The 57,671-nt window shown below is 43.1% G+C and carries 45 protein-coding genes and 1 pseudogene (1 of these 46 running past the window's edge); 16 read left to right on the top strand and 30 right to left on the bottom strand.

What is annotated here, in order from left to right; genetic code table 11:
* From IR173_RS16000 to trxA, 3 genes are all read right to left on the bottom strand, one after another.
* On the bottom strand, positions 1–729 hold the 5' portion of the coding sequence (locus IR173_RS16000; RefSeq protein WP_237040519.1) for an AraC family transcriptional regulator. It extends 120 nt beyond the left edge of the window; only the first 729 of its 849 coding nucleotides appear in the window; its start codon is at positions 727–729; its stop codon lies off the left edge, out of view.
* A 37-nt stretch (positions 730–766) separates the two neighbouring features.
* Entirely contained in the window at positions 767–979 is a 213-nt protein-coding gene (locus IR173_RS15995; RefSeq protein WP_237040518.1) for a hypothetical protein, read from the bottom strand.
* 209 nt (positions 980–1,188) lie between these two features.
* Entirely contained in the window at positions 1,189–1,659 is a 471-nt protein-coding gene (gene trxA, locus IR173_RS15990; protein ID WP_237040517.1) for a thioredoxin, read from the bottom strand.
* 258 nt (positions 1,660–1,917) lie between these two features.
* Between trxA and IR173_RS15985 the strand changes: the two genes are divergently transcribed.
* Positions 1,918–5,049 carry an ATP-binding protein gene (locus IR173_RS15985; protein ID WP_237040516.1) on the top strand — a complete coding sequence of 1,044 codons (3,132 nt, stop codon included), beginning with the start codon at positions 1,918–1,920 and terminating at the stop codon, positions 5,047–5,049.
* A 295-nt stretch (positions 5,050–5,344) separates the two neighbouring features.
* On the opposite strand, the gene IR173_RS15980 is transcribed toward IR173_RS15985, so the two are convergent.
* The 5 genes and pseudogenes from IR173_RS15980 to IR173_RS18255 all read right to left on the bottom strand — a co-directional run bounded on the left by IR173_RS15980 (position 5,345) and on the right by IR173_RS18255 (position 10,768).
* The gene (locus tag IR173_RS15980) at positions 5,345–7,684 is read right to left on the bottom strand and encodes a TonB-dependent receptor (RefSeq protein ID WP_237040515.1); all 2,340 of its coding nucleotides are present in this window, start codon (positions 7,682–7,684) and stop codon (positions 5,345–5,347) included.
* Positions 7,685–7,831: 147 nt separating this feature from the next.
* A complete protein-coding gene (locus IR173_RS15975) occupies positions 7,832–8,098 on the bottom strand; it encodes a hypothetical protein (RefSeq protein WP_237040514.1) in 267 nt (88 codons plus the stop codon).
* 127 nt (positions 8,099–8,225) lie between these two features.
* A complete protein-coding gene (locus tag IR173_RS15970) occupies positions 8,226–9,965 on the bottom strand; it encodes a bifunctional metallophosphatase/5'-nucleotidase (protein WP_237040513.1) in 1,740 nt (579 codons plus the stop codon).
* Between the two features lie 10 nt (positions 9,966–9,975).
* A pseudogene (locus IR173_RS15965) lies at positions 9,976–10,497 on the bottom strand (sensor histidine kinase); the annotation flags it as partial.
* On the bottom strand, positions 10,478–10,768 hold the full coding sequence (locus tag IR173_RS18255; protein WP_394800681.1) for a sensor histidine kinase: 291 nt from the start codon (positions 10,766–10,768) through the stop codon (positions 10,478–10,480). The pseudogene IR173_RS15965 and the gene IR173_RS18255, both read right to left, overlap by 20 nt.
* Before the next feature lie 1,399 nt (positions 10,769–12,167).
* On the opposite strand from IR173_RS18255, the gene IR173_RS15955 reads away from it, so the two are divergent.
* From IR173_RS15955 to IR173_RS15930, 6 genes are all read left to right on the top strand, one after another.
* Positions 12,168–13,133 (top strand): DnaJ C-terminal domain-containing protein, encoded by a 966-nt coding sequence (locus IR173_RS15955; protein WP_237040510.1) that lies wholly within the window; start codon positions 12,168–12,170, stop codon positions 13,131–13,133.
* A 14-nt stretch (positions 13,134–13,147) separates the two neighbouring features.
* Positions 13,148–13,435 carry a chaperone modulator CbpM gene (locus IR173_RS15950; RefSeq protein ID WP_237040509.1) on the top strand — a complete coding sequence of 96 codons (288 nt, stop codon included), beginning with the start codon at positions 13,148–13,150 and terminating at the stop codon, positions 13,433–13,435.
* A gap of 145 nt (positions 13,436–13,580) precedes the next feature.
* The gene (locus IR173_RS15945) at positions 13,581–15,704 is read left to right on the top strand and encodes a Tex family protein (RefSeq protein WP_237040508.1); all 2,124 of its coding nucleotides are present in this window, start codon (positions 13,581–13,583) and stop codon (positions 15,702–15,704) included.
* 15 nt (positions 15,705–15,719) lie between these two features.
* The gene (gene nudC / locus IR173_RS15940; protein WP_237040507.1) at positions 15,720–16,520 is read left to right on the top strand and encodes an NAD(+) diphosphatase; all 801 of its coding nucleotides are present in this window, start codon (positions 15,720–15,722) and stop codon (positions 16,518–16,520) included.
* 29 nt (positions 16,521–16,549) lie between these two features.
* Positions 16,550–18,211, top strand: coding sequence for a putative transporter (locus tag IR173_RS15935; protein WP_237040506.1), 1,662 nt, complete (start codon positions 16,550–16,552; stop codon positions 18,209–18,211).
* A gap of 9 nt (positions 18,212–18,220) precedes the next feature.
* Positions 18,221–20,218 carry a fructose-1,6-bisphosphatase gene (locus IR173_RS15930; protein WP_237040505.1) on the top strand — a complete coding sequence of 666 codons (1,998 nt, stop codon included), beginning with the start codon at positions 18,221–18,223 and terminating at the stop codon, positions 20,216–20,218.
* A gap of 97 nt (positions 20,219–20,315) precedes the next feature.
* On the opposite strand, the gene panD is transcribed toward IR173_RS15930, so the two are convergent.
* Together panD and panC are read right to left on the bottom strand one after the other, a co-directional pair.
* Complete coding sequence (gene panD / locus IR173_RS15925; protein ID WP_237040504.1) at positions 20,316–20,669, bottom strand: aspartate 1-decarboxylase; 354 nt, start codon at positions 20,667–20,669, stop codon at positions 20,316–20,318.
* Positions 20,666–21,517 (bottom strand): pantoate--beta-alanine ligase, encoded by an 852-nt coding sequence (gene panC, locus IR173_RS15920; RefSeq protein WP_237040503.1) that lies wholly within the window; start codon positions 21,515–21,517, stop codon positions 20,666–20,668. The genes panD and panC overlap by 4 nt, the downstream gene beginning before the upstream one ends.
* 273 nt (positions 21,518–21,790) lie before the next feature.
* On the opposite strand from panC, the gene IR173_RS15915 reads away from it, so the two are divergent.
* Positions 21,791–22,615: a glycogen/starch synthase gene (locus IR173_RS15915; protein ID WP_237040502.1), complete on the top strand. Its 825-nt coding sequence runs from the start codon at positions 21,791–21,793 to the stop codon at positions 22,613–22,615.
* A 19-nt stretch (positions 22,616–22,634) separates the two neighbouring features.
* The gene (locus IR173_RS15910) at positions 22,635–24,020 is read left to right on the top strand and encodes a DUF4270 domain-containing protein (RefSeq protein ID WP_237040501.1); all 1,386 of its coding nucleotides are present in this window, start codon (positions 22,635–22,637) and stop codon (positions 24,018–24,020) included.
* 451 nt (positions 24,021–24,471) lie between these two features.
* On the opposite strand, the gene IR173_RS15905 is transcribed toward IR173_RS15910, so the two are convergent.
* From IR173_RS15905 to IR173_RS15895, 3 genes are all read right to left on the bottom strand, one after another.
* Complete coding sequence (locus tag IR173_RS15905; protein ID WP_237040500.1) at positions 24,472–26,217, bottom strand: phospho-sugar mutase; 1,746 nt, start codon at positions 26,215–26,217, stop codon at positions 24,472–24,474.
* A gap of 194 nt (positions 26,218–26,411) precedes the next feature.
* Positions 26,412–28,058, bottom strand: coding sequence for a C69 family dipeptidase (locus IR173_RS15900; protein ID WP_237040499.1), 1,647 nt, complete (start codon positions 28,056–28,058; stop codon positions 26,412–26,414).
* A 40-nt stretch (positions 28,059–28,098) separates the two neighbouring features.
* A complete protein-coding gene (locus IR173_RS15895) occupies positions 28,099–29,766 on the bottom strand; it encodes a M23 family metallopeptidase (protein WP_237040498.1) in 1,668 nt (555 codons plus the stop codon).
* A 196-nt stretch (positions 29,767–29,962) separates the two neighbouring features.
* Between IR173_RS15895 and ald the strand changes: the two genes are divergently transcribed.
* Positions 29,963–31,054, top strand: coding sequence for an alanine dehydrogenase (gene ald, locus IR173_RS15890; protein WP_237040497.1), 1,092 nt, complete (start codon positions 29,963–29,965; stop codon positions 31,052–31,054).
* A gap of 80 nt (positions 31,055–31,134) precedes the next feature.
* Here ald and tatC read toward each other — a convergent pair whose 3' ends face one another.
* On the bottom strand, positions 31,135–31,944 hold the full coding sequence (gene tatC / locus IR173_RS15885) for a twin-arginine translocase subunit TatC (RefSeq protein ID WP_237040528.1): 810 nt from the start codon (positions 31,942–31,944) through the stop codon (positions 31,135–31,137).
* A 35-nt stretch (positions 31,945–31,979) separates the two neighbouring features.
* Positions 31,980–32,189: a Sec-independent protein translocase subunit TatA/TatB gene (locus IR173_RS15880; RefSeq protein ID WP_237040496.1), complete on the bottom strand. Its 210-nt coding sequence runs from the start codon at positions 32,187–32,189 to the stop codon at positions 31,980–31,982.
* A 130-nt stretch (positions 32,190–32,319) separates the two neighbouring features.
* Here IR173_RS15880 and IR173_RS15875 point away from each other — a divergent pair, with 130 nt between their 5' ends.
* On the top strand, positions 32,320–32,805 hold the full coding sequence (locus IR173_RS15875) for a hypothetical protein (RefSeq protein ID WP_237040495.1): 486 nt from the start codon (positions 32,320–32,322) through the stop codon (positions 32,803–32,805).
* A gap of 385 nt (positions 32,806–33,190) precedes the next feature.
* Here IR173_RS15875 and IR173_RS15870 read toward each other — a convergent pair whose 3' ends face one another.
* The 3 genes from IR173_RS15870 to IR173_RS15860 form a co-directional block, all read right to left on the bottom strand.
* The gene (locus IR173_RS15870; protein WP_237040494.1) at positions 33,191–34,177 is read right to left on the bottom strand and encodes a YeiH family protein; all 987 of its coding nucleotides are present in this window, start codon (positions 34,175–34,177) and stop codon (positions 33,191–33,193) included.
* 90 nt (positions 34,178–34,267) lie between these two features.
* Positions 34,268–35,164, bottom strand: a complete 897-nt coding sequence (locus tag IR173_RS15865; protein WP_237040527.1) for a LysR substrate-binding domain-containing protein — start codon at positions 35,162–35,164, stop codon at positions 34,268–34,270.
* Positions 35,165–35,180: 16 nt separating this feature from the next.
* Positions 35,181–35,762 (bottom strand): DUF6621 family protein, encoded by a 582-nt coding sequence (locus tag IR173_RS15860; protein ID WP_237040493.1) that lies wholly within the window; start codon positions 35,760–35,762, stop codon positions 35,181–35,183.
* 298 nt (positions 35,763–36,060) lie between these two features.
* Here IR173_RS15860 and clpB point away from each other — a divergent pair, with 298 nt between their 5' ends.
* Positions 36,061–38,649 carry an ATP-dependent chaperone ClpB gene (clpB, locus tag IR173_RS15855; RefSeq protein WP_237040492.1) on the top strand — a complete coding sequence of 863 codons (2,589 nt, stop codon included), beginning with the start codon at positions 36,061–36,063 and terminating at the stop codon, positions 38,647–38,649.
* Between the two features lie 204 nt (positions 38,650–38,853).
* On the opposite strand, the gene IR173_RS15850 is transcribed toward clpB, so the two are convergent.
* The 5 genes from IR173_RS15850 to nusB all read right to left on the bottom strand — a co-directional run bounded on the left by IR173_RS15850 (position 38,854) and on the right by nusB (position 42,289).
* On the bottom strand, positions 38,854–39,309 hold the full coding sequence (locus IR173_RS15850; protein WP_237040491.1) for a DUF5606 family protein: 456 nt from the start codon (positions 39,307–39,309) through the stop codon (positions 38,854–38,856).
* Between the two features lie 68 nt (positions 39,310–39,377).
* On the bottom strand, positions 39,378–39,974 hold the full coding sequence (gene coaE / locus IR173_RS15845; RefSeq protein ID WP_237040490.1) for a dephospho-CoA kinase: 597 nt from the start codon (positions 39,972–39,974) through the stop codon (positions 39,378–39,380).
* Entirely contained in the window at positions 39,967–40,980 is a 1,014-nt protein-coding gene (locus IR173_RS15840; RefSeq protein WP_237040489.1) for a CdaR family protein, read from the bottom strand. Before IR173_RS15840 ends, coaE begins: the two co-directional genes overlap by 8 nt.
* Before the next feature lie 14 nt (positions 40,981–40,994).
* Positions 40,995–41,306, bottom strand: a complete 312-nt coding sequence (gene yajC / locus IR173_RS15835; protein ID WP_237040488.1) for a preprotein translocase subunit YajC — start codon at positions 41,304–41,306, stop codon at positions 40,995–40,997.
* A gap of 56 nt (positions 41,307–41,362) precedes the next feature.
* The gene (gene nusB / locus IR173_RS15830; RefSeq protein ID WP_237040487.1) at positions 41,363–42,289 is read right to left on the bottom strand and encodes a transcription antitermination factor NusB; all 927 of its coding nucleotides are present in this window, start codon (positions 42,287–42,289) and stop codon (positions 41,363–41,365) included.
* Between the two features lie 193 nt (positions 42,290–42,482).
* On the opposite strand from nusB, the gene IR173_RS15825 reads away from it, so the two are divergent.
* The 4 genes from IR173_RS15825 to IR173_RS15810 all read left to right on the top strand — a co-directional run bounded on the left by IR173_RS15825 (position 42,483) and on the right by IR173_RS15810 (position 44,654).
* Complete coding sequence (locus tag IR173_RS15825; RefSeq protein ID WP_237040486.1) at positions 42,483–42,863, top strand: PUR family DNA/RNA-binding protein; 381 nt, start codon at positions 42,483–42,485, stop codon at positions 42,861–42,863.
* Between the two features lie 178 nt (positions 42,864–43,041).
* Complete coding sequence (locus tag IR173_RS15820) at positions 43,042–43,638, top strand: 50S ribosomal protein L25/general stress protein Ctc (RefSeq protein WP_237040485.1); 597 nt, start codon at positions 43,042–43,044, stop codon at positions 43,636–43,638.
* Between the two features lie 24 nt (positions 43,639–43,662).
* Complete coding sequence (gene pth, locus IR173_RS15815; RefSeq protein ID WP_237040484.1) at positions 43,663–44,226, top strand: aminoacyl-tRNA hydrolase; 564 nt, start codon at positions 43,663–43,665, stop codon at positions 44,224–44,226.
* Positions 44,226–44,654 (top strand): RNA-binding S4 domain-containing protein, encoded by a 429-nt coding sequence (locus IR173_RS15810; protein WP_237040483.1) that lies wholly within the window; start codon positions 44,226–44,228, stop codon positions 44,652–44,654. The genes pth and IR173_RS15810 overlap by 1 nt, the downstream gene beginning before the upstream one ends.
* 87 nt (positions 44,655–44,741) lie before the next feature.
* Here the strand turns inward: IR173_RS15810 and IR173_RS15805 are convergent, their stop codons facing one another.
* The 7 genes from IR173_RS15805 to IR173_RS15770 form a co-directional block, all read right to left on the bottom strand.
* Positions 44,742–47,009 (bottom strand): cation:proton antiporter, encoded by a 2,268-nt coding sequence (locus tag IR173_RS15805; RefSeq protein WP_237040482.1) that lies wholly within the window; start codon positions 47,007–47,009, stop codon positions 44,742–44,744.
* A gap of 176 nt (positions 47,010–47,185) precedes the next feature.
* Complete coding sequence (gcvT, locus tag IR173_RS15800) at positions 47,186–48,271, bottom strand: glycine cleavage system aminomethyltransferase GcvT (protein ID WP_237040481.1); 1,086 nt, start codon at positions 48,269–48,271, stop codon at positions 47,186–47,188.
* A gap of 39 nt (positions 48,272–48,310) precedes the next feature.
* Entirely contained in the window at positions 48,311–49,531 is a 1,221-nt protein-coding gene (gene pepT / locus IR173_RS15795) for a peptidase T (protein WP_237040480.1), read from the bottom strand.
* Between the two features lie 106 nt (positions 49,532–49,637).
* Positions 49,638–51,044: an amidophosphoribosyltransferase gene (locus IR173_RS15790; RefSeq protein ID WP_237040479.1), complete on the bottom strand. Its 1,407-nt coding sequence runs from the start codon at positions 51,042–51,044 to the stop codon at positions 49,638–49,640.
* Between the two features lie 159 nt (positions 51,045–51,203).
* Complete coding sequence (locus IR173_RS15785) at positions 51,204–51,536, bottom strand: hypothetical protein (protein WP_237040478.1); 333 nt, start codon at positions 51,534–51,536, stop codon at positions 51,204–51,206.
* Between the two features lie 2,433 nt (positions 51,537–53,969).
* Positions 53,970–55,160, bottom strand: a complete 1,191-nt coding sequence (locus IR173_RS15775) for a DUF4221 family protein (RefSeq protein ID WP_237040476.1) — start codon at positions 55,158–55,160, stop codon at positions 53,970–53,972.
* 41 nt (positions 55,161–55,201) lie between these two features.
* Positions 55,202–57,499, bottom strand: a complete 2,298-nt coding sequence (locus IR173_RS15770; protein WP_394800680.1) for a hypothetical protein — start codon at positions 57,497–57,499, stop codon at positions 55,202–55,204.
* Positions 57,500–57,671: the final 172 nt, after the last annotated feature.

Below are 57,671 nucleotides of genomic sequence, written 5' to 3'. Positions count from 1 at the left end.
TTCTTTTGCGCTCTTACTGGTGTAAAGCAACAAGCGCTTGGCTTCGGCTTCTATCCTCTCATGAATAATGCGCAACGGAGAAGGCAAACCATAGGCAGCAAACAGATTGGATAAGGTTTTTGGAGAGCGATAAAGCATTTCGGCATAGTCCTGCACCTGCTTCTTTTCCTTATAATGATTGTCCACCAACACATAATACTGGCGGATAATGTCAAAGCTCTTTTCCTTATCCTGCCCCACATCCAACTTCTCACGGGCTATGCGGGTGCAAGTAATAATGAAACGCTTCAGAATGATGCGGAGCATCTCTTCTTGCAGATTGTCTTTAATACCGAATTCACCAGTGAATATATCAATGATGCTTTTCAATTGTTCCGACTGAGCCGAAGAGAGCTGCAAGCGCATGATGTGGGACGAACCATGAAACAGGAAACCATTACATGATACCTCATTGTCATGCCCGTAAATGCAATAAAAATTGCTATTGAACAAGAAGGTGAGATATTCACCCTCCACCTTTTTCACCTCTACATGATGCAAAGGAGTAAGCGAAATTATTTCATCTTTTTCAAGGTGCATCACCACGTGGTCTACTTCTATATCTAGTGTGCCACTTTGTACCCATACAAATTTATACAAGCTTTTATCACGCTGGAGAGCAGTATCCTCATGATAACGGTAAGTCATCGCTATATTGCCATTGAGCGGTGTGTTAAAACGGTATTCCATAATTCATAGTTTATTGTCGGTATAAATATACGCATACTTACTTTAATAAAGAAGAAGACAGGACAAAAGATTCATATCCTATCTTCTCCACTTGCTTACGAGAACATTTATTTAACGTGAGTTCGGCATAAGAATTTATAGAAAGAAGTCCGGTTGCCAGATAATACTCTATCATCCTTACCTTTGAAAAGCAATTAGACTCCATACATAAAGCCAATCGGCTCTTGATATATTCGTTAGTTTCTGCCATCGATTAATAAATCAGTGCCAGAAACCAACAAATCAGTGTCACTGTTTACCAAGTCGACGGCAATGATTAATGAATATAACGGTGCGCTGCAAAGAATGTATCAGCTCGCCGGAGGAAATACCTATCGTTCCGTTTGGTTTATTAAACTGAAATCTTGTGTGTTACTGTGGAGACTCCCTCCCCCAAAAAACACTTATCCCGGACTCACGTTATTTAGAGTTTAATAAAGTGTCGTCAATCATCTTTTTCAGTTCAGGTTTCGGCAACGCCCCCTGTGTTACAGTCGGTTTTCCACTCTGAGGAATCCATAACAAAGTCGGTATGCTCCGTATGCCGAATGCGCCGGCCAATTCTTCTTCCTTATCTACATCTACTTTATAAATATAAATCTTTCCATCATATTCTTTCGCCAACTCTTCCAATACAGGAGCCAATGCCTTGCAAGGGCCGCACCATGTAGCATAGAAATCGACAATCGCCGGTTTGTCGCCTTCATACTTCCAATCATTAGGATTGGCTTCATAGTTATATACTTTCTTCAGAAACTCTGCTTTGGTTAAATGAACAATTTCCATATTTTCTCCTTTCATGTTTTGATTTTTACTTTCCTTATTGCCTGCACAGGCTGTTACTGTGAATAACAAACTAAGGGCGGTAATGGTTGATTTTATTAATTTCATATTTATCTGTTTTTATCATTTTTCTGATATTGCAAAATTAGTCACTTTCCATGGCCCCAAAAATGGCAATTTCGCCATATAAGTTAGCAAAACTTCCCTTTTACGGAAAATACTGATAAACAGGAACTAAAATAGAGCTTAGCCAACAGAGCCAATATTTGTTAATTATGATAGTTTTCTAACTAACTCTCTGATATTGTCTTACTTTTGTAGGAAAAGTCTAACAGAGCGTATAATATAAAGAGTCTATTTTCTGCAATGAATGAAGAACACATAGCCGCATCAAGGCAATTCTTACAAATACTGGCCGTATGTATTTGTTTATTTTTTACCTGTACTTATTCCGGTAAAGCCAGCAATAAAGACAGTAACCAATATGGTTATGTACTTATATTGAACAGTTACAACGAGTCTTCCCCATGGAGCAACAGTCTCACAGCCCCTATTATGCATAAAATGGCTGAAATCAAAGAAATAGATGCCTATATTGAGCACCTGAACCTCCTGATGGTCAATGACTCAATCATGGCCAGCAAGTTTCCTCAGTTATTGCTGAAAAAATATGGAAAAGTCCCTCCTAGATTATTGATTATGCTGGGAAGTATGAGCATGGTCTTCAGAGAAGAGGTGAAAGAAATATGGGGAGATGTACCTATTTTGGTATGCGGATCAGACCCTTATGTCTATGCGGAAGAGTATTACAGGAAACAGGATACGGCAACTCCCAAAGAAAAAATCTATGTAGACAGCTTAAGGGATGACTACAATATTACTTTTATGCATACTCCCGCCTATCTGGAAGAAAGCGTAAAGTTGATGCTGCACATGATTCCCAATATGAAAAAGCTCATCTTCTTGGGAGATGGCATTTATCCCAATCCTGAATACAATAAGCAATTACAGGATATAGTGAATCAAAAATATCCTTTTCTTCAGTACCAGTTCATATCCTCTTATAATTATACTTTGCCCGAACTATATGATGCTTTAAGAAATGCCGATAAAGAAACTGGTATTCTGACCTCTACCTGGTTTACAGAGACTTTAACATCGAAAAAGATGTTGATTAATGCCTATCGAAGCCTTTCCAGCATCGCTGCTCCCCTCTTCTCTATCCGATATGCGGGAATGGACGATGGCGGAATGGTAGGAGGATATATGTATAATGAGAAATTGTTTATCAATGAGCTTTTTAAGAAAATACAGCAAATACTGAACGGAAAGCCGGCCAGGGCCATTCCTTTCTTCTCGCCCACAAACGCGCACCCGACATTCAATTACATGACATTAACCCAGAAAGGCCTTCATCCTAAACTGTGTCCACCCGATACCATATTCTATGACAAACCGGAAAACTTCTTCAAGAAATACAGATGGGCGATTATTGGTGTATTCATAACCTTCTTACTCATAGCTATGATTCAGCAAAAGCGCATACGAATATTGAAAGAGCTCAAAAGAGTACAAAAACAAGAATTCGAAAATCAAGTGAGATACACAAACCTCATCGACAATATGCCTATCCTCTACATGAAAGAGAAAGTGATTAGAAATGAAAATGGAAATATTGTCGAAACAATTTTTTGTGATGTCAACCGTTTCTTTGAGACTTCTTTCCAGAAAAAGGAAAACATAATCGGGAAAAAAGGCTCCGAACTGTTTCCTGAATCCATGGGGGAATTTACTCGTTTCATGGAAACAGCCTTGAGGGAAAAACGTTCCATCACATTCCCTTATTACTTTAAAGATGTGGATACGTTTTATGATATCGTGCTCAGTCCGTCTATGGAAGAGGATACGGTGGACATTTTCTGTCTCGACAGTACAGAGCTGCATAACGCACAACAGATGTTGAGTTCTACCAACCATAAGTTATCCATGGCCTTGGAAATAGCCAATATCATCCCTTGGAAATGGAATCTGAAGGAACACTCCATTCTATGTGATATCAACCGGCCGGTTCTTATGACAGCCATATCGGGAGACATCAAAGAAGAGCAGTTAAGTGTGTCGGAAGAACAGTATTTCTCTAAGATACTTAAAGAAGACCGCCCAAGAGTCATACAAGCCTTCCATGATTTAATAGAAGGAAAAATCAGTAAGGTGAAAGAAGAATACCGCGTACTGAACAAAGGAAAGGCCGGAAGAAAAATCGACTGGGTGGAAGCACAGGCTGCCGTCGAGACCAGAGACGAACAAAACAGACCGCTCACATTGGTCGGTTCCTCATTGGTCATTACAGATAGAAAGATGATGCAGAAAGAACTGTTGTCGGCCAAAGACCGTGCGGAAGAATCCAACCGCCTCAAATCTGCTTTCCTCGCCAATATGAGCCATGAAATTCGTACTCCTCTGAATGCCATCATCGGATTCTCAAATATTTTGGCCTCAACAGAAGAGGAAGTGGAAAAACAGGAGTACATCAATATTATCGAAAGTAATAATACACTGCTGTTGCAACTTATCAGTGATATATTAGACTTGTCAAAAATTGAGGCCGGCACTCTGGAGTTCAGTTATTCGAATGTAGACCTGAACGAAATCATAAAGGAAATAGAAAACATCACCCAATGCCGTATGGAAGGAAGTGAGGTGCAACTCATTACAGAAACTCCTCTCTCCTCCTGCTTCATTCGTACAGAAAAGAACCGGCTTATGCAGGTTATCAATAACTTCCTCACAAATGCCATAAAGTTTACCAAAAAGGGAAGCATCACGTTCGGATACGAGATACGCGGTAAGATGCTATACTTCCATGTCACAGACACTGGATGCGGCATCCCTGCCAATAAAAAAAATTCGATATTCGGACGGTTTGTCAAACTGAACTCTTTTGCACAAGGCACAGGACTGGGGCTCTCTATCTGTCAGACAATCATAGAGCACATGAATGGAACGATAGGGGTGGAATCAGAGGAAGGAAAGGGTTCTACATTCTGGTTTACCATCCCCTATCAACCGGCTCAATTGAGCGAAAAGAAAACAGAAGAATTTCAGCCGATTACCGTTCAAAAAGACAAGCTGACCATTTTGATAGCCGAAGACAACGAAAGCAACTACCGCTTGTTCCAGTCTATTCTGCGGAAAGATTATTCCCTTATTCATGCCTGGGATGGTCAGGAAGCAGTAGAAAAATTTAAGGAACACCAACCTCAAATCATCTTAATGGACATAAATATGCCGAGAATGGACGGTTATGAAGCTACCAAAGAAATAAGGAAGCTATCTGCTGATGTGCCTATCATTGCCATAACCGCTTTTGCTTATGCATCTGACGAACAAAGAGCAATGGAAAACGGATTTGACGGATATATGTCCAAGCCCATCAATGCACCGCTGCTGAAACAACAAATAGCATCCATCCTGCAAAAGAGAATCATATTCTTATGATACCTCCAAGAAAAAACGCGAGTCATGAAGATGTGTCAAAACTTCCCTTTTATCGAAATCGGGGTTGTGTCAAAACGTGGATAATGCTGTCGTTTCGTTCGTAGGGGCGAGGTTCGCTCGCCCGAAAACAGTTTACTTTGTGTCTTCGGGCAGGCAAACCCTGCCCCTACAGCTGACGATGGGATAGGCCGGTTTAGTTTCGACACACCCTCGACTTTTAGTTTATGAGCGTTTCGACACACCCTCATGACCCACAACATTTTCGGCCATGTGCCGACCGGAACAGACCGATAGATTAATTCGTAATCTTTACTCCTATGAAATAAGTCCGTGGCTGTGTGGGGCCATAGAAATAACCGGAATCACGGAAACCTCCCTTATCCAAATCTTTTTGGAAAGCATTGAAGATATTCTGAACGCCGCCGTTCAACTGTAACTTGATGTGGTCGTTCAGCACAAAGGTATAGTTCAATTTCAGATTCAAATCAAAAAAATCGGGAGTATGTACCAATTCGTCCTGCTGAATATAACTGTATTCATAATTCTCGGGTATCACACTAAAGTCAGGTGCCAGATGGGGAACGTGCATACGTCCTGTATATACGCCCGACACCGACATATCAAAGTTCTTAAAAGGAGCACTGGTCAAAGTGAAATAACCATAATAGTCGGGAGTACGGGGCATAAACTTGGTCGGCTCCACATGCTCGTCCTCGCTCCAGCTTTCGTATTTGGTATAACGGCTGCGCTGAACCGTAAAGCCCACCTGTAAAGCCAAATCCCGTCCGTGAGCAAGTTTTCCGTCAAGATTGACACCATATACGCGAGCTCCATTACCATTACGACGCTCTTTAACGGTGTTTCCCTGTTCATCCTGCCCTATCTTTTCCAACACAAACACATCATCGAGCCCTGTATAGAAAGCTTCCAGCAAAAGGTTAGTCTGCCAATGTCCTATATTGGCAGTCCAATCCACAGAACCGCTGAAGCTATTGGAATGTTCGGGCTTTAACCCATCCGCCAACTTTATCAACACACCTTCGCCTCCCACAGCAGTCACATGCAAATCTTCATCGTACGCCTGCGGAGCACGAAAACCGGTAGACCAAGTTAATCGGGCCTGAAGCTTCTCAGTCGGTTTATATAAAAGATTCACACGCGGACTGAAGATAGGATTATCAATCAGATTATGACTGTCTACTCTGAAACCTGCCAACAATGTGAAATAGTTCATTTTCCATTCGTTCTGTACAAACCCGCTGGCAATGCGCACATCCTGTTTCATATCCCGATGATAACCCAACATGATGTCGTGCAAAGAGTTGTTCTGATATTCCAGGCCGGCAGTAAAGGTAGCCGGTGAGAAGAGCACTTTTTCAAAATTGCCGACATACATACCTCCGGCAACCCAAGTCAGATCTTTTGTCTTGCCGTATGCATCGGGATTTTGCTGGGCACCATAATAACTGTTACGATCAGTGTGCTGAACAGACGAGTAGAAGGACAGTTTATGCTTGTACTCCTTCCAGAAGATGTCGTAACTCAGCCCTCCGCTGTTAATCACATGTTTGGTCTGTTCTGTGATATCCGTTTCAAAAGGTTCCAAATCAAATTTGTTTCCACCCCGGCGGAATTCATTCGTCGTGTGATATTCCAAACTGATTCTGCTGAACTGAGTGGGACGGTAATAGGTGCGCAAACCGAAGGTATTCATATTCAGTTTACCCAATTCGGAGAACCCATCTCCGTCTGCATCATAAGGGTTACGGTTGCGATATGACTGATAGAGGGCAATGCCGTAGGTGTTATCTTTAGAGACTAACGAAGCATTGGCACCCATATATTGTTCCCACACTTTACCATTCATGTTCGACAGGGTGGACGACACCTGAAATGAGTTGCTTACCGGATCTTTTGTTATGATATTGATGGTTCCGCCCACCGCATTCGCACCAAACAAGGCAGAACCTCCCCCGCGCACCACCTCTACACGGTCAATCATATTCACCGGAATCTGCTCCAGCCCATACACGCCCGACAATGCACTCACCACCGGACGGCTGTTAATCAGAATCTGGGAATAAGGCCCTTCCAGTCCGTTGATACGCACTTGGGGGAAGCCACAGTTCTGACAGTTATTTTCTACCCGAAGTCCCGACTGATAATTCAAAGACTTAGCCAAGTCCGTAGAGTTTACAGTTTCAAATAGCTTTGAATTCATCACATTCACCACCACAGGCGCCACACGGCGGCTCACCTCATTCCGATTAGCTGAGACCACCACTTCGTCGGTCAAAATACTGTCATCATTCATCAGGAAGTGTACGTCCACCGTAAAGTCATTGCTCACGGTTATTTTCTTTTCCTGAGTCTCGTAGCCCAACAATTGCACACGCAATGTATATTTTCCTGCCGGAATCTTCTTAAAAACAAACTCCCCATTCTCATCCGACACAGTTCCCTGCCCCGTCTCTACAATCAAGATAGTGGCATAAGGCAAGCTTGCTTCCGTTCCCTTCTCTATTACGTGACCGGAAATTACATTACCAACTTTCACAGGATTTACATCTTCGGCGTACACAGTCATGCCCGCACCCATCACCATGAGCACGAGCAATAAAATATATTGTCTCATTATTAAGTTGTCTTACTGTTAAATTATAAATAAAAGGATTCTATAAGGTCTCTATATCGCGTTTCAGAAAACTTCAAGAAGTTTTCAAAAAAGACTTCGACCTTTTTTAAAAAGACAATTGTCTTTTTCGTACCAAGTTTTAATATTTCAACAGTAAGCAGGAGGAGCGCGCAGGTGAACGCAATGCGTGTGAGGCGCAATAGGGCGGAAAGTATTCGCATTCAGTCTCAGAACATACAGCACCGGACATTCCACAGTCACATAGCTTGCCCCTACCTCCGGTTCAATCGTTTGATAGGAGCCAATGTGAGCGATGGTTATCACCTGCCCCGCAGTATGTGTATGATGGTCGCCCGATGAAGGATGAGAGTGTACAATCATCACACCGTTAATGATATGTACGTGAGTAAACATAGTGATGCTTACCTGGTACGTCAGAAACAGTGCCAGCAGAAATAACGGAGCTAATATGTACCTTCTCTTACTCAAATCTTCCCAGACAAAAAAATCTTGTTTTCAATATCTTATATTATTGTAGAAATCACTCTTTGTCCTCTCCAAAGAGCAACTTATAATCTCTTTTCGCAGCCGGCACAGTCCATTCTTCGGGAATGAATTTCCATTGGTGCATAGCGTGCGGATACAAGTTCTTTTGCTGTTCGATGTATTGCATCAGATAGTAACGCAAATCTTTATCCGTTGCAAAGACAATACGCTTGGACAAGTCCTCTTTTGCTATTCCGGCTCCTACAGTGAGCAAATCGCCACCGCCATTGCCACGATAAGAGTTCAACGCCACTTTATACATTTTGTTCATATCGAACGGAGTGCCGTCCGCCATACTCAGGATATTTATTTTCTCGCCCTGAGGCTTTGTTACATCTACCGTATAATTAATGCCGGCAGCAGAATCAAAGTTGAAACTGTAATACTCAAAGTTAGCACGCTTACCCTCTTCTATCGGTTGCTTGAATAACAACAAATGGTCATTGGCGTCTTTCATCCGGTTGGTCCACATGGCATATGACATTTCCAGAAAACCTTTAATCTCTTTACCGCTCAACTCCATCACATAAAGCATATTCTCATATTTATACAGATTGAACATATCGCTCACCAGTATTTCGCCTTCAGGAATTTCGGCCTTGAAAGACAATGGAGCACATAAAGAAATATCCGCTCCCGATATATCCAACTGCAATTTATGAATCAAATCTATAAACGGCGAAGAGCCGAAGTAAGCGTCTTTGGTGGAAATCGTTCTCGAAATCTTTCCTATTTTCTGCGATACAAAATCATTGACCGCTTTATATTGTGGAGCAAAATGTGCCATAAACTCTTTACTTACCGGATATTTGTTCATATCCTCCAGCTTTCCATTCACCGATTTAGACACTACTTTTCCGTTCTTCAACTTTACCTTCAGCGTCACATCGGATACCACATTCGCATTACTTGCCGGATCAATCACCAGCACACTGTCTCCTTTGACATTGGCAACTTTCACACAAGCGCGTGTATGGTCATGTCCAATCAATACCATATCAAAGCCCGGCACCTTCTTGGCTATGTCCATAGAAGGATCTTCCACCACACTGCCCAGTACATTACCTGATTTTCCGGCGTGGAACAAACCAATCAGCACGTCAGGTTTTTCTTTCTTCCTGATGATATCCACCCAACGGACGGCACATGCCTGCATATCTTCAAAACGAAGTCCGCTCCACAGCTTCTCGGGCAACCAAGAAGGAATGGCAGGAGTAATCATGCCCAGAATGGCAATCTTCACGCCATCGCGGTTGATTATTTCGTAAGGTTTCAGATAAGGCTTGCCTGTGGCATTATCCACTATGTTGGCTCCCAATATGGGGAACTTGCATTGCTTTATCCAGCGGTCATACACAGCATGTCCGGTTTCTACATCATGATTTCCCATATTGCCCACCGCATACCCCATGAAGTTCTGCATCTCGGCTACCACATGAGTAGAAACCGTGTCGATGAAATTGTAGTAATACGCGGTAGGCTGTCCCTGAAGGATATCACCGTTATCAACCAAAATACAATTGTCTCCATATAACTTGCGCTGCTCCTTGACATAAGAATAAACACGCGCCAAACTTCCGTTCCACTCTTTTCTCTCTATAAAGTTATAAGGAAAGAAATTACCGTGTACGTCACTCGTTTCTATTATCTTTATCTCTACCTCTTTCACATTATCAGCTGCCGTCAGCTTTATTCCGGCCCATAGCAAAGCCGCCAAACATATTAAATATTTCATACTACACCTATTATTTTTTATTCAACGGATGAGTGAACACAAATCGTGCCCCTTCTCTATAGTTCTTATCCACCCAGATTTTACCGCCCAGATTCTCCACAATCAACTTGCAGATAGAGAGCCCCAAACCTGTACCCTGGGAATATTCATTCAATTTCTCAAACCGCTCAAAAACCCTTTCGCTCTTATTGACAGGGATACCACATCCGGTATCTGTCACCGAGAACTCCAAACAGTTATTCTCCTTATTTATCTTGATTGCCAAACGGATAGAACCGGAAGGCGTAAATTTGGCGGCATTGGAAAGAAGATTAATCAGCACCTGCTTCAGGCGTTGTGCATCTGTCTTCAATATCAACGAAGCCACCGGAGTTTCAAACTGAAACATAGCCTGAGTACGGCGGGCATACTCTGCCGTAGTCAATGCCGTTTGGCACAGTTCCACCACATCACACTCCTCTTCCACAAACTTAATACGCCCCGACTCCATGCGGGAAATATCAAGAATATCGTTAATGAGGTGAAGCAATAAATNTAGCCTGAGTACGGCGGGCATACTCTGCCGTAGTCAATGCCGTTTGGCACAGTTCCACCACATCACACTCCTCTTCCACAAACTTAATACGCCCCGACTCCATGCGGGAAATATCAAGAATATCGTTAATGAGGTGAAGCAATAAATCAGAATTCTTTTGAATGATATCGCAATACTGTGCCTTTTCTTCACTCGTGGCGTCATCACCGACCAACACACTGGAAAAGCCGACAATGGCATTCAGCGGTGTGCGTATCTCATGACTCATATTAGCCAGGAAAGCCGTTTTCAATCTGTTTGCCTCTTCCGCTTTCTCCTTGGCAACCAACAGTTCTTCACCGGATTTTTCCAAATTATCCTTCAAATGATTGATGCGGACAATGTAATATACGGCTATCAGGAAGCAGGCTATCAGGAACATAAATGCCGCTACGACTCCGATTACCCAAGATTTGTATTGCTCATAAAATCCGGGAGTCCTATTCACCAGCTCGGCACCTTTGGGCAGATGGATGGAATCCAGTCCAAATTGATGCATCCGCTTTACATCAAACACATAATGGCCGGGGACAGGCACAACACCAATTTCCTTGTCGGCCTTGCCGTCTAAAAGGCTATATGCAGCATCGGCAATTTCTTTTCCCACCTTATGATAAACCGGAGTATAACCTCCTAAAGCCCAATGTCCCAAACCGACAGATGCAATGGTAAAGACCGGCAATGTAGGATTGGCGTCACGCAACATATACGTCGTGTTGCCCATCACATAGTTTTCCGTACAGTCTATGCGCCACGTACCCACCAGTACGCAGACATCGCCCGATAAATGGCGTATCCTCTCGCTGACCTCCAGAAAACTACTGGTCCGACCGTCAAGCAACATCAGTTCCAGTTCGGGATATTTTTGCATCTCCTTCTTTACAAAAGCCTGCATGGAAAGACCACCATACGTGTTATCCGAGATAAACGCGACTTTCTTCAGATTCGGATAAAAACGACGCATCAGCTCAATATTCTTGTCCACATTATACTGATAGACATAACCGGAAACAATATTATAATCGGGAAAATCTTTAAAGATGTCCTTGCTATCGGGAGACCATTTTACCAAATCCACACTGTCTTCGGGCAAGACAACGGTATTTGCACTCACCATTCCGCAAATGGCAGGGGTTTTCTTGGCTATCTCTGAATCCTGAGAGATGAAAGCCGCCCACGCTTCCTGTCCCAACAATATAATCAGTGAAGGTGCCGAAGTGCGTTCATATTTTTCAAGAATAGAAGCCATGCGTTCTTTCCACTGGTGAGCCTCGGACAAGTTCTTGCAGTTCATGCTTTCTATCGTAATGAGACGCTTGCCTCCCCGCAGTTTATACTCGTCCATAAAAGCAGACAAGTTGTCAGAGATACTACGTGTTTCGGGATTATAAGAAGTGATAATCAGAATCGTACCGTCTGTGGTCACTTCAGCCTTTAACGGACGTAAAAATCCAACCGTAAGCAGCATGACTAACAGTAGAAATCGGTATATTATTATCACTTTTTTCATTCTCTTTCAGAATAAATCTAAAAAATACAGGTGCAAAGATAATAAAATAAATTATAGCACAACTAATTGGCATGTATTTTGTTTCCCTCATAACAGACGAAATTTAACTAAAAACAATATGGCTTACATCGATTATTACAAAGTATTGGGAGTGGACAAAAACGCCACCCAAGATGATATCAAAAAGGCTTTCCGAAAGTTAGCCCGCAAATATCATCCTGACCTAAATCCTAACGACCCTTCGGCCAAAGATAAATTTCAGGAGATAAATGAAGCTAACGAGGTTTTGGGTGATCCGGAAAAGCGAAAGAAATACGACGAATACGGCGAACACTGGAAACATGCCGATGAATTTGAGAAACAAAAGCAACAATACGGAACCGGAGGCTTTGGAGGCAGGGCCGGCGGATTCGGTTCTGACGGAAACGGCTCGTACTGGTATTCTTCCAATGGCGAAGAAGGTTTCGGAGGAGGCGGAGGATTCGGCGGTAATGCCGGCGGCTTCTCTGATTTCTTCGAAGAGTTGTTCGGACATCGGGGAGCGGGAGCCGGCAGCGGACGAGGTGCCGGATTCCGAGGACAAGATTATAACGCCGAGTTACAACTGTCACTGCGCGAGGCTGCCGTGACACATAAGCAGGTGCTCAACGTGAACGGTAAGAATATCCGCATCACAGTTCCTGCCGGCATTGCCAACGGACAAACCATCAAATTGCGCGGGCATGGCGCACCGGGAGTAAACGGAGGGCCTAACGGCGACCTCTATATCACCTTCGTCATACCAGACGACCCTGTGTTCAAACGTTTAGGCAATGACCTCTATGTCACTGCCCCACTCAATCTTTATACAGCCGTGCTGGGCGGTGAAGAAACCGTAGACACCCTGGACGGAAAAGTTAAGCTGAAAGTGAAACCCGAAACCCAAAACGGCACCAAAGTCCGTTTGAAAGGAAAAGGATTCCCTGTCTATAAAGAAGAAGGAAAGTTTGGCGACCTGATTGTGACTTATAACATCACCATCCCCACCAACCTGACTGAACATCAGAAAGAATTGTTCCGCCAACTAAAAAATAGTAACAACTAAAAAAGAGAAGGATTATGCAGACCGATTTAATAATTATCAATGATTATTGTGACCGTTGCCACGTAGACCCGTCGTTTATTGTGGAACTGGAAGAAGACGGGTTAATCAACGTCCAAGTGATTGACGAGGAACGCTATATCCCGGTGTCACAGCTAGCGGAACTAGAGCGTTATACACATTTATACTATGACCTGTCCATCAACATAGCAGGCATAGATGCCATCCACCACATGCTGGAACGGATAGAGTCCTTACAACACCAAGTTCGTTCACTAAAAAGCGAACTGCAATTCTACCGCTAGCAGGAACCATGACATACAGCCCCGAATGAAGGTGTGTGCAAAGCAAAATAACCGTCTTTGCGAACACACCTTCATTTTGTTTTGCGGAAGTAGGGATTTCTGATTAGTAAATATTACCTTTGCACTCCGATAGAAAACGATAAACATGGAATTATTCAGCAAAATGATAGCCACGGCACTGGGCGTTGCCGTGCACCAAGTAAATAACACATTGTCATTGTTGGCCGGAGGCGCCACCATCCCATTTATCAGCCGATACCGCAAAGAAGCAACAGGAGGGCTGGACGAAGTGCAAATTGGCGAGATAAAAGACCGCAACGATAAACTTTGCGAATTGTCCAAACGCAAAGAGACCATTTTATCTACTATTAATGAACAAGGTAAACTGACCGGTGAGTTGCGCACCCGCATAGAATCCTGCTGGGATTCTACCGAACTGGAGGATATATATCTCCCCTATAAGCCCAAACGGAAGACCCGCGCGGAAGCAGCCAGACAAAAAGGCCTGGAACCGCTTGCCACCCTCTTAATGCTGCAACGTGAAAATCATCTGGAAACCCGTATCGGCTCTTTCGTGAAAGGGGAAGTAAAAGACGAAGAAGATGCACTGAAAGGCGCCCGTGACATCATAGCCGAACAAATAAATGAGGATGAGCGCGCCCGCAACCAACTGCGCAATCAATTTTCGCGTCAGGCGGTCATTTCCTCCAAAGTGGTAAAAGGCAAGGAAGAGGAAGCCCTCAAATACCGTGATTACTTCGACTTCAGCGAACCTCTGAAACGATGCACTTCGCATCGGTTGCTCGCCATCCGCCGGGGAGAATCGGAAGGCCTGCTGAAAGTGACTATCAGTCCTGACGACGAGGAATGTAGCGACCGCCTCGAACGGATGTACGTACGTAGCAATAACGAATGTGGACATCAGGTTGCTGAAGCTGTTCGTGATGCCTACAAACGTCTGTTAAAACCATCCATAGAAACAGAGTTCGCCACCCTCAGCAAAGAGAAAGCCGATGCAGAAGCCATCCGCGTCTTTGCCGAAAACCTGCGGCAATTGTTACTCGCCCCTCCCTTGGGACAAAAACGAGTAATGGGGATAGACCCCGGATATCGTACCGGCTGTAAGGTGGTGTGTCTGGATGCACAAGGCACCCTGCTCCACAACGAAACGATTTATCCGCATCCCCCCAGAAGCGAGTATCAGCTCGCCGGACGGAAAATCATCAAATTGGTAGAACAATATGCTATAGAAGCTATCGCTATCGGCAATGGAACTGCAAGTCGGGAAACCGAACAGTTTATCACGTCACAAAGTTACGACCGGGAATTGCAGGTCTTTGTAGTGAGTGAAGACGGTGCGTCTATCTATTCAGCATCCAAAACAGCCCGTGACGAGTTCCCCGATTATGACGTGACTGTACGTGGCGCCGTATCCATCGGACGCCGTTTAATGGATCCATTGGCCGAATTGGTCAAGATTGAAGCCAAATCTATCGGAGTAGGCCAGTATCAGCATGATGTAGACCAAACTCTTTTAAAGAAGTCACTGGACCAAACGGTAGAAAGTTGTGTGAATCTGGTCGGTGTCAATCTAAATACCGCCAGTCGGCATTTACTGACCTACGTTTCAGGTCTTGGCCCCACACTTGCCCAGAATATCGTAGATTACCGTACGGCAAACGGCCCTTTTCATTCCCGAAAGGAGTTGATGAAAGTTCCCCGCATGGGAGCTAAGGCATTCGAGCAATGCGCCGGTTTCCTTCGCATCCCACAGTCAAAGAATCCGTTGGACAATTCGGCTGTCCATCCCGAAAGTTATCCGGTGGTGGAGCATATTGCGAAAGACCTTAATTGTACGGTGGACGACCTAATAAAGAATAAAGAGTTGCGTACCAAAATCGATATTAAGAAGTATGTTTCCGACACAGTCGGGCTTCCCACGCTGACGGATATCATGCAGGAGCTCGACAAGCCGGGGCGTGACCCCCGCCAACAAATCCAAGTGTTTGAATTTGACAAGAACGTGCGCACCATCGATGATTTGAAAGAAGGCATGATACTGCCGGGCATCATAAACAATATCACCAACTTCGGTTGCTTTGTCGACATAGGCATCAAGGAAAACGGCTTAGTACATGTATCCCAGCTCTGCAGGGAATTTGTGAGTGACCCGAGCACCGTAGTCAGGATACATCAGCATGTTCAAGTCAAAGTGATGACTGTCGACAAGGAAAGAAAGAGAATACAATTAACGATGATTTTAGACTGACAATAAAATAAGACAATGGAACAAGAAATTTGCAATTGGTTTGTTTTTTATAAAGACCAGATTCTAATCGTACAGACAGAAAACGGATATCATGTGCCTCGCTGTGCAGAACCTCCCGTGACAATCCCTATCGGCAGCACTATCCACACGATAGGAGAAATGGACGGACTTTCCTGTAAGACTTACTCTCTGTACACTCCCATTCCGGGCTCCGAAAGCCCGACAAGACAAATGGTGGGGCTCCGGGCTTCTTTTGATTTTCTGCCATTGCAAGAATACCAAATGGGAGGCAAGGCTTTCCAAATACTAAACTGGGATCAAAACAGCCGTTACTGTCCGTCATGCGGCGTTCCGACCCATCAAATCTCTCCCATTGCAAAAAAATGTCCGCAATGCCGACAAGAGTTTTATCCGCGTATTTCTCCGGCAATCATCGTACGCATACGAAAAGAAGACAGTATCCTGTTGGTGCATGCCCGTAACTTTCGCGGTACATTCAATGGGCTTGTCGCCGGTTTTCTGGAACCCGGAGAGACACTGGAAGAGTGTGTACACCGCGAAGTAGCGGAAGAAACCGGACTGCACATCAAGAACCTGAAATATTTCGGCAGCCAGCCGTGGCCTTATCCCAGCGGTATCATGATAGGATTTACCGCTGATTATGAAAGCGGTGAAATTAAACTACAGACGGAAGAATTAAATGCCGGAGCTTTCTATTCTAAAGACAACCTGCCTGAAATACCGGGAAAACTCAGTCTGGCAAGAAAATTGATAGATGACTGGTTGGGTGAAAATAGTCAAACGGATTTAGGATAATTACAATTAGTATTTGCTATCTTTGCATTATGGAATGGTTAAATAGTCTATTTTTCGAGCATACTCCCTTACAGGCGGTAGTCATCCTGTCGATAATTATTGCCGTAGGTCTCGGCTTGGGTAAGATTCATGTATTCGGAATCTCCCTGGGAGTTACCTTTGTTTTTTTTGCCGGTATTCTGGCAGGACATTTGGGATTCTCCATCGACTCCAACATGCTGAATTATGCCGAAAGTTTCGGCTTGGTGCTCTTTGTTTATGAATTAGGATTGCAAGTAGGTCCGGGCTTTTTCAGTTCTTTCCGAAAGGGAGGGGTCCAACTTAATATGCTTGGTATGGGAGTGGTGCTGATTGGTACAGTGATGACTGTGGCATTAAGTAAACTCACTACTATCCCGATGAGCGACATGGTAGGTATCCTCTGTGGAGCTACGACCAACACTCCCGCTTTGGGAGCCGCCCAACAGACTTTAAAACAACTCGGCGAACCGGCCAATGGAGCAGCTTTGAGTTGTGCAGTGACTTATCCGCTGGGAGTGGTCGGTGTCATCCTTGCCATGCTGGTGGTTCGCAAGCTTTTTGTACGCCCCTCGGATATAGAGACAAACGATCACGAAGATACCAACCAGACTTTCATCGCTACCTTTAAAATACACAACCCCGCTATTTTTAATAAAAGCATCAAAGAAGTAGCCGAATTGAGTTATCCCAAATTTGTCATCTCCCGCTTGTGGAGAGACGGAACTGTGAGTATTCCCACTTCCGAAAAGGTATTGAAAGAAGACGACCGCTTGCTGGTCATCGCTACCGAAAAGGACGCCCCTACCCTTACCATTCTTTTCGGCGAACAGGAAGCTCAGGACTGGAATAAAAAAGACATTGACTGGAATGCTATCGACAGCCAGTTGATTTCCAAGCACATTGTTGTCAGCCGTCCTGAAATCAATGGGAAAAAACTTGGTTCGCTACGTCTGCGCAACAGCTATGGAATCAATATCAGCCGTGTGATGCGCAGTGGGGTGCAATTGCTTGCAACTCCGGGATTAATCCTCCAATTAGGTGACCGGCTCACAGTGGTAGGCGAAGCGAAAGCCATAGAAAACGTAGAAAAAGTATTGGGAAATACGACTCGTACATTGAAAGACCCCAATCTTGCCGCCATCTTTATCGGCATAGTACTCGGATTGATTCTCGGTTCAATTCCCATCGCTATTCCCGGAGTCAGCACTCCTGTCAAACTCGGACTTGCCGGAGGCCCTATCGTAGTAGGTATCCTTATCGGTTGTTTCGGACCACGTTTCCATCTGATTACATATACGACCCGAAGCGCCAACCTGATGTTGAGAGGAATAGGATTATCACTCTATCTGGCATGTCTGGGTCTGGATGCCGGAGCCCACTTCTTTGAAACTGTAATGCGCCCCGAAGGAGCAATCTGGATTGGCTTGGGATTTGCCATCACTTTTCTTCCAGTCGTAATCATGGCACTTATTGCTTTGCGAATGAGCCATCTGGACTTTGGCAGCACTTGCGGAATGCTGTGCGGAAGCATGGCCAATCCCATGGCGCTTAATTATGCCAACGACACTTTACCCGGTGACAACCCCGCAGTGAGCTATGCCACCGTATATCCGCTGTCCATGTTCAGCCGTGTCATTATTGCACAACTAATACTCATGTTCTTTTTATAAAATATAACCATGAACGCTTATAATCAAATTACCCCCGAAACCATACAGGAAGATATGCGATACCTGCAACTGTTATCGCGCAGCTTCCCGACCATAGCCGATGCCAGTACAGAAATCATCAACCTGGAAGCTATTCTCAACCTTCCCAAAGGAACAGAACACTTTTTGGCGGATTTACATGGAGAATATGAGGCTTTTCAGCACGTATTACGTAATGCTTCGGGAGCTATCAAACGAAAAGTAAACGAAATATTCGGCAATACTTTACGTGAAAATGAGAAGAAAGAACTTTGCACCCTGATTTATTATCCCGAACAAAAGCTGGATCTTATCAAGGGGGTGGAAACAGATATAGACGACTGGTATGTCATTACACTCAACCAATTGGTTCGTGTCTGCCAAAATGTTTCTTCCAAATATACGCGTTCTAAAGTACGGAAAGCACTTCCCAAAGAATTCTCGTACATCATTCAGGAATTGCTGCACGAAAGTTCAATGGTACCCAACAAGCAGGCCTATATCAATGTTATTATAAGTACGATTATCAGCACCCGCCGTGCAGATGATTTCATTATTGCACTTTGTCAACTTATCCAGCGTCTCACTATCGACACACTGCACGTATTAGGAGACATTTTTGACCGCGGCCCCGCTCCCCACCGCATCATGGACATTCTTTGCAACTATCATAATTTTGATGTACAGTGGGGAAATCATGATATTTTATGGATGGGAGCAGCAGCCGGAAACGAATGTTGCATGGCCAATGTACTCAGATTGGCAATGCGTTATGGAAACCTGTCCGTACTTGAAGACGGATATGGTATCAATCTTCTGCCGTTGGCAACCTTTGCCATGGAAACTTATGCCGAAGATCCGTGCAGCCTGTTCGGACCGAAGGTAGAAGGTCAGGAATGTCCTTACAATGAAAAGACCCTGCGCATGATTGCTCAAATGCATAAAGCCATCAGTATCATACAGTTCAAGTTGGAAGCGGAAATAATCAAGCGCCGCCCCGATTTCGAAATGGATGACCGTATGCTACTTCACCGCATTGACTTTGAACGGAATATTCTGACCTTGGACGGAAAAGAATATGAGCTGAAAGACTGTTTCCTGCCAACAGTAGATTCTGCCGATCCCTACAAGTTGACTCCCGAAGAAAGAGAAATAATGAACAAGCTCCATCATTCATTTGTCAGCAGCGAAAAGCTGAAAAAGCACATGCGTTGTTTGTTCCGCTATGGATGCATGTATACCGTAAGTAACTCCAACCTGCTGTTCCATGCTTCTGTTCCTCTAAATGAAGATGGCAGCTTAAAAGAAGTTATGATATCCGGAAAGGCCTATAAAGGTAAAAAACTGCTCGAAAAGGTCGGACACCTGATACGCACAGCCTATTTTGCAGAAGAAGATAATGAAGAGAAGCAATTTGCCATAGACTATGTTTGGTACCTATGGAGTGGCAAGGATTCGCCCGCTTTTGACAAAAACAAGATGGCTACCTTTGAACGCTACTTTCTGAAAGAAAAGGAACTGCACAAAGAAATAAAAGGACACTACTACACTCTTCGCAACGAAGAAAAAGTATGTGACATGCTTTTAGATGAGTTCGGAGTGGTAGGAAAACACCGTCATATCATAAACGGCCATGTTCCGGTTAAGACCATTCAAGGTGAAAACCCGATTAAAGCCAATGGCAAAATGATGGTGATAGACGGAGGATTCTCCAGAGCTTATCATTCAGAAACCGGCATTGCCGGATATACATTAGTCTATCACTCACGCGGCTTCCAGCTAGTCCAGCATGAACCTTTTACATCCATGCAAAAAGCAATAGAAGAAGGACAGGATATTAAATCGAGTACACAAATCGTAGAACTCAGTTCACAAAGGATGATGGTGAAGGACACAGACAAAGGTCGGGAGTTAGTCACCCAAATCAACGATTTGAAAAAACTACTCGTGGCCTACCGCATGGGGCTCATTAAAGAAAAAGCCCTATAAGGACATAAAAAAAGAGGTCGGCAGCTTCACAGTTGCCTTCCTCAACAAACTTTAATGTAATACATCTAAAAAATAAAAATGATATATTTTAAAAGAATCATCTTAACACTTGATTCGTCATCGAATCAGGAAAAACCACTGTTGGTTTAAACGACTTGGCCTCTTCAAAGTCCATCATTGCATAAGACATAATGATTACGATATCTCCCACCTGCACTTTGCGTGCGGCCGCACCATTCAGACAAATACATCCCGAACCGCGCTCTCCTTTGATGATATACGTTTCAAAACGTTCTCCATTATTATTATCTACAATGTGTACTTTCTCACCGGCAATCATATTGGCGGCATCCATCAAATCTTCGTCAATCGTGATACTACCCATATAGTTCAGATTGGCTTCTGTCACGCGGACACAATGAAGTTTAGACTTCAACACTTCAATCATCATAGCTTTTCCTTATATTTTATATTGTCAATCAAGCGTACCTCACCACAAAATACGGTAATGCAACCTACTGCATATTCCGTATCTTCCCAACTGGCAATTTTCTGCAGGTTATTTCCATCCACTATCTCAAAGTATTCCAAACGCAAACCTTTGGAAGCGGCAATAGCATCCTCTACAAACTTTTGAGTTTCTGCCACTGTATGCGATGCAGCAAAAGTACGGCTCTTAAATAAAGTTTGCGATATATTCAATGCATATTCTCTTTCTTCAGGCAAAAGACGTGCGTTACGGCTACTCAAAGCCATGCCGTCTTCTTCGCGAACGATAGGACAACCCACAATCTGCAGTTTGAATTCCATCTGTTTCACCATTTCACGAATAATAGCCAACTGCTGGAAATCTTTCTCGCCGAAATAAGCACGGTCAGGCTCTACAATCATAAATAGTTTGCTTACAATCTGACACACCCCATTAAAATGCCCCGGACGGAATTTTCCTTCCATCACTGTATCCAATGGAGCGTAACTGAATTGGCGTGTATCCGGCTCCGGATAAATTTCTTCCACCGACGGAGCAAAAACAAAAGACGCCCCTACCTTCTCCAGTAATTCACAATCAGCATCCAACGTACGCGGATATTTAATCAAGTCGTTCCGGTCGTTAAACTGGGTAGGATTCACAAAATCACTCACCACCACCACATCATTCTCGGCAACAGCACGTTTCACTAATGAAGCATGACCTGCATGCAACGCTCCCATCGTAGGGACCAAACCGATTGTTTTTCCTATACTACGCAGGGCATTAAGCTCTGACTGAAGCTCTTTAATCGTATGAACTAACTTCATTTTATCTTACTTCTTTTTAAGTGGTTTCCATTAAAACGGCTGCAAAGTAAACCATTATTTTGGAGATAACGAAAAAAAAAACGTTTTATTAGTAACCAAAGATATGCCAATAACGACAACTTCAGCTCGTTATCGGACACAAATATAATACTTTTCCCCCCTTATTATCAGCCCCTTAACAAATCATAAGGAATTATTAAGTGTGTATTTTTGTCTCTCTCAGCTATTTTTTTTATATCTTTGCAAAATGTTTATGAGCAACAAAAAGTTAAGATGAAGGCAAATAAAGTTTTATTTATTACACAAGAGATTACCCCTTACGTTCCCGAATCCGAAATGGCAAACATGGGAAGATATCTTCCTCAGGCTATTCAGGAAAAAGGCAGAGAAATCAGAACTTTTATGCCGAAGTGGGGCAATGTTAATGAACGCAGAAATCAATTACACGAAGTCATTCGCCTGTCGGGTATGAACCTGATTATCGACGATACAGACCATCCGTTGATTATCAAGGTTGCGTCAATCCAAGCCGCCCGCATGCAGGTATATTTCATTGATAATGATGATTATTTCCAGCACCGTCAAATGGTAGCTGATGAAAACGGAGTAGAATACACAGACAATGACGAACGTGCTATCTTCTATGCACGCGGTGTATTGGAAACAGTAAAGAAACTGCGTTGGTGTCCTGACGTTATCCATTGTCAGGGCTGGATGAGTGCATTTGTACCTCTCTACATTAAAAAAGCATATCAGGACGAACCGTCTTTCAGAGATTCTAAAGTTGTATTCTCTGTATTCGGAGATGATTTTAAGTCGGAATTTCAAGGCGATTTAGTCGAGAAGTTGATGCTGAAAGGCATTGAAAGAAGTGATGTAGACAACATTATCAAGACTCCGGCTAATTATGAAGAGCTTTGTAAACTGGCTATCGCCTATTCAGACGGTGTCATCCAAAATAGTGAGAAAGTAAATGAGAATGTAATGAAGTTCGCACGCGAATCAGGTATTCCTGTTCTTGATTACCAATCACCCGAAACCTATGTAGACGCTTTTAATAACTTCTACGATGAAGTTTGGGAGTTTGAAAAGAAATAAATCAATATAGATTACGAAAATGAAAATCAAATATTTATGCGCATTGTTGTTAGCCGCACTTATATACAGTTGCGACGATACGACACCGGGCGTCGGTGATACTACAATTCCGGACGGAGACCACATTCAGGCCGGAGGTAAAATTTATGATGTCACGACTCGTTCTATTTTAGCGGATTCCGTATATGCACGTACCAGTACTGCCTATTTGGGACGTTATACCGACCCTCAGTTCGGTGAATTCACGTCCGACTTTATGGCGCAATTCAACTGTACGGATGATTTCGAGTTCCCCGAAGCTGTGCAAGAGATTACAGGACTGACACTCTTTATCCAGTATACGACATTTTTCGGAGATTCCCTAAACTCCATGCGCATGAGAATTGATACCTTGGACAAGGTAATACCGGAGGGAGACTTGAACACATTTTATACAAATGTAAATCCCGACAATTATTACAACGAAAGTGCCAAACCTATCGCCGTAAAAGCTTACTCGGCAGCCGGAGCTGATGCTCACCTCACTGATACACTTGGCAGCAGATATTATACTCAAACCATAAAATTGCCCACTAATCTTGGGAAATTTATGTATGAGAAATATAAGGAAGATAAAAACAACTATAAGAATGCCGATGCTTTTATCAAGAATGTCTTAAAGGGCATCTATGTACGTTGCACACATGGCGACGGTACTATTCTGTATATCGACAACCTTGACTTGCGTATGCATTTCAGCAGATTGATTAAGAGTTCTTCCAACAAGCTCGACTCTTTGGTAAATACGTTCGCTGATTTTGCCGCAACAAAAGAGGTAATTCAGGCCAATCGTTTCCAGAATTCCGAAAGACTGAAAGAACTGGTGGACAAAGATAATTGTACTTACATAAAGACTCCTGCCGGAATCTATACAGAAGCGACACTGCCTGTTGACGAAATATATGATATGCATCAGAATGATACATTGAATGCTGCGACCCTTTCTTTTACCCGCTTTAACGAAAAGAACAACGGTAGCTTTACAATGGGTATTCCTCAGTATCTATTAATGGTAAGGAAGAAGGAGATGTACTCGTTCTTTGAAGAGAATAAGATTACTGACAATATATCCTCTTTCATCACAAGCTTTACCAGCAGCAGTAATAAATACACTTTCTCCAATATTGCCCAACTGATTACTTACTGCATTGAAGAGAAGAAGAAAGGATTGGCTGATGACCCTGCGTGGGTTGAAAAGAATCCTGATTGGAATAAAGTTGTGCTGATACCTGTAAAGGTGGACTTTGATACAAACAATTCGATTATCGGGGTAAGCAACAGCTTGGGTATGGAGAGTGCTGAGTTGAAAGGCGGCACCAAAGCAGGAAATGAATTAAAGATGCAAGTCTTATATACCAAATTCTAACGGCACGGATTACACACGTTAGTACGCATAGGAGTGTGTCAAAACTATCCCATCGTCAGCTGTAGGGGCAGGGTTTGCCTGTCCGAAGACACAAAGCAAACTGTTTTCGGGCGAGNTTAAAGATGCAAGTCTTATATACCAAATTCTAACGGCACGGATTACACACGTTAGTACGCATAGGAGTGTGTCAAAACTATCCCATCGTCAGCTGTAGGGGCAGGGTTTGCCTGTCCGAAGACACAAAGCAAACTGTTTTCGGGCGAGTGAACCTTGCCCCTACGAACTTAACGACAGCATTATCCACATTTTGACACACCCACATGCGTATATATGTTAAGGTCACACGTATATACGTGTGAAGCTATGCTTGCGTAGGCATAAAAAAGAGGAGGCAAAAGTCCAAAACGATTTGACTTTTGCCCCCTTTATCTTATCTTAGAATATAATCGGGTTAAATACCCAATGACTTTCTTACGGCCTCTACTTTTTCTTCAGCAGCAGCATTAGCGGCATCATAACACTTAGGACATCCCATCTCGCCTTTTACTTCCACATAGAACTTAATCTTTGGTTCGGTACCTGAAGGACGAACAGAAATCTTAGTACCGTCTTCTGTGAAATATTGCAATACATTAGATGTTTCAGGCATATTGATATCCGTCACATTACCCTCGCCGTCTGTAGCTTTCAGAGTCTTGTAATCTTTTGCCAATACCACTTTAGAACCACCGATTTCTTTCGGAGGATTAGCACGGAAGTTCTCCATCATTGCTTTGATTTCATCTGCACCACTCTTACCGGGCTTCACCACATTGACTGTCGTTTCTTTAGAGAAACCATATTCCACATAGATATCCATCAAAACATCAAACAAGGTCTTGCCCTGGTCTTTGGCCCAAGCACAGATTTCAGCCAACAGTGTACAAGCAGAGACAGCATCTTTATCACGAACGAAGTCTTCAGCCAAGAAACCATAACTTTCTTCACCGCCACCGATATACTGCTGTTTGCCTTCACTCAAACGGATTTCGCGTGCAATCCATTTAAAACCGGTATAACAGTCGCGCATCTCAATCTTATTCTTGTCGGCCACAGCCTTGATAAGTTCTGTAGTAACAATGGTCTTGACGATAAAATCATTATCCTTCATCTTACCCATTGCAATACGGTTCTTGATAATGTAATATAAGAAAAGCAAGCAAGTCTGATTACCGTTAATCAATACCCATTCGCCTTTGTCATTCTTACAAGCCATACCTACACGGTCGGCATCCGGGTCACTGGCCATCACAATATCAGCATCAATCTTCTTAGCCAAATTTATAGCCATAGACAAAGCCTCTGCATTTTCGGGATTCGGTGAAATAACAGTTGGGAAATCACCGCTCTTCACCATCTGTTCGGGCACACAGTGTACGTTTTCAAAGCCCCACTGCTTCAAGGCACGCGGAATCAGCATCATACCGGTTCCATGAATCGGAGTATACACAATGCTCAAATCCTTCTGACGCTTAATTACTTCAGGATCAATGGAAATAGTATGAACCTTATCCAAATAAATACTATCTATGTCCTCGCCAATCACCTGAATCAGTTCTTTGTTTCCTTCAAACTTAATATCGGCAGCCGAAGCAATCTTATTCACCTCGTCAATAATACCTTTATCGTGAGGAGCCAACACTTGCGCACCATCGTCCCAATATGCCTTATAGCCGTTATATTCTTTCGGATTATGAGAAGCTGTCAGGATAATACCGCTTTGACATCCCAAATGACGAATGGCAAAAGACATTTCAGGAGTCGGACGCATATCTTCAAACAGATATACCTTAATGCCGTTAGCCGAGAATATATTCGCTGAAATTTCAGCAAACAAACGGCTGTTATTACGACAATCGTGACCTACCACAACAGATATTTGTTCAAGGTCTTTAAAATTCTTATTAAGATAGTTTGACAAACCCTGAGTAGCTGCACCGACAGTATATATATTCATGCGATTGCTGCCTACTCCCATGATACCTCGCAAACCGCCTGTACCAAATTCCAAATCCTTATAAAATGCTTCTATCAAGTCGGTTTTATCTTCATTTTCCAACATACGTTTCACTTCTGCCTGAGTTTCGGCATCGTACGCAGGAGTTAACCACTTCTTTGCTTTTTCAGTCACTTGCTGAATCAATTCTTCATTTTCCATGTGATTTATTTTATTAGGGTTAATATTTTAATAATACGCAAATGTAAAATAATAAGTTCACAATTCCTATCTTTTGAAGAAATAAATTATAATGGAATCCACACCGATATCCATAAAAAAAACGAATCCGCATTACACCTTCGCAAAGATGTAATGCGGACAGCTTTCCATTGTCGAATGAATTAGGAACAGGCTTACTGTTCTGTCACCTTATAACGGTCTCCTGTGGCTTTCACCAATTCTTCCAAAAACTCTTTGGGGTAGCCCGGACGTACAAGCGGGGCACAGTTTCCTGTTTCCGGACGCAAGATAGAACCGTTCTGTGCCATCTTCTTCACTGCACCATCATTATATTTCACGATAAGGAATTCACCCAATTTCTTCCAACTGTCGACCGCCGATTGTGCTGTCATACAAGAATAGTTAGTCAAGAACTCTTTCGCTTTAACCGGATCTTTCTCATAAAGGCTCAAGGCAGCATTTTCAATACCACTCTGTGCACTGTCATAAGTATCCTCCAAATTGTTTTGAACCGCACGCATGTCATCAATCATCAAACTGTATCGAGGACGAATCATATCGGCCACCCAGTTGTAAATCCAAAACGCAGAATTCCATGAGAAGGTTACACAGTCTGCTTCTTTACCGCTATAACAATCAGGAACTCTGTCTGTACAGCAATAGACCGGAGCAAAAACTGTCATGTTGGCATCATCCGCACCAAACCACAATACACCACCTATCGCATCGGGAAGTTCAGCACGCATCTGTGCCACAAATGTAAATGCAGTCTGCTGAGTAGAAATCGGACGTTCGTTAAAGTACTCCTTGTCGCCTACCTTATAAGTTAACGGCGACAAACGATAAGGCGTTTTAAAGGGACCGGCTCCCGGATCATTAGTTATATCCAGCGGAGTGCCTTCATAATGGTCGCGCATGGCTCTTTGCACATCGCGCACAGACAGTTTACGGTCGGGCTTGATATAAAGAGGCATCGGTTCCTTGCTGTCTCCCTTTATATAAGGCAAATAGGTGTCTCCTACCGTTTTATTAAACATATTATAGTAGCTCCATACACGTGCCTCACAGAAACGGAGACCGCCGAAGTCCAAAGGATTATAGGCTTCTGAAAAACTAAAATCCTTGTTCATACCGTCAAAATAGCCTTTCTCACGAGCAAACGAAATCACATCAGGAGAGTAAAGACAGTTATCCTTGTCATTCATATTGAATTTGTGGATGCGGCTTTGATTGGCATGTGCTGCAATGCAGTCGTCCGGTATTCGGACAGCTACCCAGACTGCGCCTTTCACCCCCGGTCCTTTGCCTATCATTTCCAGAATCCAGACCTCGTTGGGGTCTGCAATGGAGAATGACTCGCCACTGCTGTAATAACCGTATTCCTTGACCAAGTCAGTCATCACTTCAATAGCTTCTTTCGCTGTACGCGAACGTTGGAGAGCAACATAAATGAGGCTGCCGTAATCCATAATGCCGGTAGTATCCACCAACTCCTCACGACCGCCAAAGGTCGTTTCTCCAATCGTCACCTGATATTCATTCATATTGCCTACCACATTGTAAGTCTGGGGAGCTTCCTTTATCTGCCCCAAATACTTACCTGTATCCCACTCATGGATATCACGCATGGTACCTTTGGGGTGCATACCTGCCGGATAATGATATAACTCACCGAACATTCCGTATGAATCGGCTGAATAAGATACAATAACCGAACCGTCTGTCGATGCCTTTTTGCCAACAATAAAGTTGGTACAGGCCAGTGTTTCGGTCACGGCTGCCATCAACAAGGCAGCTCCTAAAATTAGCTTGTTCTTCATTTATATAACTTTTTAATTGTGTTATTCTGTTTTCTACTGCTTAAAATTTATATTCTTCCCGCGTCTCGTTGCCACAATAATCGGTCACAATAATCTCTAACTTATGGGGCACTCCCCTCTTCAAACGCTCCGGATGCTTCATTGACAGCCGGGCTGTTTTCGAGCTGAAGCCGAAAAGTGCAAACCGACCATCAATCATCACCTTATAACCTTTAACACCTGTTTCGGCATCACCAATCCTGAATTGTATATTTCCACTTTTCCATTGGGGCTTGTTCAGAGGAGTGACTCTCGGAGGAACCGTATCGACAGCCACAGTGTATGTCCCCAACTCACGAATGGTTGTTTTCATCCAGCCGTTATCAAACTCCCCTCCTGCCGAACCCTTCTTATTCCCCCATTTACGGGCTATATAATATTTCGACGTGTCCGACACCGGAAGATGGCGTATACCAATCATCAGCGTACATCCCGCCTGCAAAGGTACAGCTTCGTCGTGCAACTGATATTCATAAGAGATAGCGGCAGTATCCTTTATCACTTTACTGTTCAATGCAATGTCTTCATACAACATTCCCCGCGGAATCACCAATTCCATCCCGGGTTCTTGCACCACATTACCCTTATTCCATTCCAAATAATGTTTCACCTGCGGATGATATTCTTCTATCGGCATCCGGCATCCACGCACAACAAACCGATATGTATTTTTATTGCCATACAAATCTTCCAATTCATAACGGAAGTGATAATCCCGTTCCTCATCAATTGTCACGACTCCCCCTTTTTCATTGGCCTGCAACATACGCAAAGGATTTCCCGGAAGTACCTGCGAACGCATCACCCAACTATTATTCTTCACATGCTCCTCATAATCCGTCCAAGCGTTAATCATGCGGTTTTCTTCCGGCAAAACGCCATCCACCGTACTTCGGAACACTTCAACCGTATCTACATAAAGCACTACAGAACGCACCCCATAATTATTATGTGTGCCATCCATATAGTCATAAGCCTTTATACCTGCTGCTATTTCTCCCCAAGCCTCAACCGGAGTTCCCAGTGCGGAGACCGGAATCGCTTTCTTCTTTGCAGCCCCATTCACCACTCCCTTCCCGGGCTGAGGGTAAAGCATCACCAAAGTGGCACGAGGGGGAGTCGTATCTTTCACCTTATCTGTATAGAACTGCAAAGGGTCTATCAACTCGCCGGTATCTGTATGACGAATCTCCATGTGCAAATGAGGGCCAAACGAATACCCCTCATTCCCACTCAAAGCAATAATCTCACCGGCCTTAAAAACCAGTTGGTCAGGTTCAAACTTTAAGTCTACCGCAAAAGTTTCATTCTCATACTGATATTCTTCCACCAACTTCGCCACAGCCGGAGCAAATTTCGAGATATGTCCGTACACGGAAGTATAGCCATTAGGGTGAGTGACATACAAAGCCTGTCCATAACCTCCGGGGGTAACCGACACACGGCTCACATAACCGTCGGCTATGCAATGAATGGGCTTGCCAATCTCCCCCTGCGTTTTAAAATCCACCCCTCCGTGAAAATGATTGGCACGCAACTCTCCAAAATTACCGCTTAAAGTCAACGGAAAATCAAAAGGAGAAATAAAAGGTTTATCAGGATGTTCCTGTGCCTGAGACGCCAGACAGCCTCCCAGTGCAAGGGCCAATATATAAGTGCGTATCGTCATTTTTTCCTATCTGTTTTTCTATTCTTTTCTGCCCCTGCATACGGGCAGGTGCAAACTTACAAAATAAATTCAAAAGTTCCTCTTAATTTGTGTTGCTAAACATACTCCTGAAAGAAAAAAAACAAAGCTGCAGGAAACCTACTTTTCTGACATTTTGTTACCTTTGATATATTCAAACCCCTTAAATGTGACGATTATGATAGTAGGAATTCCTAAAGAAATCAAAAACAACGAGAATCGTGTATCGTTAACTCCCGCGGGAGCACGAGAGTTGGTGCAAAGAGGTCACACGGTGTATGTCCAGCACACCGCCGGTACTAACAGTGGATTTGCCGATGAGGACTATGAAAAGGCCGGAGCGCATATACTCCCCACCATCGAAGATGTGTATGGAACTGCCGAAATGATTATCAAAGTCAAAGAACCTATCGAAAGCGAATACAGCCTGGTGCGCGAGGGGCAATTAGTATTCACCTATTTCCATTTTGCCTGCGACCTGCAATTGACGGAAGCCATGATAAAAAGCAAATCGGTATGTTTGGCTTACGAAACCGTAGTGGACAAACAAGGCACGCTGCCCTTATTGATTCCGATGAGTGAAGTGGCCGGACGTATGTCTGTGCAGGAGGGTGCACGTTTTCTAGAGAAACCACAAGGTGGAAAAGGAATCTTGCTGGGTGGAGTTCCAGGGGTAAAACCGGCAAAGGTATTAGTTTTGGGCGGCGGAGTTGTGGGAACCAATGCCGCTTTAATGGCTGCCGGACTGGGAGCAGATGTCACCATTTGCGATATATCTCTTCCTCGCCTAAGACAACTCAATGAATTTATGCCCAAAAATGTGAAAACATTATTCTCATCCACCCACAATATAGAGCAAGAGCTCGCTACCACCGATTTGGTAGTAGGGGCAGTTTTGATTCCCGGAGCAAAAGCTCCTCACCTCATTACCCGCCCTATGCTCAAACTGATGAAGAAAGGAAGTGTATTGGTAGATGTAGCCATTGACCAAGGAGGTTGTTTCGAGACATCACACCCCACCACACATGCCGAACCGACGTATGAAGTCGATGGAATCATCCATTACTGTGTAGCCAATATCCCCGGAGCGGTGCCATGCACTTCCACTCTGGCACTGACCAATGCAACATTGCCTTATGCCGTCAAGCTGGCTGACATGGGCTGGGAAAAAGCCTGTGAAACAGATTCCGGACTCAAGAAAGGATTGAATATCGTGGATGGTAAAGTAGTATTCCCGGCTGTTGCAGAAGCCTTCGGATGGAACATATAATCTCCCTTTAAAGAAGCGAATGTATTAAAAGCCATAGCATTATCACAACGATAATTCTTACTGGTTTTTAATACATTTCTTTATTTTGAACCATCAAGCTTTTCCTCCGTACGGCTCACCACCCATATACTGCCTTCGTAAAGTATATACATCGGGACAGATACCATCAACAACGTAAACACATCAGAGGTGGGAGTGATAACGGCACCGACAATCAAAATAATGACAATGGCATGACGACGATACCGCCGCATAAATCCGGCTGTAAGAAAACCCAATTTGGCAAACAACCAGCAAAGGACAGGTATTTCAAACACAATCCCCATCATGAGATTCATCATCATTAAAGTGTCTATGTAAGAAGACAGCGTGATGGTATTTTCTATGGCATCACTCACCTGATATGTGGCCAGAAATCGGAATGTAAGAGGGAAAATAAGAAAATAGTTCAACAAGACACCCGACATAAAAAGAATATACCCCCACCCTACAACCCGCGTGGAATATTTTTTCTCGCTTTCGTATAATGCTGGTGACACAAAGCGAAATAATTGATAAATGATATAAGGGGAAGCCAACAAGATACCGGCATACATCGATACACTCATGTGAGTGACAAACTGTGCCGCCAATTGTGTATTTATCAGCTTTACGCTAAAAGTCTCCGGGCATAATGATGGCATAGAAATCCAATTTGCCATCTCGCAGAAAAGCCGGTATATAATAAAATCAGACTCTTTAGGCGCAAGGACAATGGCAAATAATTCATCTTTAAAGAAAAATGCAATCAGCATAAGGGTAATCACCGCCACCATCATGCGAAACAGAACACGGCGCAATTCATCTAAATGCCCCCAGAAGGTAAGTGCCTCATGCTGTCCATTTCTCATCTTATCCATAACTGCTGCCCACCAAACAATCCACCTCACTTATCTTTCTGCTGTGTGTCTTTGTCCTCTTTATCCTTCGGTTCGTCTTCAATTCCATTCATTCCGTCCTTAAAGCTTTTCACCCCTTTGCCTAAGCCCTTCATCAGCTCAGGAATCTTCTTTCCTCCGAAAAACAAAAGTATGATGAGAGCAAGAAACAGCACTTCCTGCATACCCAATCCTAAAAATAACAATGTGGCTATCATTTTCCTTATCCTTATTTATTTCTGCAAATATAATCATTTCAGCCACCAAGCCCCATCATTTTTTTCTCTTTTCTTATTAATATTATCAAAAATTCTCCTACCTTCGCAAGAAATTGATAAAATACACGCTATGAAATGTTACAAATTCATTAGTTTATTGGTTGTGTTCTTTGCGATAACAACATTGACACACGCCCAAAGTACAGGACCATGCACGGGTAGTGAGTATACCACTAACACCGAGTATTTCCGTGCGTATGCATCTGCACTGAGCAGTGATGCGACAGCTTCCAAGAAGAAAGCCATGACCAGTGCCCGAACAGCTCTTGAAAACCAAATTAAAACAAAAGCAGAAGCCGCCGCCAAATCACAGACTAAAATATCCGGCGCTGACATAGCCCAACTCAACAGTTTGATTCAGGGAGCAATACAACAAGAAGTGGTTAAAATGAAAATCATCTGCGAGAACAGTGAACAAACCGGCGGACGATATAAAACACATATCGTGGTAGAAGTCACCAAAGCGAATGTATTGACGAATATTGTCAACAGTGCCAAAAACGATGAACAACTGAAAGCGAACTTCGAAGAAAGTAAATTCAAACAGGCTTTTTAAGTGTTCCCCAAAACTCTTTGGTCTTTTTCAAAAACTCTTTAGTCTTTTCGGAAAACTCTTTGGTCTTTTCAGAAAACTCCTTAGTCTTTTTAAAAGCCTCTCGAACCTTTTCCAAAAGAACAAGAGGGTGTGTCGAAACTAAACCGGCCTATCCAATCGTCAGCTGTAGGGGCAGGGTTTGCCTGCCCGAAGACACAAAGCAAACTGTTTTCGGGCGAGCGAACCTCACCCCTACGAACGAAACGACAGCATTATCCACGTTTTGACACAACCCCTTTTATCGAAATCACCCTCGCCACAGGCTGAGCTGCAGCGAGGGTGATTTTTAGTTTAGGAGCATTTCGACACACTCTATTTAAATATATCGAAGTTCTGATATCTAATCTTAGAACAATAATATATAAGCCAATGTGCTCAAGCTGATTACCACCCACAGAATCACTCCCTGAATAAGCGGTTTCATTCCTACTTGCTTTAATACATCCATCGACAATGACGCACCGATAAAGAACATTGTTATAATCAACCCTTTACGTGCCAAACCCGAAATAGCCTCTCCTAATTGAGGAATACCGTCCAACACATAGGTATTGAGAATGATGGCACCTATAAAGTAAAAGATAAACCAAGGAACACTGATTTTCTTGCCGCTTCCTTTAAAGATAAATGAAGTAGCCAATGCCAATGGGATAATCCACAAAGCACGAGTCAATTTAATGGTAGTAGCCACTTTCAATGCCTCCTCACCATAAGCCGCTCCCGCACCTACTACCGAACTGGTATCATGAATGGCAATGGCTGCCCAGGTTCCGAACTGCTGCTGGTCTAATCCCAGCCAGTGTCCCAAAACGGGAAAAATAAATAAGGCTACTGCATTCAACACAAAAATAGTAGCCAACGCTACAGACATTTCACTGTCTTTTGCCTTCAGGACAGGACCCACAGCTGCAATGGCACTACCGCCGCAAATAGCTGTTCCCGAGCTAATCAGATAAGAAGTATCACGATCCACCTTCAATATTTTACGACCGATAAACATACCGATAAGCATTGTTCCGACCACTGAAATGATGGTAAACTCCATACCTTCCTTACCGGATGCCAAAGAAGCTTGAAGATTCATGCCAAAGCCTAAGCCTACCACCGAATACTGCAATAAATATTTTGAAGTCTTTTTATTAAACTTGGGATGAGCCTGACCACACACCAGTGCGAATATCAAACCTAAAAATAAAGCTACCGGCGGAGTGACCCAATGTGAAAAAGGGGCCAATGCCGGGACATAATCCATTAACAAAAAAACAGTCAATGTGGAAAGTATACCTACATAAATTACTTTGTTGTTCTGTTGTAAAGCTGATACTGAAATCATATTTCTACCTTTCTTTAAATGTTATTTTCTGTTTCGGAGTGCAAAGGTAGTATATGTTTCGATAGATAACCAATCGTTTTTATTTATAGGTTATAACTTTTCTTTATAATGCTCGGCAAACTGCATAAATAAAGCCGGTAATCCGGTTTCCTGACCTTGCAGTTGCACAAAATCAAACTCCCGGAACATGGGTAAATCTTTTATCTCCAACACTTTCAGTTTACCCGCATACAATTCTTTATTGACAGAACGTATAGAAAGAATCCCCAAGCAATCGCAGTTCTCCAAAAAAAGTTTAATGCTTTCCGTACTTCCCAAATACATTTTTACGTTCAAATCTGATAACTTTATATTGTGTTTTTGAAGTACTGCCAACAAAATATCCAATGTTCCCGACCCCCTTTCACGCAACACTAAAGGAATCTTTTTAAACTCCTCTAATGTGATTTCGTCATATTCCATCCATTTGCTGTGAATATGGACAACAGGAACCAACTCGTCCTGCAGAAACGAAGTATACTTCAGATTAGGTTGCCGAATGTTACCTTCCACCAAGGCAAGGTCTATGCGATGTTCCTGGAGGGCTTTCTCTACTTCCGAGGAATTTCCATTAAACAAAGACAGAGAGACTTGTGGGAATTTCTCTATAAAACGCGCCAACAATGGGGGAAGCACATACTGGGCAATCGTGGTACTGGCTCCCAAACGCAATTCTCCGGTATGTTCATTGCGCAACAGATTCATTTCATATTCCAGCCGCCCATATTCCTCCAATATCTTCTCACAATGCTCCAGCAACAACTTTCCGGCATCAGTCAGCGATATTTTATTCCCCATCCGTTCAAAGAGGCGCGTCTGATACATCGTCTCCAATTCCTGGATATGCTTTGTTATGGCAGGCTGACTGATGAAAAGCTCTTGAGATGCCTTAGTAAAACTAAGATTCTTTGCCACACAACTGAATACTCTCAACCGGAAATCAGACATAAACTCCCCTTTTTTGTTACAGTTCATCAGCTTTTATACCTAAAGCTTGCAGTACAGCGAATCCTAACATCTCCCACTGATAAACCGCTGCTTCGGCCGGCGGATTCATGCCAAAGACAGTCATACTCTCCTTTCCGTCCACCTTATTTAATATAGCAGGAAGCTCATTACCATATTCTTCTTCTGCAGGAACTGCTATCAGGCGTTTCACATCTTTCGCATCCGCAACCACCTTCAGTGATTCAAGAAACAATTCATCCCGCCCTGCCATATCCGAAGGTTCAAAAGAATAAAAAGCAAACTCACCCAAGTGACTCTTAAAAGCTACATTATTCAATTCTTCACGCAAATCACCCGGTTGGCAAGTACTCATCTTCTCACTTTCCTTATCATAAACAAGCAATATCTGAACATTATTCTCTCCGAATTGCAGTCCGGCATCCAAAGCCAGACACTCCATCAGCACCGGTAAATCCGCCTTCGGCAATTCACGCCCCAGCACTGCTGTGAAATGCTTTTTCAAGTCACCACACACTCTGTCCAAATATGCTACATCTATCAGCATTACAGTTTCTGCAAAATTCATCTCATTCGCCATATTCTTACTTTTGTCATTTTCTTATTCTACATTATCGGTCTAAAGATAGAAATAATCTTTTCTCCTTCCGAAAGTTTTCTGCCTTTTTGTATCCAATTCGGACTTTTTTTCATTTAACAACTCCTTCGCCCTGCCATTTTGTCTGATTCTTTTACCCCTATCACTTCTTTTCCTCCACTATTAGCTTCTGGCAAAGTATTTGAGCATTCTTTGCCGAAATCGCCCCAAACATTGAACAAAGACGTAGCGATTCCGTTTTCAATAGGTATTTTGAAATAAAACAGAAAGGAGATACAATATGAATTTTAACAACTTCACAATTAAATCACAAGAAGCAGTGCAGGAGGCTGTGAACCTTACGCAAGCCCGCGGACAGCAGGCTATCGAACCGGTTCATTTGCTGGCCGGTGTACTGAAAGTCGGTGAAAACGTGACTAACTTTATCTTCCAGAAACTGGGGATGAATGCGCAGCAGGTTACGCTGGTCATCGACAAACAGATAGACTCACTGCCGAAGGTTAGCGGCGGAGAACCTTATCTGAGCCGCGAAAGCAACGAGGTATTACAAAGGGCCACCCAGTATTCCAAAGAAATGGGGGATGAATATGTGTCACTGGAAGCTATCATTCTGGCATTACTGAATGTCAAGAGCACCGTTTCCACCATCCTGAAGGATGCGGGTATGACCGACAAAGATTTACGTGCTGCCATCACTGAACTACGGAAAGGAGAAAAAGTAACTTCCCAATCCAGCGAAGATACTTATCAGTCCTTAAGCAAATATGCCATCAACTTAAATGAAGCTGCCCGCAGTGGAAAACTTGATCCGGTTATCGGCCGTGATGAGGAAATCCGACGAGTGTTACAGATACTAAGCCGACGCACCAAGAACAATCCGATTTTAATCGGTGAACCGGGCACAGGCAAAACAGCCATCGTCGAAGGTTTGGCACACCGTATCATTCGTGGTGATGTGCCCGAAAATCTGAAAAACAAACAGATTTATTCATTGGACATGGGTGCACTGGTAGCCGGTGCTAAATATAAAGGTGAATTTGAGGAACGTTTGAAATCGGTTATCAATGAGGTGACAAAGTCGGAAGGCAGCATTATCTTGTTCATTGACGAAATCCATACCTTGGTAGGAGCCGGAAAAGGCGAAGGTGCAATGGATGCTGCCAACATCCTGAAACCTGCATTGGCACGTGGTGAACTCCGCAGTATCGGTGCGACAACCCTTGACGAGTATCAGAAATATTTTGAAAAGGACAAAGCTTTGGAACGCCGTTTCCAAACCGTAATGGTTGCCGAACCGGACACCCTGAGTACCATCTCCATCCTGCGCGGATTAAAGGAGCGGTATGAAAACCATCATAAGGTTCGTATCAAAGACGAAGCCATCATTGCTGCCGTAGAACTGAGCAACCGTTACATCACCGAACGTTTCCTGCCCGACAAGGCTATCGACCTGATGGATGAAGCGGCTGCCAAACTACGCATGGAGCGCGACTCTGTTCCTGAGGAACTGGATGAAATCTCACGCCACCTGAAACAATTGGAGATTGAGCGTGAAGCTATCAAGCGCGAAAAAGACGAACCTAAGTTGCAGCAACTGAATAAGGAAATTGCCGAATTGAAGGAGCAGGAAACTTCCTATAAAGCAAAATGGCAAAGTGAAAAAGAACTGGTAAACAAGATTCAGCAAAACAAACAGGAGATAGAGCAACTGAAATTCGAAGCCGATAAAGCGGAGCGTGAAGGCGATTATGGTAAAGTAGCCGAAATCCGTTACGGAAAATTGCAGGCTCTGGAGAATGAAATCAAAGATATCCAGGAAGACTTAAAGCATAAACAGGGCGACAATGCCATGATTAAAGAGGAAGTCACTGCCGAAGATATCGCTGATGTGGTGTCACGCTGGACAGGAATTCCGGTCAATAAGATGTTGCAAAGTGAACGCGATAAATTACTGAATCTGGAACAGGAGTTGCACCTGCGTGTTGTAGGACAAGAAGAGGCTATTGCCGCCGTTTCTGATGCAGTTCGCCGTAGCCGTGCGGGACTGCAAGACCCGAAACGTCCGATTGGTTCATTCATTTTCCTGGGTACTACCGGTGTAGGCAAGACAGAGTTGGCCAAGGCATTGGCTGATTATCTGTTCGATGATGAAAGTCTGATGACTCGTATCGATATGAGTGAGTATCAGGAGAAGCACTCTGTATCCCGACTGATTGGAGCGCCTCCCGGATATGTAGGTTATGATGAAGGCGGCCAGTTGACGGAAGCCGTAAGACGTAAACCTTATTCTGTGATACTGTTTGACGAGATAGAAAAAGCTCATCCCGATGTATTTAATATCTTGCTTCAAGTATTGGACGACGGTCGGCTTACAGACAATAAGGGACGGACAGTAAATTTCAAGAACACCATTATCATCATGACTTCCAATTTGGGCAGCTCTTATATTCAGAGTCAGTTCGAAAAGATTAATGATGAAAATCGTGAAGTGATAGTCGAGGAAACGAAAAAAGAGGTAATGTCGATGTTGAAAAAGACAATCCGACCGGAATTTCTGAACCGTATTGACGAAACAATCATGTTCTTGCCTTTGAACAAAGAAGAGATTGAACAGATTGTCATGTTACAAATCGGAGGTATCAAGAATATGCTGGCCGACAACGGAATCACTCTCCAAATGACAGATGAAGCAATCCGTTTCATTGCCAGCACAGGGTATGATCCCGAGTTTGGAGCCCGTCCGGTGAAACGTGCCATCCAACGTTACTTGTTGAATGACTTGTCAAAGAAATTATTGTCCCAAGAAGTAGATCGCTCTAAACCGATTATAGTGGAAACTGCAGGAGACGGTTTGATATTCCGTAACTAATTCTATATAATCATGCTATAAAAAAGGGGTTGTGTCAAAACGTGGATAATGCTGTCGTTTAGTTCGTAGGGGCGAGGTTCGCTCGCCCGAAAACAGTTTACTTTGTGTCTTTGGGCAGGCAAACCCTGCCCCTACAACTGACGATTGGATAGGCTGGTTTAGTTTTGACACACTCCCCTTTTATAAATAATAGGGGGAAAAGTATTATTTTTCTTCTTCCGCTGCCGGTTCTTCAGCAACCGGTTCTTCTGTGGGCACAACATTTCCTTCTACAAATTCTGTAATACCGTTGTTTACCAAGATATTGTACCATGATAACAGTTTCTTGATATCACTAGTGTGCACACGGTCACGGTCATAGTTTGGCAGAATTTCTGCAAAATAAGCATGCAGCTCATTAGCAGATGCTTTCTTATAGTCAATAGAAGCCACAGCTCCGTTTTCTTTGTTCTTCACAGATTCCAGCACTTCGCTCAAGGGCACTTCTTCTGCATCTGTATACATTGCTATATCAGCCAATGAGATTACCTTGTCCTGTCCGTAAGCCGGAATTCTTTTCTTAGCAGCGTCAACTGTTTCTACAATCAACATATTCTTTCCTGAAGAAATCAATTTATATAATCCGGGCTTGCCCGCGATTGATAAAATGGTCTTTAACATACTATTTCTATTTTATTTATGGTTTGAGGCAGCAAAAGTACAATTCGCGATTGAAACTCCCAAATTTATTATATGAATTTTCCTGATTTTAATTCTTCCATTACCTGCGCCAACTGTGGAAGCAGCGGAACAGTGCCGTCATTCAAGACCGTAAAATCTGCCCTACTGCGTTTTTCCTCATCATCAAGCTGTGCCGAGATACGTGCACGCACCTGTTGTTCTGTCGCATTATCGCGCTGCATGGCCCGCTCCACTCTTAGCTCTAATGGCGCATAGACCATCACCACAGCATCTACCGTATTTTCAAAACCGGCCTCATACAGAATTGCTGATTCCATACCCGCTATCTCACACCCTTCCAGTTCTCCGGTCCAACGAATAAAATCTTCCCTCACCCTAGGATGAATAATAGCATTGATTTGCTTCACATGCTCAGGAGCTGAAAAAAGATAAGAAGCGAGCAGGGGTTTATTCAAAGCCCCTTCTTTATCGTATACTTCTTCTCCCAATAAAGCAATAAGCTCCCGACGAATCCCCTCATCGGACACCGTCAAGCGTTTAGCTTCATTATCAGCATTATAGACCGGTACATTCAGGGTCTCCAGCAAGTGAGAAATATATGATTTCCCACTACCGATACCTCCGGTAATAGCTATCTTAATCATTGAATACTACTTGTTGTTCAATCAAATAATCCACCTCCTGCGGATTGAGGCGTACATGGTTCACATAGCGGGGAACAGACTTAAGTTTCACCGGACACTTTTCTCCTTTATTATTCAGTAATTCCTCGTAAGTCACTCCTATAAAGAAATCTTCAGCCGTAATCGCCTTGAAATGACTCAGTCCAACCTGAAAAGTGACCTGCACTTTGGATGGAAAAGTACGCAACACTTTATCAGGAGGAAAATTCACACCACGCACAGGTACTTCCACACTCTTCTCTGCATATACATCCAGCATAAGTGTTACATCATTAAAGTCAGGAATAAACCGGGCTCCTTTTACTTTGGCCAGACTGACGCGACGATGAGTGGTATCAGACATATTCTCTAATAGCACCGACTCTGTGTAGGCGGTAGTAATGGTATCCAATATTTCCTGAGGAGCATATACCATTACCGAATCAGGAGAATAAATAACGTTAGAAATATAATACTGACGGTCTAAATCAATTTTTCCCTGCAACTTGACAGGAACTTTTTTGGCTTTTCCCCTAGTATAAATAAACTCCAATGTGTCAGGTCGAACAGTCAGCAAGCGAGTTGACTGACTCAGTTGACCTGAAATTTTCTTCAACAGAGTAGAAATTGGAATACGCACTTGTGTGCCCTTGCTTTCATAGTCTTTAAAATCGATTGTAACCGGATAAAACGTCTGTCCCAACATATAATTGGCCAATACAGTTCCCCTATCTTTCACTCCTATCTTCAGTTCACTGGGCAACTCAGAAGTCAACACTACATTATTAGGGACATTCTTCATGCGGAGAGGAATCGAAAATTCTGTTTCATAGTCATCATTCAATATCTGAAGTAACCAGAAACAGAAAGAAACGAATACAAAAAATAAGAAAATCAGGAACTCCCTGCTATTACGACTAAGCAGGAAACTTCTGATTTTCTCCAATGTCCTCAAATAGTAAATACGTATGTTCCTTTTGTCGAACATAGCTTATATAAGTTTTACTTTGTTTGTTGGTTTGCAGCAGCGTTAGCATAGATAGAATTTCTATCAATCTTAATCTTTACGCCTGATGCAATTTCCAATACCACGGTGTTATCTTCTATTTCTTTAATTTTTCCATAAATACCACCGGCAGTTATCACTTCCTGACCTACTTCCAGATTCTTACGGAAATTTGCAATTTCTTTCTGTTTTTTATTCTGCGGACGAATCATGAAGAAATACATAATAGCGAAAACAGCTACCATCATAATCAGGAATGAGTAATCGCCTCCACCTGCAGCCTGCAGAAATACAAATGATAAATTCATACTTTCAAGTTTTTTAGTTTATAATGTTGTTATACTAACGATAACAAACAAAGATATTAATTTTTCGTCAGCTTGTTCTCTTTTTTTAATTGATTAACGATTCCATCCAATGTACCGTTAATAAACCCACCACTTTTAGGAGTACTATACAACTTAGCGATTTCCACATATTCATTCAGTGACACGCTAATGGGAATATTAGGAAAACTAAGAACTTCCGCCAAAGCAATCTGCATGATAATCACATCCATAAATGCCACACGGTCAAGATCCCAATTCTTGGTGTTCTCACTGATAAGATGACGATAATAATCAGAATTCAAAATAGCGCGACGGAACAAGCGGCGTGCAAAATCCTGGTCTTCATCATCTTTAAACTCAGGTAACAGCTCTTGTTTAGCACCATTCTTTTCATCAAAACGCTTGATTGTTTTAAGAACAAAGGTGTCTACAATTTCCTTGTCATCGTTCCAATACAGACTTTGATCTTCCAGTACTTGGTCAAGCTCTGCATTATTGAAGATTATCTTCTTATATATTTTGCGCCATACTTCGCGGTCTTCTTCATAAGAAGAAGTTTCACTTGCCATATACTCCTTATATATATCACTTTCCATAATCTGCTCACACAGATTCTTCACGAAATCAGCCTCATTTTCCCAGGTTTTCTTCTGATTATCGGCAAACTCCAACAACTGTTTATTCACCTCCAATTGGGCTATAAAACGATTCTCCACAAATTTAGTGTTGGGAAACAATTCTTCCTTGGTAGGGATAAGTTTGTTTTTCGCAGCATTCAGCTTCTTGTTTGCCTGTTTAGTTACCTCAACCATTAAAAGCAGTAGATAGTTATACAGATCGTATGCTTTAGAGAGACTAAAGAACAACTCCTTCTCGGCAGTATCCAAGTTTTTCCCTCCGTTCTGATAATAAGCATAGATTATCTGAACTATCTTAAGACGAATAAGAACTCTATTTATCATAATTCACATAAAATTATTAAGGAGTTGCAAAAGTAGGAAATTTCATTGATTTCACATAACATAATTACATTTTTTAATGCAAAATTTGTATAGAAAGGGGGAAAACGCTTTTTTCCTCGAAGTTTATGAGCAAATTCTTTGCCCATTAAAAAAAAATATCCAATTTTGAAGCCGATTTATAAAGATTCAAGTTATGGAAGAGAAAAAGAAAAGTGTAGTGGATGGTGATAAAGAAATAGTTTTCTCAAAAGCTATAAAAGCGGGAAAACGTATTTATTATTTAGATGTGAAGAAAAACCGGAAAGATGAAATGTTCTTGGCTATCACAGAAAGTAAGAAAATTGTGTCGGGTGAAGGTGACGATTCACTAGTGAGTTTTGAAAAGCATAAAATCTTCCTATATAAAGAAGATTTTGAGAAGTTTACGAACGGACTTCAACAGGCTATTCAGTTCATTACCGACGAACAAGGCCCGATAGAGCCTCATCATAGCGAAGAGATGCCGGAAACAAAAGAAAACGAAAATGAAGCGGCTCTAAGCCCCGGCGAAATAAAGATAGATATTGACTTTTAATGATATAAGGAAGAACCCGGATTAAAAAATTCGAGTTCTTTTTTTGGTCAAATCAAAAATAAGCACTACTTTTGCACCGCTTTTTTAAGCTCCATCGTGTGATATACCACATCGTGTGATGGCGAATTAAGCAACAAAAATCAACTTAATTTAGAGTAACACAAAAAATTAAAGAACAATGAAATCAATTGAAATTAAAGGTTCTGTAAGAACAGACCTCGGAAAGAAAGCAACTCGTGAATTACGTAAGAACAATGGTGTTCCTTGTGTAGTATACGGAGTACAGAAAGATGAAAACGGAAATCCCGTAGCAACTCATTTTTCAGTAACTGCTGACAGCCTGCGTAATTTGGTATATACACCGCACATCTACATTGTAGATTTGAACATCGATGGCAAAACAGTAAACGCTATCATGAAAGATATCCAGTTCCACCCTGTTAAGGATTCTATCCTTCACGTTGACTTCTATCAGATTGACGAAGCTAAACCTATTGTAATGGAAGTTCCCGTTCAGTTGGAAGGTTTGGCAGAAGGTGTACGTGCCGGTGGTAAATTGGCATTGCAGATGCGTAAACTGAAAGTCAAAGCTTTATACAATATAATTCCTGAACGTCTGACTATCGACGTTACTGCTTTAGGTTTGGGTAAAACTATCAAAGTTGGCGAATTGCACTATGAAGGATTGGAATTGATTAACGCTAAGGAAGCTGTTGTTTGTGCTGTTAAATTAACTCGTGCCGCACGTGGTGCTGCTGCAACTGCAGGTAAGTAATTACTAACCCCTTAATCCTTTTCAATGAAATATTTGATTGTAGGACTGGGTAATATAGGTGAAGAATACCGAAATACCCGTCACAACATAGGATTCAATGTATTGGACGCCCTTGCAAAGGCGTCCAATCTTGTTTTTACTGATGGCCGTTACGGTGCTACTGCCGCTATGTCACTCAAAGGACGTCAACTTATTCTGTTGAAGCCTTCTACGTATATGAACCTGAGTGGCAATGCAGTGCGCTACTGGATGCAGAAGGAAAACATTCCATTGGAGAATGTGTTGATAATAGTAGATGACTTAGCCCTTCCTTTCGGAGCTTTACGTCTCAAGAGCAAGGGCAGTGATGCCGGTCATAATGGATTGAAGCATATAGCTGCCACATTAGGAACTCAGGAATATGCCCGCCTACGCTTTGGCATTGGCAATGACTTTCCACGCGGAGGACAAATAGACTTTGTATTGGGACACTTTACAGAGGAAGATATGAAAACCATGGACGAACGTGTGGAATTGGCATGCGAAATAATCAAAAGTTTCTGCTTGGCCGGTATCAATATAACCATGAACCAATACAATAAAAAGTAATGGCTGAAGCAAGAATAGATAAATGGATGTGGGCGTCACGCATCTTTAAAACGCGCACAATAGCTGCAGAGGCTTGTAAAAAAGGCCGTGTAAGCATAAACGGTTCACAAGTAAAACCGGCACGTATGGTAAAGCCGGGAGATGTGATAGAGGTACGCAAACCGCCTGTCACTTATTCCTTCAAAGTTTTACAAGCGATAGAAAAACGTGTCGGTGCAAAACTTGTTCCCGATATTCTGGAGAATGTTACTTCACCGGAACAATATGAATTATTGGAAATGAGTAAAATCAGCGGTTTTGTCGACCGTGCCCGTGGCACCGGACGTCCTACCAAGAAAGACCGACGCAGCATGGATGAGTTTATCACACCGGAATATTTACCGGACGGTGACGACTTCGATTTCGATTTTGACTTTGAAGAGGAATAGAGATATTAGTACGTAGAGCCTATACGCCGGTGCGCGTAAGGCCTACATGCTAATCACAAGGCTACACATATAATGGCTTCACGACTTTTAATATTGTGTTTCTTTCTTCTTGCTCAACAAATGATAGACATCATCTCTTTCACCCACTACCCATACCACATCGCCTTCATTAAAAATCATATTAACATCCGGTCGCATCAAATTACCATCACCTCGTTCCACACCCACCACCAGACATCTATAATCATCACGAATACCACTCTCCTTAATACTCTTACCCAAGAAAAGAGAATTGCCGTCTACCATGAACTGCTTCAAATTCATCTCACGCTTTTCAATATCCTCTTCTTCAGCGGCAGAAGAGATTCGTTCCACCTGACGGGCAAATTCCCCCAACTGCTCATCCGTACCGATTACCTGAATCGTGTCACCGGGAAATAAACGGACATTCGCACCCGGGATGTTGATACGATGCATCCCGCGGATAACAGAAGCAACATGCACTCCATATTTATGCCCCAAATTCAATTCTTTCAGTGTATGTCCCGCCCAAAGAGAATCCGCCGGAACCTCGAAATCCGACAGGTGAATATCACGTGACAATAAATGTCCCTCATATTCCGGTCGTTTCTGTCCCGTAAACTCGGCATGAATATCACGAAAACGCAAATTCTGTATAAAAGTACGTTCCATAAAGATGGACTGTTTCTTCAACCAGCGCGAAAGCATCATCATACAAACCAAAACAATAGCGACACCAACCATTAAAGCCGTAGATGCCTTGAAAATATTCTCAATAATAAATAAGACAAAAACCACAGCTATCACCATGCGCAATAAAATAGTGGACAACAACGGAGCACGGTTATAACGATTATCCTGCCACAACGCCTGGAACTCAACAGAATGATTCTTCTTCATAATAATAGCACGCAGAAACGGCGATATACACACAATCGTAAATACAGCACCTGCCAAATTTGCCCAAAACAAAGGTAGGCTTGCCCGGAACAGAGGAATGATGAAATGGAAAGAAAGAACAATTACTGCAATGCAAAGCACTGAATAGACGGCTACAATGCGAATAATAGCGGTCAACAGCTTTTTCCAGTTATTCTCATGGTTCACCGTCTGCGAGCCCGAAGAGTAACGATCTAAAATCTTTCTCCATTTATTTGGCAAAACACTTTCTACCCGACGATAAGCAGGAACGGCCAGGCGAATCATATAAGGAGTCAAGAATGTGGTAATAACCGAAACCGCTACCACAATGGGATACAGAAAATCACTGGTTACATGGAGACTTACCCCCAATGAGGCGATAATGAAGGCAAACTCTCCAATCTGTGTCAGACTGAAACCGCACTGCATCGCCACCTTAAGCGGCTGACCTGCCAGAATCACACCCCCGGTTCCGAATACAACCTGTCCCAAAAGAATAGATAAAGTGATGGCGACAATCGGCCATGCATACTCCACAATCATGGCAGGATCCACCATCATACCGACCGAAACAAAGAATATTGCACCAAACAAATCCTTGACCGGCGCCACCAGTTTCTCTATACTCTCCGCCTCCACCGTCTCCGCCAAAATAGAGCCCATGATGAAAGCGCCGAAAGCCGGAGAAAAACCGACTTTTGCCGCCAGTACCACCATTCCGAAACACATGGCCAAAGAAACGATGAGCAATGTTTCACTCCCCATCCACTTACGTGAACGCTTCAGGAAAATAGGTATGAGATATATCCCCACTACAAACCAAAGAATCAGAAAGAACACCAACTTGCCAATACTGTATATCATCTCCGTACCCTCAAAGTTCTTACTTACAGCCATCGTACTCAACATCACCATCAGCACAATGGCAAGAATGTCTTCCAATATCAGGATACTGAGCACCAACCCGGCAAACCGTTGCTGCCGTAACCCCAAATCATCGAATGCCTTATAAATAATGGTCGTTGAAGACATTGCCAGCATACCGCCCAAATAGAGGCAGTCCATGTGTTTCCATCCAAAAGACCAGCCGACCACCATCCCGACCAATATCATACAAAATATGATGGTACATGCCGCTATAATAGCGGTTCCTCCCACTTTCACCAACTTCTTGAAGCTAAACTCCAGCCCCAAAGCAAACAGCAGGAAAATAACACCGATATCAGACCAAGTATGGATGTTTGCCGTATCTATTACTGATGGCGTATAGGGCATGTGCGGGCTTGCCAAAAACCCGGCTACAATATAACCTAAGACCAAAGGCTGCCTTAACCGTTTAAATATCAGCGTCATAATGCCGGCGCAAATAAGAATCAAGGCAAGGTCACTTATAAGGGGAGCCAATTCTGACATAATACTATATTTTTGCCTGCAAAATTATAAATTATCTACCAACTATAGAGCCTTTCCTCTGCCTATTTTATGATAAGCACCTCTTTTTTACCCCATTGTCGGCATACAAAAAAAAAATCTCCTCCACCCATACCAAAGGCAGGATGAAGGAGATTTAAAAAAAATGAATAATGATATTACTTTCTGAACGGTGGTTTAACAACCAACGCCTTTAATTTACGTCCACGCACATCAATGAAAATCTCTGTACCCGGTGTAGCATAAGCAGTCTGAATATATCCCATGCCGATACCAATCTTGCGAATCGGAGACATCGTTCCACTGGTTACTTCACCAATCTTTTCTCCTTCTGCATTTACCAACTCATAACCATGGCGAGGAATACCGCGATCAACCATTTCAAAGCCTACCAATTTACGCTTCAACCCCTCTGCTTTCTGCTTTTCAAGAATAGCACGCGCTGTGAAGTCCTTTCCTTCAGCAAACTTGGTAATCCAGCCTAAGCCGGCCTCCAATGGAGAAGTGGTATCACTCAGGTCATTACCATAAAGGCAGAATCCCATTTCCAAACGCAAAGTATCACGTGCGCCCAATCCTATAGGTTTGATACCTTCAGGAGCACCGGCTTCAAAGATAGCATTCCATATAGCTTCACCTACTTCAGGATAGAAATAAAGTTCAAAGCCTCCGGCTCCGGTATATCCGGTATTAGAAATAATCACATTTTCCTGTCCGGCAAATTCTCCGGTAGTAAACGCATAATAAGGAATCTCAGATAAATTAACCGAAGTAAGTTTCTGCAACACTTCCATTGCTTTCGGGCCCTGAATAGCCAACTGTGCCATGTGATCGGAAGCATTCTCCAACTCGGCACCTGCCTTATTATGGCTGACACACCAGTTCCAGTCTTTTTCTATATTAGCGGCATTCACCACCAACAAATATTTTTCCGGTTCGTAATGATATACCAACAAATCGTCTACAATACCCCCTTCTTCGTTGGGGAAACAAGTATACTGAGCCTTACCAACAGGCAGAACAGCTACATTATTAGAAGTCACTTGCTGCAAGAAAGCCAATGCATTCGGACCTTTTACCCAAAATTCTCCCATGTGGGAAACATCAAACACTCCCACAGCATTGCATACGGTGAGATGTTCGTCGATAATTCCCGAATATTCAATAGGCATATTATAGCCTGCAAATTCATGCATCTTTGCTCCCAGAGCAATGTGTTTCTCAGTAAACGGAGTCGTTTTCATGTTATTATTCAATTATTTTTTAAGGTTATTATATTCATCTTATCTTGCCACCAACTCTGAAATCTTCACCACTACCATCATGGCTTTTTCCAATGACTGGATAGGAGCAAACTCATATCTGCCATGGAAATTCAGGCCACCGGCAAAAATGTTCGGACAAGGCAACCCTTTGAACGAAAGTTGTGCACCGTCCGTTCCGCCACGAATCGCTTTCACCTTCGGAGTCACGCCGGCTTCCTCCATTGCCTTGAAAGCTATATCAATAATATGCATGACCGGTTCAATCTTTTCGCGCATATTATAATACTGATCTTTCAATTCCACTGCCACTGTTCCTTCACCATATTCTTTATTTATCTCAGCCGCCCACTTCAGCATATTCTCTTTACGTGCTTCAAACTTGGCACGGTCGTGGTCACGAATAATATAAGACAGAGTGGTTTGCTCCACCTCACCGGTCATACCTACCAGATGATAGAATCCTTCATAGCCATCTGTATGTTGGGGCGTCTCTCCACCCGGCAATAAATTCATAAACTGATTGGCTACGCACATAGAATTAATCATCTTATTCTTGGCATATCCCGGATGCACGTTACGGCCTTTTACAACTACTTTGGCAGAGGCCGCATTGAAGTTTTCAAATTCCAACTCACCTATTTCTCCTCCATCCATTGTATAAGCCCATTCACAACCAAACTTTTCCACATCAAACTTATGAGCGCCCAATCCTATTTCTTCGTCAGGATTGAAACCGACCCTAATCTTTCCATGTTTAATTTCGGGATGTTCCTTTAAATAAACCATCGCAGTAATAATTTCTGCAATACCGGCCTTATCGTCAGCTCCCAACAGGGTCTTCCCATTGGTTACAATCAAATCTTCTCCTTTATGATCCAGCAATTCAGGGAACTGGTTTGGAGAAAGAACAACATTCTCTTCCTCACACAAGATTATATCCGAACCGTCATAACCATAAACAATACGCGGAGTCACACCTGCACCGGTCATATCAGGACTGGTATCCATGTGAGCAATAAATCCTATCGTCGGTACCGGTTTGTCGGTATTTGCCGGCAGAGTGGCAAAAAGATATCCATTTTCGTCCAATGAAATATCTTCAAACCCCAGTTGTTCCAATTCAGCTTTCAAGTATTGTGCAAATACCATTTGTTTGGGTGTACTGGGAGTCACGCCACTATTATCGTCTGATTGAGTATCGAAACTTACATACTTTAAAAATCGTTCTATCAGTGTCATTTTATCTTTTTATTTTTGATTATTCAATGCTGTAAAAATAGGAAAAGAGCCGTGAACTGCCAAACAATTCACGGCTCTTTTTTCATTCTATCTTATTATTTTGATATCAGAAGCAACTGGAACCATCAAAGCAATGCGTACAAACCTTACACTTTGGCAAACCAATCGCTTCAATTAAGGTTTCCAATGTGTTGAACTTCAACGAAGTCAACCCGAAACGGTCAGCAATCATTTGCACCATCTTTTGATATTGAGGTGAATCTGTTGTAGCATATTTTTCAAGGTCTTTATTCTCATCCCCCTCTATTTCCTTAATGATGCGGCGTGTCATCAACTCCAAGTCACCTTTTGATGCAGTAAAGCCAATAAAAGGACAACTGTAAATCAACGGCGGACAAGCAATACGCATATGTACCTCTTTTGCTCCATAATCATATAAAATCTTCACATTATCGCGAAGTTGGGTTCCGCGCACAATAGAATCGTCACAAAACAAAACACGCTTCCCTTCCAGCATGGCACGGTTGGGAATCAGTTTCATTTTTGCTACCAATGAGCGCATTTCCTGATTGGCCGGAGTAAAACTGCGGGGCCATGTGGGAGTATATTTGGTGATAGCGCGATGATAAGGAATACCTTTTCCTTCAGCATACCCCAATGCCATACCTACACCGGAATCAGGAATACCACAAGCACAATCCACTTCCGAATTGTCTTTCTGTCCCATTTTATAACCGCTCATAAAACGCACTTCCTCTACATTCTTGCCCTCATAGCAAGAAACCGGAAAGCCGTAATATACCCACAAAAAAGAACAAATCTGCATTCCTTCGTTCGGCTTGCGCATTTGTTCCATTCCATCGGCACGCAAGCGGATAATTTCGCCGGGGCCCACATATTTTTCAATTTCATAATCCAGATTCGGCAGACTGCTCGACTCGCTGGTCGCAGCATAAGCGCCCTCTTTCTTACCAATCACAATGGGAGTACGTCCCCATTTATCACGCGCCACAATAATACCGTCTTCGGTCAGCAGCAACATGGAGCACGACCCTTTTATTTTATTAAATACATTCTCGATACCATCTACAAAGTCCTTACCCTGAACAATAAGCAATGCTATCAATTCCGTTTGGTTTGTTTTCCCCAGACTCATTTCGGAAAAGTGCATATTCGCAGCCAGCAAATCACGTTCCAGTTCCGGGATATTCTGAATCTTAGCTACTGTAACAATGGCAAATTTACCCAAATGTGAATTGATTACTATCGGCTGAGGGTCTGTATCACTAATAATACCTATACCCGAGTTGCCTTTAAACTTCGGAAGTTCCGATTCAAACTTTGTGCGGAAATAAGAGCTCTCCAAATTATGGATAGACCGCATAAATCCTTCTCCCTTGGCATAAGTAGCCAAGCCGCCTCTTTTTGTACCTAAATGTGAATTATAGTCCGTTCCGTAAAATAAATCGGTAACGCACTCAGCCTTTGAGACTGTTCCAAAAAAACCACCCATCCTTTTTGCTGTTTTTTATTTAGGGTGCAAAATTACTAAAATCTCTGGAATAAACGAACAAAAAAAGTAAAATGGTACTGAATAGCTTATGAATAAAGCGTTTGCTGTGACAAATGAAGCCAACGAAACGGCTCATGCACCAAACTCCGTGATGTTCCATCAGACAATGCTGTCGAAAGGAAGCGTGTAATATTGGTCGTCAGGAATATTATCAGGATTAAATTTCATGATTCGCTTTTGAATATGACATCCCCTTTTATCAATGAATCTGCCAATTCGATTATCCGCATCAATAATATCTGCATAAATAAAGAACTTCCATTTCGACTTGCCAAAATCAAAAGGAATCGTATCCTTTCCGGCTTTTGTAAATACAATATTTTCAGGAAAGGAAATTTGCTTGTTTTCCCATTGTCCTTCATTCGATTTGCAGGAAGCGAAGAAAGCCAAAGGCAATATCCACAAGAGCCATCTATTTTTTAATTTTGTCATCCTATCATTTTTTATGGTTTTAGTACCCTAAACTCGCACTGAGACGTGCCTAAGTTTCCTAAGCCATCCGTTCCTTCCATCACGCCCACAAAACTTGTATTGATGTCCGAACAGAAGAATTCTACTTCGGCTTCTCCTTTCTCATCGGTGACAATGTCCGGTTTCCACAGCAAGACGTTCCGCGCATCCGGTATCGGGCTTTGCATGTCCAGCTCATCGGGTTGGTAGAACTCGCGCGTGCCGTAATAGCCTTTTACGCGCCATAGGTTGTTCATGCGAAGAAGCTCATCTTCGGTATAGACAGGGCCTTCATAGATGATAGTTTGCCTATCTTCTACTATAAAAGTTTTGCCTCCATTAAAATATTTAAACTTAGCAATTTCGTATTTTTTTCCTCTAACTGGCTGCTTTCGTCCTTTTGCAGGACACATACCTAGAGGATTATGATGTGCAGTATAATCAAATCTATAACCTATTAGGTAATGACATGATGTACAAACATAAATACCATTCTGATTCATTTGTGCCAAGCTATCTAACCTTCCCATCATCTTATCCCGAAACACTCTTCCTTTCTTACCTGTAACTGTTATCTCGGACAAAAGAATACTACTATCCTGACTGATAACAGGATAGTCAAGTTGCAATTCCGACAACACTTGCGAAGGATTCATATACGGGAAATAAGATGGGCAAGACTTTCGCAAGCTGTCCACCTTACTGAAAGATTCTTCTACCACAATGGAGGGCTTGTATTCGTCTTTACCCAGCATGGGTTTCAAATAAACATATCCCCCTCGCAATCCGAGCATCAAGTCCGTCGGCACCACGAACTGTTCCAAAGAGTCTATAAGTACAAAACGGTTTTCAGCGTTCGGACCGGAAACTTGTAGCAACTGCTCTCCGTTCCCCAACTCTTTCCGCTTCTTTTTCTTGCTGATAATCTGCCTTCCCCTGATTTCATCCGAAAGGAAACAGTCCGCCAACATTGCCGTATCAGCCTTTTCCCATACATACCTGCGCCACCCCTGGGTGAGAAGCAATAAATCAAGAGCTGCCAGGCGGTCTTTGTTGTTGCCATCAAAGTAATACGCCGGATTGTGGATATTACCCTTTATCTCGGTGGAAAGTAAACAATACGATAGCATATTCTCTGGATTCAACTCATTCTGATAAGCACCATCGAAAATGCTCAAACCCAAATGTGCCTGTACAGGCTTGCCCGCCTCATCCGTTACCTTTACGTTCAGTTTGCCCTTGCCACGGGTAAAGTAGCGCGCACTGTCCGTGTTCAACTCGATGTGCAACTTACGCTCGGGATGGACATACACCAAGCGTTCCGCCATTGGCTGGCCGTTCTCATTATATAAAGTAAACTCGGCAATGCCCTGCATCGTGAATTCCTTCAGTGGAATCCGTACTTTCAGCCGTTCGCGTAAAGTGCCTGTCGCCATGCAGCAAAGCTTGCCACGCATCCTGCCTTCCAGCTTGACCGTCTGTGTCGCCGTTCCTTTCGGTTGGGAAAGATGAAACTCCAAATACTCATCGGTCTGCTTCCGCAGGTGGATGGACAAGCCGGAGGCCGTCACCTCGGCAAACGGAAACTCCCGACCATCGGACAATACTACTTTGTAGGATGATTCTTTTCGCGGAAGAATGAAAACAAATCCCATGCCATCATGCACGGTCTCCAAACGCGCAATTTCCTTGCCGTTTTCCTGCAGCACTCCTTTTACCTCTGCCGGCATACCCTTCCCATCCCATGCTTTGAAAGCCACCTTGGTGGGAATTCCGTCAATCAAATCACCACCTTCGGGGAAGAAGGAAAGCCGGGCGACAGGTTGGTCTTTTTCCTGCGGGCTGTCCGTTCCTTTGTAGGCTATGCTCTTTACCACACGTATCTTCTTGGGATAGACCGGACGCAACGTATCATTCAGAAAAGAAAAGCGGGTATAGGCATGGATGCGGTAATCGCCCTCTTTCAAGTCCTTATCTACATACATGTGCCCCGCAGCAATGCCGGAGAGGACGGGGTATTTCTCCTGCCACACGATGCTGTCCTTGGCATTGAGCATCTCCACAAACAGTGTCTTGCTTCGCTCGGAAAGAGCAAGGCTCTGAGCATCCATAACGTATGTCTTGAACCAAAGGTCTTCACCGGTTTCGTAAAGCCCCTTGTCCGTCTGGAGATAGACTAGTTCGAGAGATACGTTTTGGCTGTGCACTGCTATAGAGAAGNTCTTGCTTCGCTCGGAAAGAGCAAGGCTCTGAGCATCCATAACGTATGTCTTGAACCAAAGGTCTTCACCGGTTTCGTAAAGCCCCTTGTCCGTCTGGAGATAGACTAGTTCGAGAGATACGTTTTGGCTGTGCACTGCTATAGAGAAGCAAGAGATAAGCGATAGAAGAAAGTGTTTAACATCCATTGTCCATCTATTTTTGAATAGCCCTTACAGTAAATATGCCGAACGTAAGGTAATCGTCATCTTCTGCCTCCGTTCCGATTTTCTCTATGTTCAATCCCTCAGGAGAGACAAAGGAATTGGTCCAATTCCACTCTTTGCCCGTGCCCAGCTCGGTTTCTCCCAAATAGCGGAACTGTTCATCCATTATCACCACCACAAGGCTTTTGCTATCTATCGGAGTCTTCGGAGTGGCATTCGGCACGCCTCTCAACAAATAACGGTAATACACCTTACGGTAGGAATCGCGCAGAATGGCCGCATATCCGTCCTGTCCCAAAAAGGCTTCAAACATCTGCTCATTCGAAGGTTCCTTGTCCAAGTTGCAATCTATGGAACGGATATCTCCGGCTACATTGCTGCCGCCATATACTTTTACCGCTTCGTCCTTATTCCAGTCCGACAGGTATAGGTCGTGTGAATTGGTAAAACTGTGAATCATTTTGCCTTCCGGGGTAAACGCCGGATAGGTCATCTGAATTAAATCACCTCCCCAATTGGCTCCTTCGAACAGTTCTTCGGGATAAAGGTGATGGTAAGCCACTTCATTGCTCGCCAAATCAATTGCCGCCGTGAAGCGGAACTCCTCCCGTTTTTTCATAGCCTTCGAGAAAGGAGCAAAGCCGGGAAGTAGCAGATGGTTGTCCTTCAACATCATGGGAGCTACGGGAGACAACATATATTGGGGATGGGTCAACGCCCATTCTTTGTCTGTCTGGTCCAGCAAAGTAACTTTGTTGCGTACCTTTCCCAAACTGTCCGTCAATGCCACTTCAATAAAAGGGCGATTAAAAACATAAATGGAATCCGGACTTTTGATATAGTAAGCGGCAGCACTCATAATGGCATTGGCACCTTCGCGCTCGAAGGTGATTCGCTTTAGATAGGTAGTATCCGAATAACGATAGAAATAAATGGAATTATTTCGCGCATTTAAAAACGTAAGTATTTGATTACGCTTGTCATCATTCCAAAGTTGTATGTACACAGGTCTGTTCTTGGTTTCCGTATTAATGCGGAATTTTTTCGCACCAATCTCCACTAATTCTTTATGGGCTTGTAGTTTGCCTTTAAATTCATTTTCTATACATTTTCGGTTACTGCCATTACAGCCCGTAAGTAATAGGACGAAAATTCCTAACGCATAAAAAGTCTTTTTCATATTTCTATATCCGATTATTAATGTTTTGTTTTATTACTCATTTATGGTTTCAGTACCCTGAACTCACATTGCGACGTGCCTAAGTTTCCTAAGCCATCCGTTCCTTCCATCACGCCCACAAAGCTTGTATTGATGTCCGAACAGAAGAACTCCACTTCGGCTTCTCCTTTCTCATCGGTGACAATGTCCGGTTTCCACAGCAAGACGTTCCGCGCATCCGGCATCGGGCTTTGCATGTCCAGCTCATCGGGTTGGTAGAACTCACGCGTGCCGTAATAGCCTTTTACACGCCATAAGTTGTTCATGCGAAGAAGTTCTTCTTCGGTATAGACAGGCCCTTCATAAATAACTTTTTGATAATCTACAGGTTCAAATGCACGTCCAAAGTATTTAGCTTTCATTATATTATAGGTTTTCCCTATCACAGGTTTTGTTCTTGGTTCACCATCATCAGGAAATGGAACATACCGAGGGTCATGGTGATGCGTATAACCTTCTTTATAGTTTTCCAACCAACCATGCTTACAGACCCAAGGCCCAAAATCTTCTTGGTATAAACTATCCAATCTTCCCATCATCTTATCCCGAAACACTCTTCCTTTCTTACCTGTAACTGTTATCTCAGACAAAAGAATACTGCTATCCTGACTGATAACAGGATAATCAAACTGCAATTCCGAAAGCACTTGTGAAGGATTCATATACGGGAAATAAGATGGGCAAGACTTTCGCAAACTGTCCACCTTGCTGAAAGATTCTTCTACCACAATGGAAGGCTTGTATTCATCTTTATCCAGCATAGGCTTCAAATAAACATATCCGCCTCGCAATCCGAGCATCAAGTCCGTCGGCACTACGAACTTTCCCAAAGAGTCTATAAGCACAAAACGGTTTTCAGCGTTCGGACCGGAAACTTGTAGCAACTGCTCTCCGTTTCCCAACTCTTTCTGCTTCTTTTTCTTGCCGAGAATCTGCCTTCCCTTGATTTCATCCGAAAGGAAACAGTCCGCCAGCATTGCCGTATCAGCCTTCTCCCATACATACCTGCGCCATCCTTGGGTGAGAAGCAATAAATCAAGAGCTGACAGGCGGTCTTTGTTGTTGCCATCAAAGTAATACGCCGGATTGTGGATATTACCCTTTATCTCGGTGGAAAGTAAACAATACGATAGCATATTCTCTGGATTCAACTCATTCTGATAAGCACCATCGAAAATGCTCAAGCCCAAATGAGCTTGAACCGGATTGCCCGCCTCGTCCGTTACCTTTACGTTCAGCTTGCCTTTGCCACGGGTAAAGTAGCGCACACTGTCCGTGTTCAACTCGATGTGCAACTTACGCTCGGGATGGACATACACCAAGCGTTCCGCCATTGGCTGACCGTTCTCATTATATAAAGTAAACTCGGCTATGCCCTGTAAGGGAAACTCCTTGACAGGAATCTTAATCCGTAGAATATCTCGTAAAGTACCTTCCGCCATACAATAGAGTTTGCCTCTCATTCTGCCTGTCAGCCTTATTTTCTGTGGAGTAGCTTCCTTGGGCTGGGAAAGATGAAATTCCAAATACTCATCGGTCTGTTTCCGCAGGTGGATGGACATGCCGGAAGCTGTCACCCCGGCAAACGGAAACTCCCGACCATCGGACAATACTACTTTGTAGGATGATTCTTTTCGCGGAAACATGAAGACAAATCCCATGCCATCATGCACGGTTTCCAGCCGTGCGATTTCCTTGCCGTTTTCCTGCAACACTCCTTTTACCTTTGCCGGCATACCCTTCCCATCCCATGCTTTGAAAGCCACCTTGGTAGGGATGCCGTCAATCAAATAACCACCTTCGGGGAAGAACGAAAGACGGGCGACAGGCCGGCTTTCTTCCTGAGGGCTGTTTGTTCCTTTGTAGGCTATGCTCTTTACCACACGTATCTTCTTGGGATAGACCGGACGCAACGTATCATTCAAAAAAGAAAAGCGGGTATAGGCATGGATGCGGTAATCGCCCTCCTTCAAGTCCTTATCTATATACATGTGCCCCGCAGCAATGCCGGAGAAGACGGGGTATTTCTCCTGCCACACGATGCTATCCTTGGCATTGAGCATCTCCACAAACAGCGTCTTGCTTCGCTCGGAAAGAGCAAGGCTCTGAGCATCCATAACGTATATCTTGAACCAAAGGTCTTCACCGGTCTCATAAATCCCCTTGTCCGTCTGGAGGTAGACAAGTTCTCTGGATTCCGACATGGTTCCTTCCTGTGAATGGCAAGTAAGCGTATGACCAACAAACAAACACAGGAGAAAGAAAAATAATAACCTTACATTATAAAGCCGCATTTCCATTATTTTTTTTATGATAAAGATTACTCTTTATGCTGTTGTTTTAATAGTTTTTCCAAATTATAAAGAGCAGAAGTCAGTCCTCCTCCCTTAAAAGTCCGGGCAGCCAAAGGACGGCAAACAATGGCAAACAAAAAGAAGGCAAGGGACAGTAAGGACATGAAAAATCGGTTAC

The sequence above is a fragment of the Phocaeicola faecalis genome, from assembly GCF_021730445.1.
GTDB classification, from domain to species: Bacteria; Bacteroidota; Bacteroidia; order Bacteroidales; family Bacteroidaceae; genus Phocaeicola; species Phocaeicola faecalis.
The sequence above is the reverse complement of the archived record's forward strand: the minus strand, read 5'-3'. Positions and strand labels throughout refer to the sequence as shown.

What these genes read in the sequence shown, in the direction of transcription:
- IR173_RS15840 (WP_237040489.1), bottom strand. Translation starts at nt 40,980, where the DNA reads ATGTTCGACAAAAGGAACATACGTATTTACTATTTGAGGACATTGGAG.
- IR173_RS15970 (WP_237040513.1), bottom strand. Translation starts at nt 9,965, where the DNA reads ATGAAATATTTAATATGTTTGGCGGCTTTGCTATGGGCCGGAATAAAG.
- IR173_RS15875 (WP_237040495.1), top strand. Translation starts at nt 32,320, where the DNA reads ATGAAATGTTACAAATTCATTAGTTTATTGGTTGTGTTCTTTGCGATA.
- IR173_RS15900 (WP_237040499.1), bottom strand. Translation starts at nt 28,058, where the DNA reads ATGAAGAACAAGCTAATTTTAGGAGCTGCCTTGTTGATGGCAGCCGTG.
- clpB (WP_237040492.1), top strand. Translation starts at nt 36,061, where the DNA reads ATGAATTTTAACAACTTCACAATTAAATCACAAGAAGCAGTGCAGGAG.
- panD (WP_237040504.1), bottom strand. Translation starts at nt 20,669, where the DNA reads ATGATGATTGAAGTGTTGAAGTCTAAACTTCATTGTGTCCGCGTGACA.
- IR173_RS15805 (WP_237040482.1), bottom strand. Translation starts at nt 47,009, where the DNA reads ATGTCAGAATTGGCTCCCCTTATAAGTGACCTTGCCTTGATTCTTATT.
- pth (WP_237040484.1), top strand. Translation starts at nt 43,663, where the DNA reads ATGAAATATTTGATTGTAGGACTGGGTAATATAGGTGAAGAATACCGA.
- IR173_RS15870 (WP_237040494.1), bottom strand. Translation starts at nt 34,177, where the DNA reads ATGATTTCAGTATCAGCTTTACAACAGAACAACAAAGTAATTTATGTA.
- gcvT (WP_237040481.1), bottom strand. Translation starts at nt 48,271, where the DNA reads ATGAAAACGACTCCGTTTACTGAGAAACACATTGCTCTGGGAGCAAAG.
- IR173_RS15860 (WP_237040493.1), bottom strand. Translation starts at nt 35,762, where the DNA reads ATGGCGAATGAGATGAATTTTGCAGAAACTGTAATGCTGATAGATGTA.
- IR173_RS15945 (WP_237040508.1), top strand. Translation starts at nt 13,581, where the DNA reads ATGGAATTATTCAGCAAAATGATAGCCACGGCACTGGGCGTTGCCGTG.
- IR173_RS15995 (WP_237040518.1), bottom strand. Translation starts at nt 979, where the DNA reads ATGGCAGAAACTAACGAATATATCAAGAGCCGATTGGCTTTATGTATG.
- IR173_RS15985 (WP_237040516.1), top strand. Translation starts at nt 1,918, where the DNA reads ATGAATGAAGAACACATAGCCGCATCAAGGCAATTCTTACAAATACTG.
- coaE (WP_237040490.1), bottom strand. Translation starts at nt 39,974, where the DNA reads ATGATTAAGATAGCTATTACCGGAGGTATCGGTAGTGGGAAATCATAT.
- IR173_RS15785 (WP_237040478.1), bottom strand. Translation starts at nt 51,536, where the DNA reads ATGACAAAATTAAAAAATAGATGGCTCTTGTGGATATTGCCTTTGGCT.
- pepT (WP_237040480.1), bottom strand. Translation starts at nt 49,531, where the DNA reads ATGACACTGATAGAACGATTTTTAAAGTATGTAAGTTTCGATACTCAA.
- IR173_RS15775 (WP_237040476.1), bottom strand. Translation starts at nt 55,160, where the DNA reads ATGAAAAAGACTTTTTATGCGTTAGGAATTTTCGTCCTATTACTTACG.
- IR173_RS15955 (WP_237040510.1), top strand. Translation starts at nt 12,168, where the DNA reads ATGGCTTACATCGATTATTACAAAGTATTGGGAGTGGACAAAAACGCC.
- IR173_RS15810 (WP_237040483.1), top strand. Translation starts at nt 44,226, where the DNA reads ATGGCTGAAGCAAGAATAGATAAATGGATGTGGGCGTCACGCATCTTT.
- IR173_RS15930 (WP_237040505.1), top strand. Translation starts at nt 18,221, where the DNA reads ATGAACGCTTATAATCAAATTACCCCCGAAACCATACAGGAAGATATG.
- yajC (WP_237040488.1), bottom strand. Translation starts at nt 41,306, where the DNA reads ATGAATTTATCATTTGTATTTCTGCAGGCTGCAGGTGGAGGCGATTAC.
- IR173_RS15915 (WP_237040502.1), top strand. Translation starts at nt 21,791, where the DNA reads ATGAAGGCAAATAAAGTTTTATTTATTACACAAGAGATTACCCCTTAC.
- IR173_RS15950 (WP_237040509.1), top strand. Translation starts at nt 13,148, where the DNA reads ATGCAGACCGATTTAATAATTATCAATGATTATTGTGACCGTTGCCAC.
- IR173_RS15980 (WP_237040515.1), bottom strand. Translation starts at nt 7,684, where the DNA reads ATGAGACAATATATTTTATTGCTCGTGCTCATGGTGATGGGTGCGGGC.
- ald (WP_237040497.1), top strand. Translation starts at nt 29,963, where the DNA reads ATGATAGTAGGAATTCCTAAAGAAATCAAAAACAACGAGAATCGTGTA.
- nudC (WP_237040507.1), top strand. Translation starts at nt 15,720, where the DNA reads ATGGAACAAGAAATTTGCAATTGGTTTGTTTTTTATAAAGACCAGATT.
- IR173_RS15910 (WP_237040501.1), top strand. Translation starts at nt 22,635, where the DNA reads ATGAAAATCAAATATTTATGCGCATTGTTGTTAGCCGCACTTATATAC.
- IR173_RS15850 (WP_237040491.1), bottom strand. Translation starts at nt 39,309, where the DNA reads ATGTTAAAGACCATTTTATCAATCGCGGGCAAGCCCGGATTATATAAA.
- tatC (WP_237040528.1), bottom strand. Translation starts at nt 31,944, where the DNA reads ATGAGAAATGGACAGCATGAGGCACTTACCTTCTGGGGGCATTTAGAT.
- panC (WP_237040503.1), bottom strand. Translation starts at nt 21,517, where the DNA reads ATGAAGTTAGTTCATACGATTAAAGAGCTTCAGTCAGAGCTTAATGCC.
- IR173_RS15935 (WP_237040506.1), top strand. Translation starts at nt 16,550, where the DNA reads ATGGAATGGTTAAATAGTCTATTTTTCGAGCATACTCCCTTACAGGCG.
- IR173_RS15880 (WP_237040496.1), bottom strand. Translation starts at nt 32,189, where the DNA reads ATGATAGCCACATTGTTATTTTTAGGATTGGGTATGCAGGAAGTGCTG.
- trxA (WP_237040517.1), bottom strand. Translation starts at nt 1,659, where the DNA reads ATGAAATTAATAAAATCAACCATTACCGCCCTTAGTTTGTTATTCACA.
- IR173_RS15820 (WP_237040485.1), top strand. Translation starts at nt 43,042, where the DNA reads ATGAAATCAATTGAAATTAAAGGTTCTGTAAGAACAGACCTCGGAAAG.
- nusB (WP_237040487.1), bottom strand. Translation starts at nt 42,289, where the DNA reads ATGATAAATAGAGTTCTTATTCGTCTTAAGATAGTTCAGATAATCTAT.
- IR173_RS15865 (WP_237040527.1), bottom strand. Translation starts at nt 35,164, where the DNA reads ATGTCTGATTTCCGGTTGAGAGTATTCAGTTGTGTGGCAAAGAATCTT.
- IR173_RS15825 (WP_237040486.1), top strand. Translation starts at nt 42,483, where the DNA reads ATGGAAGAGAAAAAGAAAAGTGTAGTGGATGGTGATAAAGAAATAGTT.
- IR173_RS15895 (WP_237040498.1), bottom strand. Translation starts at nt 29,766, where the DNA reads ATGACGATACGCACTTATATATTGGCCCTTGCACTGGGAGGCTGTCTG.
- IR173_RS15790 (WP_237040479.1), bottom strand. Translation starts at nt 51,044, where the DNA reads ATGGGTGGTTTTTTTGGAACAGTCTCAAAGGCTGAGTGCGTTACCGAT.
- IR173_RS15770 (WP_394800680.1), bottom strand. Translation starts at nt 57,499, where the DNA reads ATGGAAATGCGGCTTTATAATGTAAGGTTATTATTTTTCTTTCTCCTG.
- IR173_RS15975 (WP_237040514.1), bottom strand. Translation starts at nt 8,098, where the DNA reads ATGTTTACTCACGTACATATCATTAACGGTGTGATGATTGTACACTCT.
- IR173_RS15905 (WP_237040500.1), bottom strand. Translation starts at nt 26,217, where the DNA reads ATGGAAAATGAAGAATTGATTCAGCAAGTGACTGAAAAAGCAAAGAAG.